Source organism: Shinella sp. M31 (assembly GCF_049199205.1).
Classification (GTDB): Bacteria; Pseudomonadota; Alphaproteobacteria; order Rhizobiales; family Rhizobiaceae; genus Shinella.
Window position 1 is genome coordinate 1 of sequence record NZ_JBLZPH010000130.1, and the last position, 43,101, is coordinate 43,101.

General features: G+C 63.8%; 37 protein-coding genes. 20 read left to right on the forward strand and 17 right to left on the reverse strand.

Annotation, left to right across the window (positions count from 1 at the left end; all coding sequences use genetic code 11):
• The 5 genes from ACOZKU_RS20475 to ACOZKU_RS20495 all read right to left on the reverse strand — a co-directional run.
• Positions 1-763, reverse strand: a 763-nt coding sequence (locus ACOZKU_RS20475; protein WP_421580412.1) for a Gfo/Idh/MocA family protein, incomplete at its 3' end; no start/stop codon positions are given.
• 175 nt (positions 764-938) lie between these two features.
• Positions 939-1,991 carry a sugar phosphate isomerase/epimerase gene (locus tag ACOZKU_RS20480; RefSeq protein ID WP_314086573.1) on the reverse strand — a complete coding sequence of 351 codons (1,053 nt, stop codon included), beginning with the start codon at positions 1,989-1,991 and terminating at the stop codon, positions 939-941.
• 347 nt (positions 1,992-2,338) lie between these two features.
• Complete coding sequence (locus ACOZKU_RS20485) at positions 2,339-3,289, reverse strand: substrate-binding domain-containing protein (RefSeq protein WP_314086576.1); 951 nt, start codon at positions 3,287-3,289, stop codon at positions 2,339-2,341.
• 104 nt (positions 3,290-3,393) lie between these two features.
• The gene (locus ACOZKU_RS20490) at positions 3,394-4,404 is read right to left on the reverse strand and encodes an ABC transporter permease (protein WP_421580413.1); all 1,011 of its coding nucleotides are present in this window, start codon (positions 4,402-4,404) and stop codon (positions 3,394-3,396) included.
• A gap of 47 nt (positions 4,405-4,451) precedes the next feature.
• Positions 4,452-5,978, reverse strand: coding sequence for a sugar ABC transporter ATP-binding protein (locus tag ACOZKU_RS20495; RefSeq protein ID WP_421580414.1), 1,527 nt, complete (start codon positions 5,976-5,978; stop codon positions 4,452-4,454).
• A gap of 207 nt (positions 5,979-6,185) precedes the next feature.
• On the opposite strand from ACOZKU_RS20495, the gene ACOZKU_RS20500 reads away from it, so the two are divergent.
• Complete coding sequence (locus tag ACOZKU_RS20500; RefSeq protein ID WP_421580415.1) at positions 6,186-7,217, forward strand: LacI family DNA-binding transcriptional regulator; 1,032 nt, start codon at positions 6,186-6,188, stop codon at positions 7,215-7,217.
• A gap of 34 nt (positions 7,218-7,251) precedes the next feature.
• Here the strand turns inward: ACOZKU_RS20500 and ACOZKU_RS20505 are convergent, their stop codons facing one another.
• The 5 genes from ACOZKU_RS20505 to ACOZKU_RS20525 form a co-directional block, all read right to left on the reverse strand.
• Positions 7,252-8,760 carry a methyl-accepting chemotaxis protein gene (locus ACOZKU_RS20505; RefSeq protein ID WP_421580416.1) on the reverse strand — a complete coding sequence of 503 codons (1,509 nt, stop codon included), beginning with the start codon at positions 8,758-8,760 and terminating at the stop codon, positions 7,252-7,254.
• A gap of 337 nt (positions 8,761-9,097) precedes the next feature.
• Entirely contained in the window at positions 9,098-10,408 is a 1,311-nt protein-coding gene (xylA, locus tag ACOZKU_RS20510) for a xylose isomerase (RefSeq protein WP_421580417.1), read from the reverse strand.
• A gap of 25 nt (positions 10,409-10,433) precedes the next feature.
• Positions 10,434-11,888 carry a xylulokinase gene (gene xylB, locus ACOZKU_RS20515; protein ID WP_421580418.1) on the reverse strand — a complete coding sequence of 485 codons (1,455 nt, stop codon included), beginning with the start codon at positions 11,886-11,888 and terminating at the stop codon, positions 10,434-10,436.
• 8 nt (positions 11,889-11,896) lie between these two features.
• Complete coding sequence (locus tag ACOZKU_RS20520) at positions 11,897-12,937, reverse strand: LacI family DNA-binding transcriptional regulator (protein WP_421580419.1); 1,041 nt, start codon at positions 12,935-12,937, stop codon at positions 11,897-11,899.
• Between the two features lie 85 nt (positions 12,938-13,022).
• Entirely contained in the window at positions 13,023-14,141 is a 1,119-nt protein-coding gene (locus tag ACOZKU_RS20525) for a metallophosphoesterase (RefSeq protein WP_421580420.1), read from the reverse strand.
• Positions 14,142-14,259: 118 nt separating this feature from the next.
• On the opposite strand from ACOZKU_RS20525, the gene ACOZKU_RS20530 reads away from it, so the two are divergent.
• On the forward strand, positions 14,260-15,138 hold the full coding sequence (locus ACOZKU_RS20530; RefSeq protein WP_421580422.1) for a PhzF family phenazine biosynthesis protein: 879 nt from the start codon (positions 14,260-14,262) through the stop codon (positions 15,136-15,138).
• Here the strand turns inward: ACOZKU_RS20530 and ACOZKU_RS20535 are convergent, their stop codons facing one another.
• Positions 15,139-16,731 carry a DHA2 family efflux MFS transporter permease subunit gene (locus ACOZKU_RS20535; protein WP_421580423.1) on the reverse strand — a complete coding sequence of 531 codons (1,593 nt, stop codon included), beginning with the start codon at positions 16,729-16,731 and terminating at the stop codon, positions 15,139-15,141.
• A gap of 73 nt (positions 16,732-16,804) precedes the next feature.
• On the reverse strand, positions 16,805-17,995 hold the full coding sequence (locus tag ACOZKU_RS20540) for an HlyD family secretion protein (RefSeq protein ID WP_421580425.1): 1,191 nt from the start codon (positions 17,993-17,995) through the stop codon (positions 16,805-16,807).
• Positions 17,996-18,138: 143 nt separating this feature from the next.
• Here ACOZKU_RS20540 and ACOZKU_RS20545 point away from each other — a divergent pair, with 143 nt between their 5' ends.
• The 6 genes from ACOZKU_RS20545 to lysS all read left to right on the forward strand — a co-directional run bounded on the left by ACOZKU_RS20545 (position 18,139) and on the right by lysS (position 25,306).
• On the forward strand, positions 18,139-18,798 hold the full coding sequence (locus ACOZKU_RS20545; RefSeq protein ID WP_314086603.1) for a TetR/AcrR family transcriptional regulator: 660 nt from the start codon (positions 18,139-18,141) through the stop codon (positions 18,796-18,798).
• Positions 18,799-18,993: 195 nt separating this feature from the next.
• Positions 18,994-19,743: a TerC family protein gene (locus ACOZKU_RS20550; RefSeq protein ID WP_314086605.1), complete on the forward strand. Its 750-nt coding sequence runs from the start codon at positions 18,994-18,996 to the stop codon at positions 19,741-19,743.
• Positions 19,744-20,104: 361 nt separating this feature from the next.
• The gene (locus tag ACOZKU_RS20555) at positions 20,105-21,877 is read left to right on the forward strand and encodes an SLC13 family permease (protein ID WP_421580428.1); all 1,773 of its coding nucleotides are present in this window, start codon (positions 20,105-20,107) and stop codon (positions 21,875-21,877) included.
• 130 nt (positions 21,878-22,007) lie between these two features.
• On the forward strand, positions 22,008-23,477 hold the full coding sequence (gene gltX / locus ACOZKU_RS20560; RefSeq protein ID WP_421580429.1) for a glutamate--tRNA ligase: 1,470 nt from the start codon (positions 22,008-22,010) through the stop codon (positions 23,475-23,477).
• Between the two features lie 17 nt (positions 23,478-23,494).
• Positions 23,495-23,758 carry a hypothetical protein gene (locus ACOZKU_RS20565; protein WP_421580431.1) on the forward strand — a complete coding sequence of 88 codons (264 nt, stop codon included), beginning with the start codon at positions 23,495-23,497 and terminating at the stop codon, positions 23,756-23,758.
• 51 nt (positions 23,759-23,809) lie between these two features.
• The gene (lysS, locus tag ACOZKU_RS20570) at positions 23,810-25,306 is read left to right on the forward strand and encodes a lysine--tRNA ligase (RefSeq protein ID WP_421580432.1); all 1,497 of its coding nucleotides are present in this window, start codon (positions 23,810-23,812) and stop codon (positions 25,304-25,306) included.
• 127 nt (positions 25,307-25,433) lie between these two features.
• Here the strand turns inward: lysS and ACOZKU_RS20575 are convergent, their stop codons facing one another.
• Complete coding sequence (locus tag ACOZKU_RS20575) at positions 25,434-26,144, reverse strand: hypothetical protein (RefSeq protein WP_421580434.1); 711 nt, start codon at positions 26,142-26,144, stop codon at positions 25,434-25,436.
• 260 nt (positions 26,145-26,404) lie between these two features.
• On the opposite strand from ACOZKU_RS20575, the gene ACOZKU_RS20580 reads away from it, so the two are divergent.
• From ACOZKU_RS20580 to ACOZKU_RS20595, 4 genes are read left to right on the forward strand one after another with little or no spacing between them, the layout of a single operon-like run.
• On the forward strand, positions 26,405-27,247 hold the full coding sequence (locus ACOZKU_RS20580; protein WP_421580453.1) for a metal ABC transporter substrate-binding protein: 843 nt from the start codon (positions 26,405-26,407) through the stop codon (positions 27,245-27,247).
• The gene (locus ACOZKU_RS20585) at positions 27,244-28,113 is read left to right on the forward strand and encodes a manganese/iron ABC transporter ATP-binding protein (RefSeq protein WP_421580435.1); all 870 of its coding nucleotides are present in this window, start codon (positions 27,244-27,246) and stop codon (positions 28,111-28,113) included. The genes ACOZKU_RS20580 and ACOZKU_RS20585 overlap by 4 nt, the downstream gene beginning before the upstream one ends.
• Positions 28,110-28,982 carry a metal ABC transporter permease gene (locus ACOZKU_RS20590; protein ID WP_421580437.1) on the forward strand — a complete coding sequence of 291 codons (873 nt, stop codon included), beginning with the start codon at positions 28,110-28,112 and terminating at the stop codon, positions 28,980-28,982. Before ACOZKU_RS20585 ends, ACOZKU_RS20590 begins: the two co-directional genes overlap by 4 nt.
• Positions 28,979-29,860, forward strand: a complete 882-nt coding sequence (locus tag ACOZKU_RS20595) for a metal ABC transporter permease (protein WP_421580438.1) — start codon at positions 28,979-28,981, stop codon at positions 29,858-29,860. The genes ACOZKU_RS20590 and ACOZKU_RS20595 overlap by 4 nt, the downstream gene beginning before the upstream one ends.
• On the opposite strand, the gene ACOZKU_RS20600 is transcribed toward ACOZKU_RS20595, so the two are convergent.
• The gene (locus tag ACOZKU_RS20600; protein WP_314086626.1) at positions 29,854-30,144 is read right to left on the reverse strand and encodes a hypothetical protein; all 291 of its coding nucleotides are present in this window, start codon (positions 30,142-30,144) and stop codon (positions 29,854-29,856) included. The genes ACOZKU_RS20595 and ACOZKU_RS20600 overlap by 7 nt on opposite strands.
• 223 nt (positions 30,145-30,367) lie before the next feature.
• Between ACOZKU_RS20600 and ACOZKU_RS20605 the strand changes: the two genes are divergently transcribed.
• Both ACOZKU_RS20605 and ACOZKU_RS20610 read left to right on the forward strand, forming a co-directional pair.
• Positions 30,368-31,603, forward strand: coding sequence for an NAD(P)/FAD-dependent oxidoreductase (locus tag ACOZKU_RS20605; protein ID WP_421580440.1), 1,236 nt, complete (start codon positions 30,368-30,370; stop codon positions 31,601-31,603).
• A gap of 41 nt (positions 31,604-31,644) precedes the next feature.
• Positions 31,645-32,595: a nucleoside hydrolase gene (locus tag ACOZKU_RS20610; RefSeq protein WP_421580441.1), complete on the forward strand. Its 951-nt coding sequence runs from the start codon at positions 31,645-31,647 to the stop codon at positions 32,593-32,595.
• Between the two features lie 45 nt (positions 32,596-32,640).
• Here the strand turns inward: ACOZKU_RS20610 and ung are convergent, their stop codons facing one another.
• Both ung and ACOZKU_RS20620 read right to left on the reverse strand, forming a co-directional pair.
• Entirely contained in the window at positions 32,641-33,336 is a 696-nt protein-coding gene (gene ung, locus ACOZKU_RS20615; RefSeq protein ID WP_421580443.1) for a uracil-DNA glycosylase, read from the reverse strand.
• A gap of 97 nt (positions 33,337-33,433) precedes the next feature.
• Positions 33,434-34,600, reverse strand: coding sequence for a dihydrodipicolinate synthase family protein (locus ACOZKU_RS20620; RefSeq protein ID WP_421580444.1), 1,167 nt, complete (start codon positions 34,598-34,600; stop codon positions 33,434-33,436).
• Positions 34,601-34,906: 306 nt separating this feature from the next.
• On the opposite strand from ACOZKU_RS20620, the gene ACOZKU_RS20625 reads away from it, so the two are divergent.
• Genes ACOZKU_RS20625 through ACOZKU_RS20645 form a run of 5 tightly spaced genes read left to right on the forward strand, consistent with a single transcriptional unit; the run spans position 34,907 to position 40,853 of the window.
• On the forward strand, positions 34,907-35,947 hold the full coding sequence (locus tag ACOZKU_RS20625) for a LacI family DNA-binding transcriptional regulator (protein WP_421580445.1): 1,041 nt from the start codon (positions 34,907-34,909) through the stop codon (positions 35,945-35,947).
• Positions 35,944-36,945, forward strand: coding sequence for a Gfo/Idh/MocA family protein (locus ACOZKU_RS20630; protein ID WP_421580446.1), 1,002 nt, complete (start codon positions 35,944-35,946; stop codon positions 36,943-36,945). Before ACOZKU_RS20625 ends, ACOZKU_RS20630 begins: the two co-directional genes overlap by 4 nt.
• A gap of 20 nt (positions 36,946-36,965) precedes the next feature.
• Positions 36,966-38,576, forward strand: a complete 1,611-nt coding sequence (locus tag ACOZKU_RS20635; protein ID WP_421580448.1) for an acyl CoA:acetate/3-ketoacid CoA transferase — start codon at positions 36,966-36,968, stop codon at positions 38,574-38,576.
• Positions 38,569-39,351, forward strand: a complete 783-nt coding sequence (locus tag ACOZKU_RS20640; RefSeq protein WP_421580449.1) for an enoyl-CoA hydratase/isomerase family protein — start codon at positions 38,569-38,571, stop codon at positions 39,349-39,351. The genes ACOZKU_RS20635 and ACOZKU_RS20640 overlap by 8 nt, the downstream gene beginning before the upstream one ends.
• The gene (locus ACOZKU_RS20645; RefSeq protein WP_421580451.1) at positions 39,348-40,853 is read left to right on the forward strand and encodes an aldehyde dehydrogenase family protein; all 1,506 of its coding nucleotides are present in this window, start codon (positions 39,348-39,350) and stop codon (positions 40,851-40,853) included. The genes ACOZKU_RS20640 and ACOZKU_RS20645 overlap by 4 nt, the downstream gene beginning before the upstream one ends.
• A 47-nt stretch (positions 40,854-40,900) precedes the next feature.
• Here ACOZKU_RS20645 and ACOZKU_RS20650 read toward each other — a convergent pair whose 3' ends face one another.
• Positions 40,901-41,944 (reverse strand): LacI family transcriptional regulator, encoded by a 1,044-nt coding sequence (locus ACOZKU_RS20650; RefSeq protein ID WP_421580455.1) that lies wholly within the window; start codon positions 41,942-41,944, stop codon positions 40,901-40,903.
• 341 nt (positions 41,945-42,285) lie between these two features.
• Between ACOZKU_RS20650 and ACOZKU_RS20655 the strand changes: the two genes are divergently transcribed.
• Positions 42,286-43,101, forward strand: an 816-nt coding sequence (locus ACOZKU_RS20655; RefSeq protein ID WP_421580452.1) for an ABC transporter substrate-binding protein, incomplete at its 3' end; no start/stop codon positions are given.

Here is a 43,101-nt window from a genome sequence, read left to right on the forward strand (position 1 = left end):
TCTCCCTGAAGCGCATCATGACATGGGCGTTGTCGTCGAGCTTGCGACCCGGCACGAAGCTGTCGAGATCGGCCGAGAGCTCTTCCAGTTCCAGACCCGAGACGAAGCAGCCGAGATTGTAGGCATGCGTGCCGATATCGCCGGTGGAGCCACCGGCACCCGACTTGCTGGGATCTGTGCGCCAAGCCGCCTGCTTCTGACCGCTGGACTCGATGTCTTCGGTCAGCCAGTCCTGCGGATATTCCATCTGCACGAGCCGGATCGTGCCGAGTTCGCCATTGGCGACCATTTCGCGCGCCTGACGGACCATCGGATAGCCGGTGTAGTTGTGCGTCAGCACGAAGAGCGCATCGCTTTCCTCGGCGAGCTTCTTCAGCTTGCGCGCATCCGGCAGCGTCGACGTCAGCGGCTTGTCGCAGATGACGTGGATACCGCGTTTCAGGAATTCCTTCGCGGCCTCGTAATGCACGTGGTTCGGCGTGACGATCGCCACGGCTTCGATGCCGTTTTTCAGCTTGGCCTCGCGGATCGCCATTTCCTTGAAGCTGCCGTAGCTGCGCGACGGGTCGAGCCCCAGTTCGCGCGCCGACTGCTCGGCCTTTTCCGGCGAGGACGACAGCGCGCCGGCGACCAGCTCATAGTGGTCGTCGAGCCGGGCCGCGATGCGGTGCACCGCGCCGATAAAGGCGCCCGAGCCGCCGCCGACCATGCCGAGCCGAATGCGGGGCTGCCGCGTTTCGCTTGCGCTTCCTTCGATTGCCATGGGTGTTCCTCCTAATATTTGTCGCGGGGCAAGGCCCCTCATCCGGCCTGCCGGCCACCTTCTCCCCGCAAGCGGGGCGAAGGGATATGCGCACCGTTTCCTCAAACAAAGACCATTCGCCGGGCACGTTCCCTCTCCCGCTTGCGGGGAGAGGGTTAGGGTGAAGGGCTATTGCTCAAAGCCCCAGCATGCGCCGGTTCGCGGCCTGATCCGTGCCCGCATCGGCGAAATCGTCGAAGGCCTTTTCCGTCACGCGGATGATATGCGCCTTGACGAATTCCGCGCCTTCGCGTGCGCCGTCCTCCGGGTGCTTCAGCGCGCATTCCCATTCCACCACGGCCCAGCCGGCAAAATCGTTGGCGGCCATCTTGGAGAAGACGGCGCCGAAATCGACCTGGCCATCACCCAGCGAGCGGAAGCGGCCGGCGCGGTTCACCCAGCCCTGGTAACCGCCATAGACGCCCTGCCGGCCCGTCGGATTGAACTCGGCATCCTTCACATGGAACATGCGGATGCGGTCCTTGTAGATGTCGATATTGTCGAGATAGTCGAGGCATTGCAGGACGTAGTGCGAGGGATCGTAGAGCATGCAGGCGCGGGCATGGTTGCCGGTGCGCTCCAAAAACATCTCGTAGGTGATGCCGTCGTGCAGGTCCTCGCCCGGATGGATCTCGTAGCAGACATCGACGCCGCAATCCTCCGCATGGTCGAGTATCGGTTTCCAGCGTTTCGCCAGCTCATCGAAAGCCGTTTCGACGAGGCCGGCGGGGCGCTGCGGCCACGGATAGACGAAGGGCCAGGCAAGCGCGCCGGAGAAGCTGGCCATCGCATCGAGGCCGAGATGCTTCGAGGCCGTGAGCGCAAGCTTCACCTGCTCGACAGCCCATTCCTGCCGGGCTTTCGGATTGCCGCGCACTTCGGGTGCGGCGAAGCCGTCGAAGGCCTCGTCATAGGCGGGATGCACGGCGACCAGCTGGCCCTGCAAATGGGTCGAGAGTTCCGTCACCTCGACGCCGTTTTCGCGCGCCTTGCCGGCGAATTCATCGCAATAGTCCTTGGAGGACGCTGCCTTCTTCAGGTCGATGAAGCGCCCATCCCAGCTTGGAACCTGCACACCTTTATAGCCGATATCGGCGGCCCATTTGGTGATCGCGTCCCAGGAATTGAACGGCGCGGCATCGCCCGCGAACTGTGCAAGAAACAGGGCCGGGCCCTTGATCGTCTTCATATCGGCGTCCTCCCAGGAACTCGGCCGATCCTCGCGGCCTGTCTCAGACATTCTTGCGGTACGTACCGCAGCGGCGTGAAAGCTATCGGCCTTTGGCCAGGTGGGCAATGTCAAATTCGCCGGTGCAAGGCGAAAAGCGCATGTGGCTTTTGTGGTGTCGAAAACACGCCCTCTCCTCTGTCATCCTCGCGCTTGATCCGAGGATCCACGCCGCAAAGTAGGGCTTACCGTGTGGATGGGTCCTCGGATCAAGCCCGAGGATGACGTCGAGGGTGAGGCGCGGGCCGGCTAACCAGCGAAATGAACCGCCCGGGTCATCATGTCCCGGGCGGCCTTATGTCGTCAGATCAGAACGGGGAGTCCGGGAAGTAGAAGTCCTTCGCGTTGTCCTTTGTGACCAGCGTCGCGTCGATCGTGTAGACGCCGCGCACCGGGACCTGGCCGTAGAAATTGGCGGCGGTCATTTCCAGCGCGGTACCGACCATTGCCGGCGGATAGAGCACGTCGACCGGGATCATCTTGTCGCCGTCCATGACCTTCTTGATCATGTCCTTCGAGCCGGCGCCGGCGATGACATACTGGATGTCCTTGCGGCCGGCCTGTTCGATGGCCTGGAGAACGCCGACGGCCATGTCGTCGTCCTGGCACCATACGACATCGATCTTCTGGTACTTGGTCAGGTAGTCCTGCATGACCTTGAAGGCGTCGTCGCGGTTCCAGTTGCCGTACTGGCGGTCGAGAACCTTGACGTTGGAGCCTTCGATGCCCTTGTCGAAACCATCCTGGCGCTGCTGGTCGATCGGGATCGCCATGCCGCGGATAACGACGACTTCGGCGTCCGGCGTCGTGGTCTTGATGTATTCACCCGCCGTCTGGCCCAGCGCGAAGTTGTTGCCGGCGACATAGAGGTCACGCACGGAATTGTCGTTGGTGCTCGGCGCACGGTCGACGAGCGCGACGAAAGTGCCCTTGCCCTTGACTTCCTTGATGGCGTTGACCAGCGAATCCGGGTCGGACGGCAGGATGACGAGCGCGTCGATGCCCTGCGTTTCCAGGTCCTGCACGGCATTCGCCTGGCTTGCCGGATCCGGCGAGGTCTTGACGATGACGTTGAGGCCCGGATTGCGCTCCATGAGCAGCTTGGCGACGCGCTCGGCATGGAAGACGACGCCCGAGGTCCAGCCATGGTCGGCGGCCGGAATGGAGACGCCGATCGTCACCTTCTTGTCTTCCGCATGAACGGCACCGGCAATCAGCGCCATCGCCGCGACAGTCAGGCCCAAAAGTTTCTTGCGCATGAGTTTCCTCCCAAAAGCAGGTCTTCGTTCCTCACCGGGGACCTGTGAACCCGGCTACGTCCCCGCAGGCCCGGCCGCTTTGCGCATGCCGGCCCTGCCTGGTCTCACGATTTCCGTACCAGCGAGCGCTGGACGAGCATCGCAATGATGATGATCGCGCCCTGGATGGCCCCGATCAGATATTCGCTGATGAAGTTGGAGAGCAGCATGATGTTGCCGACCAGTTCGAGAATGAAGGCGCCGCAGATCGTGCCCCAGACGCGCCCTGCCCCGCCCTTCAGCGCCGTGCCGCCGACGACGACGGCGGTGATCGCCTGGAGCTCCCACAGGATGCCGGTGGTGGCCGAGGTGGAGCCGAGGCGCGGCACGTAGAGCAGCACGGCAATCGCCACGCAGAGGCCCTGGATGACGAAGGCGATGGTGCGCACCCGGTTGACCGGAATGCCGGAATAGCGCGCGACATCCGCATTCGAGCCGACCGCGACGACATGGCGGCCATAGCGCGTGCGATAGAGGATGAAGGCGGCAATCGCGGTGACGACGAGGATGACGACGATCGGCACCGGCACGCCGAGGATGTAGCCGAAATAGGCCGGGCGATAGAGCGCCTGCAATTCCGGCTCGCGCAACGTGATCGCGCCGCCCTGCGACAGCCAGGTGGTAAGACCGCGATAGATGCCCATCGTGCCGAGCGTGGCGATGAAGGGCTCGATCCTACCGACCGTGGTGATGAGGCCGTTCGCAAGACCGCAGGCCGCACCGATGACGATGGTGAGCACCATCGCGGCGGCGAGCATCAGCGCCGGATCGGCGATCACCCCGGAATTCATGAAGATGATCATGATCGAGGCGACGAAGGCGACCATGGAGCCGACGGAGAGGTCGAGGTCGCCGGACGAGATGACGAAGGTCGCGCCGACCGCGATGATCGCGATGAAGGCGCTGCGGGTCGCGACATTCGCCAGGTTGTTGAGGCCGATGAAATTCGGATTGACCAGCGCGCCGACGATGAGCAGCAGCGCCAGCGCCGCAAAGGGCGCAACAGCCCTCAGGTCGACATCCCGCCAGCTTCGGCCACGTGCCTTCGTTTCACCCAAGTCTTCGCCTGCGGTCATGTTCGTCCCCAACCCAAAATCGTTGTTGTCTCGCGAGCCGCTTGCACTCAGGCCGCGGTCTTCTTCTTCAACCCTGCCGAATAGCGCATGATCTCCTGTTCGGAGATTTCCTCGCCTTCGAGAATGCCGACGATCCGCCCCTCGCGCATGACGGCGACGCGGGTGCACAGCCCGATGATCTCCGGCATCTCCGAGGAGACGACGATGATCGACTTGCCGTCGCGGGCGAGTGCGGAAATGAAATGGTAGATCTGCTGCTTGGTGCCGACATCGATGCCGCGCGTCGGTTCGTCGATGATGATGACGTCGGGCTCGGTCTCCATGACCTTGGCGAGCAGCAGCTTCTGCTGGTTGCCGCCCGACATGCGGCCGGCGACGACACGCCCGTCGCGCACGCGGATATCGAAGCGGCGGCGCGCGCGCTCCAGCGCCGCGGCCTCGCTCTTCGGGCTGAGATAACCATATTTGCCATGCTGATCGAGCGATTGCAGCGTCAGGTTCGCCGTCATGCGCGAATTGAGCAGCAGGCCCTTATGCTTGCGGTCCTTGGTCATATAGGCGATGCCGACGCGGTTGGCGGCATGCACATCGCCGGCCGGCACGCTCTCGCCGCGCACCGTGACTTCACCCGAGACCCGCGAGCGCAGGCCGGCGACCGCCTCCATCAGTTCCGTGCGGCCCGAACCGATCAGGCCGGAAAAGCCGAGGATCTCGCCCTTGCGCACCTCGAAGCTCGCATCCTGCACATAATGCGTCGAAAGCCCGGAGACGGCGAGCGTCACCTCTTCGTCGATGCTCGGCTCCTGCTTTCCCGGATAGAGGCTGGAAAGCTCGCGACCGACCATCAGCTGCGCGATGGACTCGCCGTCGAGAATGCTGGTCGGCGCGGTTTTCACCCATTGCCCGTCGCGCAGCACGGTGACGCGGTCGGTCAGTTCCATCACCTCGTCCAGCTTATGCGAGACGAAGACGAAGGACGTGCCCTTTTCGCGCAGCTTGCGCACCTGGCGGAAGAGGTAATTGGTTTCTTCGCGGGAGAGCACCGCGGTCGGCTCGTCCATGAAGATGATGCGCGCATCGCGGCTGATGGCTTTCGCGATCTCCACCATCTGCTTGTCGGCGATGGAGAGCGAGCTGATCATCGCGTTTTCATCGACATGCGAACCGAGCTGGTCGAGCACGCGGCGCGTCTCGGCGCGCATGAACTTGCGGTCTAGCACGCCGAAACGCGTGACCTCGCGGCCGAGGAACAGGCTCTCGGTGACGGTCAGATGTTCGGCGAGGTTGAATTCCTGGTGGATGATGACAATGCCGAGATGCTCGGCCTGGCCGTTCGGCGGCAGCTTGACGGGCTGCCCGTCAAACAGGATTTCACCCGAGGTCGGCTGCTCGAAACCCGAGAGGATTTTCACGAGGGTCGATTTGCCCGCGCCATTCTCGCCCATCAGCGCATGGATTTCGCCGGCGCGAAGCTCGAAATTGACGCTGAACAGGACCTGCACGCCGTTGAACGACTTGCTGATACGGCGCGCGGAGAGAACGACGGGAGCCCCGTCGGCAGCGTCCGGATTCATCGATTTCCTCCCTGCGGCTCCTCGACCGCTTGAGCCTGATGTAAACCTTTACACGATCTATGTAAAGGTTTACATGATGGATATCAGGAATTTTCAGCAAGCGCCGTTTGACCACCGGTCCAGTCTGTGTAGTGTCCCCGCACTTCGTTTGATTTCAGCAATTCCAGATCGCCAGACTGGCATTGCCACCGCCGAGTGAGAGCCAGTTTGTCGTCATCCAGCCCCGCCACGATCGAGGACGTCGCGCGCATCGCGCAGGTCTCGATCGCGACCGTATCGCGGGCGATCCACACGCCCGAAAAGGTGGCGAATTCGACGCGGCTGAAAGTCAACCAGGCGATCGCCATCACCGGTTATACGACCAATGCCATGGCGCGCAGCCTGAGGCTCGGCCGGTCGAACATGATCCTGGTTGTCGCCCCCGATATGGGTGATCCGAACTTCTCCAACATTCTCGTCGGCCTGGAAAACGAGGCACGCGCGCATGGCTACGGCATCCTGATCGGCCATACGCAGAACGATCCGCAGCGCGGGCTGGAATATCTGAAATTCCTGAATTCCAACCAGGCGGCCGGCTTGATCCTGTTCACCGGCATCCTGCCCTTCGGCCACCAGAGCATGACCGCACGCCTGCCGCCCAGTGTCGGCGTCTTCGAGCCGGTCTATAATGGCGGCATCCCCTATGTCGGGGTGGACGATATCGAGGGCGCGCGCAAGGCCGTCGACCTCTTGATCGCCGAGGGCCACCGCAAGATCGCCTTCATCGGCGATTCGCGCACGCGGCTTGCCTATAGCCGCCGCCGGCAGGGCTACGACGCCGGACTGGATGCCGCCGGCGTGCCGGTCAACGAACGGACCATCCTGGAAGGTGACGGCACGATCGAGAGCGGGCGCCTTGCGCTCGAACAGCTCTTCATGCGCGACACGCTGCCGAGCGCCTTCATGTGCGTCAACGACCAGACCGCCATTGGCGTGATGATCGGACTTGGCGCGCGCGGCTATGACATTCCGACCGATTTTTCCGTGACCGGTTTCGACGACGTGCCGCAAGCGAGCTTCATGACACCGTCGCTGACGACGATCCGCCAACCGCGCACCGCCATCGGCAAGAGCGCCATGGCACTGCTCTTCGAACTGCTGTCCGACAACGAGCCGGCCGAAACGGAAATCCTGCTTCGACCGGACCTGATCGTGCGCAATTCGGTTTCGGCGCCGGCGCGGCGCTTTGTGCGCCGATAGAACATTTCCAGCGAACCAGAACTCAGGAAAAGCCCTAGCCGTAGCGACGCTGCGCCGGCCTCGGCGTGCGCTGCACGCGCTCGGCCGAGACGGTGAACCGGTCGACAAGTCCCTTCAACGTCGTGCTGATCTGCATCAGATTGTGCGTGGCCGCATTTGTTTCCTCGACCATGGCGGCGTTCTGCTGGGTCATCTGATCCATGCTGCCGACCGCCGTGTTGATCTCGGAGATGCCGGCCGACTGCTCGCGGGCGGAATTGCTCATGGCGTCGATATGCGCATTGATAAACACCACCTGCTCGCCGATGTGATGCAGCGCCTCGCCGGTCTTGTGCACCAGGGACACGCCGAGCTGCACGTCCTCGAAAGACTTATCGATCAGCGACTTGATCTCCTTGGCCGCCTCTGCGGATTTTTGGGCGAGTTCGCGCACCTCCTGCGCCACGACGGCAAAGCCCTTGCCGGCCTCGCCCGCCCGCGCCGCCTCGACGCCGGCATTTAGCGCCAGAAGGTTGGTCTGGAAGGATATCTGGTCGATCACGCCGATGATCTGGGTGATCTTGCCGGAGGATTCCTGGATCGCCCCCATGGCGGTGACGGCCTGTTCGACGATCTGGCCGGAGCGCTTGGCCTCTTCCGTGGCGCTGCCGACGACGCGGCGGGCTTCCTCGGCGCGGATCGCCGCCTCGCGGGAAATGGTGGTGATCTCCTCGACGGCTGCGGCCGTCTCTTCCAGCGACGCCGCCTGCTGCTCGGTGCGCTTGGCCATATCGTCGGTGGCATTGACCAGCTCGCCGGAATTGCCAGCCGCATCCTCGGCCGCCGTCACGATGGCGCCCAGCGTGTCGTCCAGTTTCTCGATGGCGGCATTGAAATTGGAGCGCAGCCGCTCGAACTGCAGGGCGAGCGGCTTGGCGATGGAGGCGGTGAGATCGCCGCCGGCAAGCCGGTTGAGCGAGGTGTCGAGCGCGCTCAGCGCCTCCTCCTGCTCGGCGTTGCGGGCCTGCCGCTCGGCTTCCGCTTTCTCGCGCTCTTCCTGAAGGGCCTCCAGATAGACGGAGATCGCATAGTCCATATCGACAAGCGCCGCCTTCACAATGGCGGTGATTTCGCCGCTGATCGCCGCCGCCTTCTTGCGGTAGAGAAATCCTTCGAGATGCCTTGCGATGACACCCTCGACGATCGCCTCCAGGATCAGCGCATAGCCGCCGATATACCAGCGCGGCTCGAGGCCGAGGCGGGCATGGGTCTTGCCGATCGTGGTGACGGCATCGACATATTGCGTGTCGAACCTCGCCGAGCCGATCACTTCCCAATGCTTGACCTGGCGCCCCTTGGCGCTCTGGATATGCGCCTCGTTGGCAAAGAACCGGGCGGTCTCCGGCGTCGCTCGGGCTTTGGCGTAGAAAATATCGAGGGCACCATCGAGTGATGCCGAGATCGTCGGCAAGGCGTTTTTCAGCGCCTCCCGCTGGGCCGTGTCAAAATTGACGAACTGGAGACGTTCGTTGAGCTGCTGGGTCTTGCTATCGTGCGCCGACATCCGAAAAATCCTTTGCTGCGGAAGGCAACTGGCGCCAAGTCCCGAATCAGGAGATCGGCTTCCGGTTTGTCGTGAGTTTTTGCAGTTGATAGTAAATAAACACTATAGGTGAAGCAGAAATACTTTCCTTGAAATTGACGAACGGCAATTTTTAATCGAAAATATCCGATAAGACAGAATTATTGTTATAAACGACACCAATGAAGACCAATAAAACCAATGCTATAAAATACAACAAAAGTATAAGCCTCACCCTACGTGAGGCGAAGCGCTCTGCGGCTCAAAATAAAAGGGCGCCACAAGCGCGCCCTTCGAATTCAGGTGACGCCGGTAGCAATCAGACGTAGCGGTTGACCACGTTTTCCAGAAGTTCCTGCTTGCCGGAGCGCGGCTTCGGATTGACGCCGTGGTTCAACACATAGGCTTCCAGAGCTTCGAGCGACGAGCCGCCCGAAAGGACCTTCTGCGCCTCCGCGGACTGCCAGCCGGCGTACCGGTCGGCGAGCGGACCGGACAGGGCCTTGTCCTCGATCATCTTCGCCGCAGCCTTCAGGCCGCGCGCGCAGCAATCCATGCCGCCGATATGGCCGATCAGCAGGTCTTCCGGATCGATCGACTGGCGGCGCAGCTTCGCATCGAAGTTCGTGCCGCCCGTGGTGAAGCCGCCGCCGGCGAGAACCTGATAGAAGGCCAGCGCCATTTCCGGCACATTGTTGGGGAACTGATCGGTATCCCAGCCGGACTGGTAGTCGTTGCGGTTCATGTCGATGGAGCCGAAGATGCCCAGCGCATTGGCCAGTGCCAGCTCGTGCTCGAAGGAGTGGCCCGCCAGGATCGCGTGGCCCTGCTCGATATTCACCTTCACCTCGTTTTCCAGGCCGTATTTCTTGAGGAAGCCGAAGACCGTCGCAACGTCGTAATCGTACTGGTGCTTGGTCGGCTCCTGCGGCTTGGGCTCGATCAGGATCGCGCCCTTGAAGCCGATCTTGTGCTTGTATTCGACGACCATGTTGACGAAGCGGCCGAGCTGATCGAGCTCCTGGCCGAGATTGGTGTTGAGCAGCGTCTCGTAGCCCTCACGGCCGCCCCACAGCACGTAGTTGTCGCCGCCGAGGCGGTGCGTGGCGTCCATGCAGGTCTTCACCGTCGCGGCGGCGAAAGCGAAAACGTCGGGATCCGGGTTCGTCGCGGCACCGCCCATATAGCGGCGGTTGGAGAAGAGGTTCGCCGTGCCCCAGAGCAGTTTCACGCCGGTCTCGGCCTGTTTCTTGGCGAAATAATCGACGATCTCGTTGAGGTTCTTCGTGTTCTCGACAAAGTCCTTGCCCTCGGGGCGCACATCCGCGTCGTGGAAGCAGTAGAAGGGAACGCCGAGCAGCTGGAAGAATTCGAAGGCGACATCGGCCTTCATCTTCGCCGCCTGCATCGAGTCCTCGAACCACGGGCGCTCGAAGGTCTGGCCGCCGAAGGGGTCGCCGCCCGGCCAGACGAAGGTGTGCCAATAGGCGACGGCAAAGCGCAGATGGTCTTCCATGCGCTTGCCCGCGACGATCTCGTCGGGATTGTAGTGGCGGAAGGCCAGCGTGTTGGTGCTGTCGGGACCTTCATATTTGATCTTGGCGATATCGCCGAAAAAGCCGGTAGCCATGGTCTCTCCTCTTGAACGGGTGGGGTCAGTAAGCGGCGCGGATGGCCGGATAGAGCCGGCGGTAGCGCTGATAGGCATCCTCATAGGCCGCGCCGAGCGCTGCCTCGGGTTCGATGGTCTCCGCGGTCACGGGCGCCGAGCAGACCGCGACGGGGTCGGCACCAGCAGCCGCGATCAGGCCGAGGCGGGCGGCGCCGAAAGCGGCGCCGAAATCGCCGTCCGCCGGGAGATCGACGGGAAGGCCGAGCGCCGTGGCGATGGATTTCAGCCAGTAGCGCGAGCGCGAGCCGCCGCCGATCGCCGTGACGCGCGACAGCGTGGTGCCGGCGGATTTCAGGGCTTCGAGACTGTCGCGGATGGCGAAGGACACGCCCTCCAGCACCGCCTGGGTCAGCACGACGCGGCCGCTCTCATGGCCAAGCCCGAGAAAAGCGCCGCGGATGGCGGCATCATTGTGCGGCGTGCGCTCGCCGGAGAGATAGGGCAGGAAGGTGACGCCGGACGGCGCCTGCAGCGTCTCGCCCAGTTCCTTCGTGAGGTCGGCGGCAGAGGCGCCGGTCACGCGCGAATGCCAGTTCAGGGCATCGGTGGCGGAGAGGATGACGCCCATCTGGTGCCAGGTGGCAGGCAGCGCATGGCAGAAGGCATGGACGGCGCTTTCCGGGTTCGGAAGGTAGCTGGCATTGGCGGCAAACAGCACGCCCGAGGTGCCGAGCGACACGAAGGCCGCGCCCTCGCGCACCGTGCCCATGCCGCAGGCCGAGGCGGCATTGTCGCCCGCCCCGCCGGCCACCACGACGCCGTCGCCGAGGCCCCATCGGGCGGCAAGCTCCGGGCGAAGGATGCCGGCCGCATCCGTGCCTTCCACCAGCCCCGGCATCTGGCGCTCTTCGAGATCCGTCGCGGCGAGAAGCTCGGCCGACCATTTGCGCGCGCCGGTATCGAGCCAGGAGGTGCCGGCGGAATCCGACATTTCCGACAGGTACTCGCCGGTCAGCCAGACGCGTAGAAAGTCCTTCGGCAGCAGGACCCAGCGGACTTTCGCGAAGATATCCGGCTCGTTGTTCTTCACCCAGGCGAGTTTCGGCGCGGTGAAACCGGGGAAGACGATGTTGCCGGTGATCTTGCGAAAACGCGGATCGGCATCGAGGCTTGCCGCCTCGCGATGGCTGCGCGTGTCGTTCCACATAATGCAGGGCCGCAGCACCTTGTCCTCGGCATCGAGCAGGGTCGCGCCGTGCATATGGCCGGACAGGCCGATGCCGCGCACCGCCGAAAGCTCAGCGGGATGGACGGCGCGCAGGCCGGCGATCGCCTCTTCCGTCGCGCGGATCCAGTCGGCCGGGTCCTGCTCCGACCAACCGGCATGCGGGCGCTCGGTCGCAACCTCCTTGCCGGTCGCCGAGCCGATGACGCGCTGGTCGCCATCGATGAGCATGGCCTTGACACCCGACGTGCCCAAGTCGATCCCGAGATACATGTGCTCTCCTATTCCTCGTCCGGGCCGGCCGGCGGAAGATTGTCCTTGATGAAGATGTCGAGGCGGATGCGCTCCTGCGCAGCATTGACCGACAGGCCATCCGCCTTGGCGCGCAGCACACGAATGGCGCTGCGCACCTCATGGCCGGCATCCTGGTTGAGCACGGCGTCGATGACCCCGCTTTCGAGCGCACCACGGGTCTCGCCGGTGAGTTCGTGCACGATCACGCACAGGTCCGTGCCGCGCGCCGCCAGCGCCTTCAGCAGACCGCGGTTACCGGCGCCGAGATTGTAGATGCCGGCGAGATCGGGCACGGCCGCGAGGCAATCGGCGATCAGTTTGAAAGACAAGTCCGGATCGTCCTGGCCCTCCAGCACCGGCAGGATGGCGCGGGCGTCCGGCATGGCCGACATGGCGGTGAGAAACCCTTCGAGGCGCTCGCCGTGGTCGCGCACGCGCATCGAGCCGGCGAGCACCGCCACCGGCCCCGGCCGGTGGCCGAGAAAACGGCCCATCAGGCTGCCGGCGGTGCGGCCGGCGGCGATGTTGTCGACGCCGATGAAGTGATCGCGCGCGGATCCCGCGAGGTCGGAGACCAGGGTGACGACCGGAACGCCCGCCTCCCGCGCACGGTCGATCGAAGCGAAGACCTCGGGCGCATCGACCGCCACGGCCGCGATGCCGGAAACGCCCTCGGCGACAGCCGCATCAATTGCATTCGCGAGCGCCGCCGCATTGAAAGCCGGAACTGTCACGATGGAGAGGAGCGTGCGCTCGATGGCGGAATGCAGGCCGGCGCGGCGCACCTCCGCTTCGAGGCCACGCATGAAAGGATTGTCGCCCTCGGGCAGGATGAAGACGAGCGGATAGACGCGGCTCTTGGCGAGGTTGGCCGCCGCGACATCGCGTACATAGCCGAGCGATGCAATCGCCGCCTCGACCTTGGCCTTGGTGACGCCGCGCACACCCGGCCGATCGTTCAAAACACGATCGACAGTGGCAAGGCTCACGCCCGCTTCCGCGGCAATGTCATGGACTGTGGGTCTCATCGCTCCTCCGTGCCGAGACCCTTAGAGGAATTTTTGATGTACGTAAATCAGAAATTTTCCAATGCCGTTTCCGGCATGGATTTTTTCAGCCGGAAAGGCGTTTGCTGAAGGCGTTGGTAAAGGTAATTTCGCCCGAATTTTCATCGGCTTGCGCGAGCGCGACGTCCAGAAAGCCATCCGTCACGCGCACCAGCGCGAAACCGCCGAGAAAGGCGGCGACCGGCTTGAAGATGTCATGGCCCGCGCTGTTGTAGATCATCGGGGTCGGGTGCTCGTGGCCGTGGAAGATGCCGACGATAGTGTAGCCCTGGAGCACATCGAGCAGGGCCGCACGCTCCGCATCCGTCCACCAATGGGCAGGACCGGCCCCATGCGAATCGAAGGTCTCCGCCGCCGGGTCCCAGTGCTCGGTGGAGAACTGGTCCCAGCCGTAATGCTGGAACAGAATCACCGGGCGGCCATCGGCCGCGGCGTCCGCAAGGTCCTGCTTCAGCCAGGCAAGGCCGCTGACGGCATGCTTCGTGTCGTCGCCGCCGAAGCGCTGAAGCTGCACGAGATGCAGGCCGCCCCAATCCCAGGAATAGTTGTCGGAATCGATGTCGTAGTTCCCCGCCGGCACGGGCGCCTTGTAGAACACGGTGGAGCGGTGGTTCAGCTCGACATAATCGCGCAACTCGCGCCGGTACCAGTCGATATGCGGCGCCACGCCGTCCTGGTCGAGATCGTGATTGCCGAGGCCGTTATAGACGGGATAGTGCACCCGGTCCGGCCCCGTGCCCTGCTGGTAGCGGCTGGCGAACTGCTGCAGCTGGCGCCCCTCACCCGGCACCTTTACCTGCCCGCCGCCGTCGTCCGTCATGTCGCCGCCGAGCACGAGGCCGAGCGGTGTCGCGATCCGCGTGCCGGCGCTGGCGAGGCCCGAGGGCTTGCCGCCGATCTCGACCGGCCAGGTGAGATCGGCGACCGAATTCAGCGCCGCGACATGGCGCAGCAGCGCCGCATCGGTCTTGCCCTCGGCCGCGCAATTCGGGCTCAGGCTATCGGCCGAGACGAGACAGGCATGCACGTCGCAGGAAAACAGGAAGGTCGCATCCGTCGCCGGCCGCGCGCCTTGCGCCATCGCTGCAAGGCGCGGCAGAGCGAGCGACAGGCCGAGACCACCGGCTCCGATAAGGAAATGGCGGCGCGTGAGACGGAAGGGCATGCGGACGCTCCGATGAAAAGAACAGACGACCACATTCTGAATCAGGATGACGCCAAGGTACAGCGCCGCTTGAGGGGCGAGGACGGACTTGCTACCAAAACGGTGACGGAGGCCACCGATGAAACTCACCTATCACACGCTCGACGTTTTCACCCGGACCCGCTTCGGCGGCAATCCGCTGGCCGTGGTGCTCGATGCGGACCGCCTGACGGACGCGGAGATGCAGACCATCGCCCGCGAATTCAACTATTCCGAAACGACCTTCGTGCTGCGCCCGAAGGACAAGGCCCACACGGCCCATGTGCGGATCTTCACGCCGACCGTCGAAGTACCCTTCGCCGGCCATCCCAATGTCGGCACCGCCTATGCGCTGGCGCTCGCCGACGATGCGGCGGAGGAATTCCTCTTCGAGGAAGCCGCCGGTCTCGTGCGGGCGAAAATCCTGCGCATCGATGGCGAGGTCGACGCGGTGCAGCTGACCGCGCCGCAGCCGCTGAGCGTCGGCAAAACCTTCACGCCGGCCAGCGTCGCGGCCTGCCTGTCGCTCGACGAGGCGGATATCGCACTTTCCGGGCACCAGCCCTGCATCGCCTCCGTCGGCCTCGGCTTCATCGTCGTGGAGATCGCCACACGCGATGCCCTGCGGCGCGCCAAGGTTGATATGGCGGCCTTCGCCGCCATCCTGCCGACGGACCATGCCGATGCGATCTATTTCTACTGCCGGGAATTGTCAGACGAGGATGGCGCGGTGGATTTCACCGCCCGGATGTTCGCACCCTTCGACGGCCTGCCGGAAGATCCGGCGACCGGAAGCGCCACGGCGGCGACCTGCGCGCTTCTGGCAAAACTCGCGGGCGGCGCGGCGCGGCGCTTCAAGGTGGCGCAGGGCATCGATATGGGACGACCGAGCCTGCTCTCCATCGCGGTCGACGCCGATGGCAGGGTTCACATCGGCGGCGCCTGCGTACCGGTGATGAGCGGCACGCTCAGCGTCTGATCAATGGCCGCCGCCACCGCCGCCCACGGCCTGCGGCTTGCGGATCGCCAGCACGCAGACGATGAGCGTGGCGAAAAGGCCCGTCAGCAGCAGGAAGATATCGATGAAGGACAGGATATAGGCCTGCTGCTGCACCATGCCGGCCATCTTCTTGATCGCGATCGTCTGACCGTCGAGCCCATGGGCGGTGAAATTCGCCGCCATGTTGCGCAGCTGGTCGACAGCCTCGGGATTGCCCCACTGAACATGTTCGGACAGGCGCTGATAGTGCTCCTGCGAGCGCTGGGTCAGGATCGTGTTGATGACCGCCAGCCCCACGGCGCCGCCGAGGTTGCGCGTCAGGTTGAACAGGCCGGACGCATTGCGGATACGGTCGGGCGGCAGCGTGCCGAGCGCGACGTTGTTGATCGGCACCATGCAGATCATCAGCGAGCAGCCGCGCAGGATCTGCGGCACCAGAAGCTCGTAGAAATCCCAGTCGGCCGTCATGCCCGTCATCGACCAGGTGCCGAGTGCAAAGCCGCCGAAACCTATCATCATCATGACGCGCGGATCGAGCCGTGACGACATCATGCCGGCGATCGGCGCGGTGAGGAACATGGCAAGGCCGGAGACGAACATGGTTTCGCCGATCATCAGCGAATCGTAGCCGCGGATGCGCGCCAGATAGAGCGGATAGAGATAGGTCAGGCCATAGAGGCCGATGCCCATCACGAAGGAGAAGATCGAGCCGAAGGCGAAATTCCGGTTGGCGAAGGCGCGCAGATCCACCACGGGGAACGGCACCTTGAAGGCCCGCCAGAAGAACACGGTCGCGCCGACAACCACTGCGACGGAGCCGAGCACGATATGCTCGTCGCTGAACCAGTCCTTGTTGTTGCCCTCTTCGAGCACGTATTCCAGCGAGCCGAGGAAGACCGCCATCGAGATGAGGCCCCACCAGTCAAAACGCTTGATCAGATTGAATTCCGGCTTGTCGAAATCGATCAGATTGAAGGTCAGGATCGTGACGATGATGCCGGGAATGATGTTGACGAGAAACAGCCAGTGCCAGGAGAAGGCGTGGCTGAGATAGCCGCCGACCGTCGGGCCGATGGTGGGCGCGAGCGTCGCGACGAGGCCGATCATCGGCGAGACGACGGAGCGCTTGGAGGGCGGAAAAATGGTGAAGGCCGCCGCAAAGACGGAGGGGATCATGCCGCCGCCGATGAAGCCCTGGATGGCGCGGTAGACGATCATCTGGTCGATATTCGTCGCGGTGGCGGCAAGCGCGCTGGCCAGCGTGAAGCCGGCGGCCGAGAAGCTGAACAGGATGCGCGTCGAGACGATGCGCGCCAGCGTGCCCGACAGCGGTATCATGATCACTTCGGCGATCAGATAGGAGGTCTGCACCCAGGCGATCTCGTCGGCGCCGGCGCCAAGGCCGGCCTGGATTTCCGAGAGCGAGGCGGAGACGATCTGGATGTCGAGGATCGACATGAACATGCCGAAGACCATCGCGAAAAAGGCGATGACGCGGCGGACGGGAACTTTATCGGCCTGCGCGGGGGCCGCCATCAGGGCGCCTGCGGTCGGTTGAGCGGTCGCGGCCATGGCCCGCGTTCCTTCTGGAAGCACGGCAGCCAGATGCCGGCTGCGCAATGCGGTCAAAACAATGCTTTCAGTCTTACTCGGCCTTGGCGCCCGGCGCCGTACGGCTGTCGACATCGACGACGACGCTGAGGCCGGCGCGCAGCTTGCCGGTATCCAGCACGTCCTTCGGGATCGCGATGCGGACCGGCACGCGCTGGGTGACCTTGGTGAAGTTGCCCGTGGCGTTTTCCGCCGGCAAAAGCGAGAAGACCGAGCCGGACGCAGGCGCGATGGACGCGACGGTGCCGATGATGTCGTCTTGCTCATAGGCATCGACATGCAGGTGCACCTTGGAGCCCGGCACGAGATGGGCGATCTGCGTTTCCTTGAAGTTCGCCTCGATATAGAGGTCCTTCACGGGAACCAGCGCCGCAAGACGGCCGCCGGCCGAAACGAGGTCGCCGACCTGGACCGAAATGTTCCCGATGACGCCATCATAGGGCGCCTTCAGCACGGTGAAGCCGAGGTCGCGCACCGCCTTGTCGCGGGCCAGCTCCAGCGAGCGGATGCCGCTGTCGGATTCGGCGCGCTGCGCCTGAAGCACCGCGATGCTTGCCTTGGCGGACACGATGTTGGCATCCGCACCGACGAGATTGGCCTTGGCCTGATCGAGCGCCACGGTCGCGCTGTCGAGCGAGGCGGTCGTGCCGACTTCCTTGTTCGCCAGTTCCTTGGCACGCTTTTCGGCCACTTCCGCGCCGCTGAGCGCGGCCTGATAAGCAGTCTTCTGGGCTTCCGCCTGGGCGAGCGCCGCCTTGGCGCCTTCGATCTGCGCGTCGATGCGGTGAAGCGCCAGCTTCTGCGTGGCGATCTGCGCCTCGGCCTGTTCGCGGGCGAGCAGGTAGTCGCCATCATCGAGCGTGACCAAGGGATCACCGGCCTTGACCGCCTGGTTGGCAACGACATTCACCGCCGCGACATAACCGGAAACCTTCGGCGAGATGGAGGCGATATCGCCTTCGATATAGGCATCATCCGTCGAGATCATGAAGCGGCCATGCGTCCACCACTGGTAACCGTACCAGCCGGCGGCGGACAGCAGCGCGAGGCCGACGATCGGCAGCATGAAGCGACGGCCGCCCTTCTTCTTCTCGGGCTCCGATACGGCGGCGGCAGGCGCAGGCGCCTCGGCGGTCGTCACCGGATTTGCCTCGGCGGTTTCAGCCTGGAAATCATCGTTAACCGGGCGAACCTTCGCCGTGCCGGCGCCATGGGAAGTCGACATGCGCATGCCACCATTCTTGGGATGGAAAAATGAACTGAACCGTTCGGTTCGATTTGACATAGACCTGTTTATCCCGCATATCAAGTGAAATCGAACCAAGCGGTTCGAAATAGTTAACCGCACCGTTTCAACTGGAAAGGCCGATGGACACCACGGAAGACAGACTGGCTGCCCCGCGCACGGGTCGCCGCGCGGCGGGCGAGGACCCGGCCAAGCGCGAGCAGATTCTCGACGGGGCCAAGCGCGTGTTCATGGAGCAGGGCCTCGAGGCCGCCAGCATGAACGACATCACGCGCGCCGCCGGTGTCTCCAAGGGCACGATCTATGTCTATTTCGAGAACAAGGAAGACCTGTTCGGCGACATGATCGAGCGCGAGCGCCGTCGGCTCACCGAAACGATCCGCCATGCGCTGGACAGCGGCCAGCCGCTCGACGAGGTGCTCAAGGCGTTCGGCATGCTGTTTGCCGCGCATATGACGGCGGATCAGACGATCCGCGCCATGCGCATGGTGATCGCTGCCAATCACCGCCTGCCGAGCCTCTGCAGCCGCTTCTTCTCGACATCGTCGATCAACCCGGTCTCGGTGCTGCAGGATTATCTCGACCGCCAGGTCGCTGCCGGCATCCTGACCTGTGAGGACACCATGCACGCGGCCAAGCAGTTCCTCGAACTCACCACCGTCGGCCTATTCAAGCCCCGCATCTTCGGCGCCATGGAAGAGGTGCCGGCGAAAGCCACGATCGAGAAGAACGTCCTTTCGGCGATCCGCATGTTTCTTGCGGCCTATGGCGTAAAACCCTAGGACCGGTCGATCGAAAGGTCGGGATTTCGTCCCGCAATCCGGGCGTGGCCGCGTCAAAATCCGGCCGGCGCTCACCAATCAGATGACGAAATCGTGATAACGGCCCGAACGGCGGCGGATTTGCTTGTCAGCAGTCAAAATCGCCATACATACGGAACTCCATTCTCAAACCGTATTTAAGGAGAGGAAGACCGGATGGACAGCATTCTTGCGCTCATGCAAGACCCGGCCGCATGGATTGCCCTTGTCACGCTTGTCGTGATGGAAGTGGTTCTCGGTATCGACAACCTTATCTTCATTTCGATCCTGACCAACAAGCTGCCACCCGAACATCGCGAGCGCGCCCGCCGCATCGGCATCGGCCTTGCGCTCGTCATGCGCCTTGCCCTCCTCGGCACCGTCGCGTGGATCGTCCAGCTCACCACCCCGGTCTTCACGCTCTTCGATCACCCCTTCTCCTGGAAGGACATGATCCTGATCGCCGGCGGTCTCTTCCTCGTGTGGAAGGCGACCAAGGAAATCCACCACAATGTGGACCCGGTCGATCACAAGGAAGACATGGTGGGCGGTGCGGTCACGACGAGCTTCGCCTCGGCCATCGGCCAGATCCTGGTGCTCGACCTCGTCTTCTCGATCGACAGCATCATCACCGCCGTCGGCATGACGCCGCATCTGCCGATCATGGTGGTCGCCGTTCTCGCCGCCGTAACGGTCATGCTTCTGGCCGCCACGCCGCTTGCCAACTTCATCGAGAAGAACCCGACGATCGTCATGCTGGCGCTCGCCTTCCTTCTGATGATCGGCACGACGCTGATCGCCGAAGGCATGGGCCTGCACGTGCCCAAGGGCTACATCTACGCCGCCATGGCCTTCTCGGCGCTCGTCGAGGTCTTGAACATGGTCTCGCGCAATGCGCGGCAGAGGAAAAAATCAGGCGGACACTGACGCGAAGACTTCTTCCATATGCGGCGGCGTCTCCCCCAGAAGGGAGATGCCGGCAGGCACTAGGGGTCTGGAGAACCGGCGGGAGGCAATCCCGCCGGTTTTGTTTTCAGGGAGGGTCGAAGACGGGCCGGACGGGTGGGGAGCTCGCCTGCCGTTTCGTTGGCCGCAGGGAGAAACCGGAAAAATCCCTGCGTTCTCCATCTCCGTCATGTCCGGTTGACACGGCCCGTCTTCCCTTGGCAAACCTTGGGACGGAGGAATTGTTCCGAAAAGAGCGCATGCGTTTCCGTTGCCCGTCAACGGAACCCGAAGGCGTCGACGGAATTCCATCCGAACATCGTCCCGCCGCACGGACCCAGACATGACCCTTGAGCAGACCTTCGCCTTCATCGTCATCGCGCTTATGATGGCGGCGTTCATATGGGGGAGGTTCCGCTACGATCTCGTCGCCTGCTGTTCGCTTCTTTTGGCGCTGGCGCTCGGAATCGTGCCCTTCGACAAAGCCTTTTCCGGCTTTTCCGACGATATCGTCATCATCGTCGCGAGCGCCCTGATGGTGAGCGCGGCGGTCGCCCGCTCCGGCATCGTCAATCTGGCGGTGAAGCGCTTCTTCCCCAACCTCATCGCCAAACAGAGCCAGCTCGCGCTGCTGCTCGTCTCGGTCGCGGTGCTCTCGGCCTTCATCAAGAATATCGGCGCGCTGGCCATCATGATGCCGCTCGCCTTCCAGTTCGCCAAGAAATCCAACACGTCGGCCTCGAAATTCCTGATGCCCATGGCGTTTGCCGCCCTGCTCGGCGGCCTGATGACGCAGATCGGCACCTCGCCCAACATCGTCGTTTCGCGGCTGCGCCAGGAAATCACCGGCGAGAGCTTCACCATGTTCGACTTCACACCCGTCGGCGCGGTGCTGGCGGTCTGCGGCATCCTCTTCATGCTGTTCTTCAACCGCATCGTGCCGGAGCGGGAAAACGGCAATGCGAGCATCGAGGAATCGCTGGAGGCCTCGGCTTATTCCTCCGATGCGACGGTGGAGGAAGGTTCGCCCTCGGTCGGAAAATCCCTCAACGAAATCCTGCGCAACGGCGATGGCGACGTGATCGCCACCGCCATCATTCGCGGCCACGTGCATCTTGCGCCGCTCCCGGACGTGCGGCTCGCCGCCGGCGACACGATCCTGATGGAGGGCACGGCGAGCGCGCTCGACAAGGTGGTCTCCGCCGCCGGCCTGACGCTTTCCGGCAAGCCGATCCAGGCCGGGCGCGGCGAAGCCGACGAGATCAGCGCCATCGAAGTCGTCGTCGGCAACGAATCCCGCCTCATCGACATCTCCGCCCGCTCCATCGCGCTCTTCCATTCCTACGGCATCAATCTGCTCGCCGTCAGCCGCCAGGGCCAGCGCCTGCGCGAAAAGCTCTCCGCCGTGCGGCTGCGCCCCGGCGACGTGATCGTCATCCAGGGCAACAACCGGGCGCTGCCGACCCTTCTGCCGGAGCTCGGCCTGCTGCCGCTGGCGCAACGCGAAATCCTGCTCGGCTCACCGCGCAAGGCGATCATTCCCGTGCTGGTCCTGATTGCCGCCATGGCCTCCACCGCGCTCGGTTTCGTGCCGGTCGCGACCGGCTTCTTCGCCGCCGCCGTCGCCATGGTGCTGTTCCGCGCCGTGCCGCTGCGCGAGGCCTATGGCGCGCTCGACGGGCCGATCCTCGTGATGCTCGCGGCCCTCATTCCCGTGTCCGACAGCCTGCGCACGACGGGCGCCAGCGAACTCATCGCCGGCTGGCTCGGCGCCGTCGCCGTGCACTTGCCGCCCTTCGGCGCGCTTGCCCTCATCCTCTTGACGGCGATGGCGGTGACGCCCTTCCTCAACAATGCCGCGACCGTGCTCGTCATGGCGCCGATTGCCGCAAGCTTCGCGGGCGCCCTGCATTACAAGCCCGAGGCCTTCCTGATGGCGGTGGCGATCGGCGCGGGCTGCGACTTCCTCACGCCCGTCGGCCACCAGTGCAACACGCTGGTCATGGGGCCGGGCGGCTACAAATTCGCCGATTATCCGCGCGTCGGCCTGCCGCTCTCCTTCCTCATCGTACTCGTCAGCATTCCCGCACTGCTCGTCGTCTGGCCGTTGCAATAGCGCAGGCGGAGTTTTTCTTGACGCGCCGGGCTGAATATGGTCTCAACCAGCCCAACGGAAAGCCCATTCCGCCCATGTAAAACGGCACAAAACCGGGCTCTTCCTCCCATAAGTCAAGACGGGCCCCATCATGAGCACTTCCGGAACCGCGTCCGGCGTTCGCGTACGCATCGCACCCTCCCCGACCGGCGAACCCCACGTCGGCACCGCCTATATCGCGCTGTTCAACTATCTCTTCGCCAAGAAGAACAACGGCACCTTCATCCTGCGCATCGAGGATACGGACGCCACGCGCTCGACGCCGGAATTCGAACAGAAGGTGCTGGACGCGCTGAAATGGTGCGGGCTGAAATGGTCGGAAGGTCCGGATATCGGCGGCCCCTATGGTCCCTATCGCCAGTCCGACCGCAAGGACATCTACCGCCCTTACGTCGACAAGATCGTTGCCAACGGCCATGGCTTCAAGTGCTTCTGCACGCCCGAGCGGCTGGAGCAGATGCGCGAGGCGCAGCGCGCCGCCGGCAAGCCGCCGAAATATGACGGCCTCTGCCTGCATCTCTCCGCCGAAGAAGTGACGAAGCGCGTCGACGCCGGCGAGCCGCATGTCGTTCGCATGAAGATTCCGACCGAGGGTTCCTGCAAGTTCGTCGACGGCGTCTATGGTCCCGTCGAAATTCCGTGGGAAGCAGTCGACATGCAGGTCCTGCTCAAGGCCGACGGCATGCCGACCTATCATATGGCGAACGTCGTCGACGACCACATGATGAAGATCACCCATGTGGCGCGCGGCGAGGAGTGGCTGGCCTCGGTGCCCAAGCACATCCTCATCTATCAATATCTCGGTCTCGAGCCGCCGGTCTTCATGCACCTGTCGCTGATGCGCAATCACGACAAGTCGAAGCTGTCGAAACGCAAGAACCCGACCTCGATCTCCTATTACTCGGCGCTCGGCTACCTGCCGGAAGCGCTGATGAACTTCCTCGGCCTGTTCTTCATCCAGATCGCCGAGGGCGAAGAGCTTTTGACCATGGAGCAGCTCGCCGAAAAGTTCGATCCGGAGAACCTCTCCAAGGCCGGCGCGATCTTCGACATCCAGAAGCTCGACTGGCTGAACGGCCGCTGGCTGCGCGAGCAGCTGACCGAGGAGCAGTTCACCCAGCGTGTGTTGGAATGGGCGATGGAGAACGACCGCATCCGCCAGGGCCTGAAGCTGTCGCAGTCGCGCATCTCCAAGCTCGGCGAACTGCCCGATCTCGCCGGCTTCCTGCTGAAGTCGGATCTCGGCCTGACGCCGGAAGCTTTCGCCAAGGTGAAATCCACGCCGGAAGAAATTCTCGAAGTTTTGAACCAGGTCCAGCCGGATCTCGAAAAGATGCCGGAATGGACCGTTGAGAGCATCGAGGCGGAACTGCGCGCCAGTGCCGACCGGCTCGGCAAGAAGCTGAAGGTCGTGGTGGCCCCGCTCTTCGTCGCCGTCTCCGGCTCGTCGCGCTCGCTGCCGCTGTTCGACTCGATGGCCATCCTCGGCCGCTCCGTCGTGCGCCAGCGCCTCAAGGTCGCCGCGCAGGTCGTGGCCTCGATGGTCGGCGGCGGGAAATGAGATTGCGTAAGGCATAGATGAACTATCGGCTTAGCATCACGTCAGACAGCACCTACGAACGGCTTATCGCTGAGTTGGAATTCAGCGATGGCTCCATAGTGGTTGTGAGCCAAGAGCGTGATAATGATAGCTTTGAGATAGGTTTTTACGCCCCACACAGAGACAGTGCCGAATTGGTCAATAAGCCGATGCTTGTCGATTTGGAGGTGTTCATGACTGCAATCGCTAAGGCAAAAGAGCGGCTGCAGTTGTTGGATGTCTCCAAGGCATCGGCGGATTAGTACCGCGACCGATATCGGCAAAACACAAACTGGCCCAAAAAGCGAAAAACGATGACCGACACGAAGACAGAAACCGCCCTTTCCTCCGATCCGACGGAAGTCCGCCGCCAGAAGCTCGGCCAGCTGCGCGAGACGATCGGCGACGTCTATCCGGCGCATTTCCACCGTACCATGACCAATGCGGAACTGGCGGCGAAATACGAGACGCTGGAACTCGACACCGAGAGCGGCGACACCGTGACGGTTGCCGGCCGCGTCTATTCCTCGCGCAATTCCGGCATGTTCATGGATATCCATGACGCCTCGGGCAAGATCCAGATCTTCTCCCACAAGGATACGACCCCGGAAGAGGCGCGCGCACTGCTGCCGATGATCGACATCGGCGACATCATCGGCGTCACCGGCACCGTGCGCCGCACCAAGCGCGGCGAACTGACGATCAACGCGCAAGAGATCGTCATGCTGACCAAGTCGCTTCTTCCCATGCCGGAGAAGTGGAACGGCATTGCCGACGTCGAGATCCGCTATCGCAAGCGTCACCTCGATATTATGAGCAACGAGGAATCAAAGCTGCGTTTCCAGCAGCGTTCGAAGATCGTTTCGGGCATTCGCCGCTTCATGGAAAACGACGGCTTCATGGAAGTCGAGACGCCCATGCTGCACTCCGTCTATGGCGGCGCGACAGCCGAGCCCTTCAAGACGCACCACAACACGCTGAAGCTCGATATGTACCTGCGCATCGCGCCGGAACTGTTTTTGAAGCGCACGCTGGTTTCCGGCCTCACCGACAAGGTGTTCGAGATCAACCGCAACTTCCGCAATGAGGGCGTGTCGACACGGCACAATCCCGAATTTACCATGATGGAGTGCTACTGGGCCTATGCCGACTACGAGGACATCATGGACCTCGTGGAACGCCTCTTCGCCGAGCTTGCCGTCAAGATCCACGGCTCGACCGAGTTCGCCTATGGCGACAAGGAAATCTCCTTCAAGGGCCCGTTCAAGCGCGTGCCAATGCCTGACGCCGTCAAGGACGCGACCGGCATCGACTTCCTCGCGATCAAGACCGACGAGGAAGCCCGCGCCGCCGCCAAGGCGGCCGGCTTCGACGTCGAGAAGGACTGGACCTGGGGCGAATGCCTCGCCTTCATCTTCGAGGAGAAGGTCGAGGGCACGCTGATCCAGCCGAGCCACGTCACGCATTTCCCGAAGGATATCTCGCCCTTCGCCAAAGAAGTGCCGGGCGAGCCGCGCCTCGTCGAGCGTTTCGAGACCTATTGCAACACCTGGGAACTCGGCAACGCGTTTTCCGAACTCAACGACCCGGAAGAGCAGCGCGCCCGCATGGTCGAGCAGCTCGAACAGGCGCATGCCCGCGGCGAGAAGTCCAAGCAGCTCGACGACGAGTTCCTGGACGCCATCGACCAGGGCATGCCGCCGGCCGGCGGCCTCGGCATCGGCGTTGACCGCCTGATCATGCTGCTCACCAACGCCCCGTCGATCCGCGACGTCATCCTCTTTCCGGCACGGCGCGCGAAGGCGGATTGAGTTCGACGAGACACACAGACATTGTTGCCGCCACTTCGGTGAAACGAGGTGGCGGTATTTTTGTTTTGGGCTGGGGTTTTGGAACGCGCATTCGCCGCGCAGAGGTGCGGCGGCCCGAACTCAGGCGTCAATGCTCGCTTGAAGCGACCTCGTGCGAGCCTTCTTCAGCCGCTTCGGCATGTTCGCCGCCTTCGGCCGGCGCCTCGTGGCCGCCTTCCGCCTTGACTTCGCCATGGCCGGCGCTTTCCCCGTGCCCGCCTTCTTCGGCGACGGCATTGGGATCGACGCAATCTTCCCGCTCTTCCATCGCGGTCACGATGGTCTTGATCTCATCCAGCGAAAGCTCCTTGCGGGCACCGTAGAACTCGCCGTTCTCGGCCGGCTTGCCGTCCGTATAACGCGCAACGAAGGGCGCCGTCATGCCGGGAATGGCGGCGGGATTGCGGGCGAAAAGCACTTCGGCGCCGATGGCGCGGCCGCGCATGTCGGCACGGTTTTGCGGACCGGCGGCATCGAGCAGGATGATCTGGTAGAGATCGGCCGCCTCGTGATTGGACACGGCACCGGCAACACGCAGCGCCGTCTTGATGCGCACGTCGGCCTCCTTGGCCTCCGAGCGCACATATTTGCGCAGCCATTGCTGGCCGTTGCGGTCCAGCCGCACGGTGGTGACGAGGGTGCAGGCCGCACCCGAGACCTGTTCCGCCGGCGGGCCGAGCAGCGCCTCGCGCCCGACGATGATCGCCGCGGCGCCCGAGGCGCCGGTCAGCACCATGACACCGGCGACGATGATCAGAAGCTTTCGGGACAGGCGAAAGGACGTCGGGAGCAGCTTCACGGGCGGCAACTTCTCTTAAAACGCAGGAACACGAACGCGCCGAGAGCGCGCGAACTGTGCGCACTCTACAGGCAATCGCGTTTCGGAAGTTTTAAACGGCCGCGTGCGATTTCGGGACAGTTTTTGCGAATGATTTGCAATTGCGTTGACAGGGCGCGAAAGCCCCCTATAGTTTAATGCAACTCATTCGCAAAAGCAGATCAGGACATCCGATGCTCCGCCGATCCTTCAATGCCCTTCTTGCAAGCCTGCCCCTCTTGATGACCACGCCCGCGCTCGCGCAGGAAAAGCCGAAGGTGATCACCACCTTCACCATCATCGCCGACATCGCGGCGAATGTGGCGGGCGATGCGGCAACGGTGGAATCCATCACCAAGCCGGGCGCGGAGATTCACAACTACCAGCCGACGCCGCGCGATATCCTGAAGGCGCAGGACGCCAAGCTCGTTCTGTGGAACGGCCTCAATCTCGAGCTCTGGTTCCAGAAATTCCTGCGCAATCTCGGCGACGTGCCGAACGTCACCGTCAGCGACGGCGTCGAGCCGATGAGCATTGTCGAGGGTCCCTATCAGGGCAAACCGAACCCGCATGCCTGGATGTCGCCCGACAATGCGCTCATCTATGTCGAGAACATCCGCAAGGCGCTCGGCGCGCTCGACCCGGCCAATGCGAAGACCTATGACGCCAATGCCAAGGCCTATAGCGACAAGATCAGGGCGCTCGGCGAAGAGATGAAGGCGAAGATTGGCGCCTTGCCGGAAGAAAAGCGCTGGCTCGTTACCAGCGAGGGCGCGTTCTCCTATCTCACCCGCGATTTCGGCCTGAAGGAACTCTTCCTCTGGCCGATCAATGCCGACCAGCAGGGCACGCCCAAGCAGGTCAAGGCTGTCATCGATGCGGTGCGCGAGCACAATATCCACGTCGTCTTCTCCGAAAGCACCGTCTCGGCCGACCCGGCCAAGCAGGTCGCCGCCGAAACGGGCGCGGCCTACGGCGGCATCCTTTATGTCGATTCCCTGAGCGAGGCGGACGGTCCGGTGCCGACCTATCTCGACCTGTTGCGCGTCACCTCCGAGACCATCGTGAAAGGCCTTTCGCAATGATGATGGGCAGCAAGACGAAGAAGGTCGACGGCATCATCGCCGAGGATGTCACCGTCACCTACCGCAACGGCCACACGGCGCTGACGCACGCCAGCTTCTCCGTGCCGAAGGGCACCATCACTGCACTCGTCGGCGTCAACGGTGCCGGCAAATCAACGCTGTTCAAGGCGATCATGGGCTTCGTGCCGATTGCCGCCGGCAAGGTGACGATCCTCGGGCTCACCGTTCGCGAGGCGCTGAAGAAGAACCTTGTCGCCTATGTGCCGCAGGCCGAAGAGGTCGACTGGACCTTCCCGGTGCTGGTCGAGGACGTCGTCATGATGGGCCGCTACGGCCATATGAACTGGCTGCGCATCCCCAGCAAACGCGACCACGACATGGTCGAGGAGGCGCTCGCGCGCGTCAACATGTCCGCCTTCCGCAAGCGCCAGATCGGCGAGCTCTCCGGCGGCCAGCGCAAACGTGTCTTCCTCGCCCGCGCGCTGGCGCAGGAGGGGCAGGTCATCCTGCTCGACGAACCCTTCACCGGCGTCGACGTCACCACCGAAGAGCAGATCATCGAACTGCTCGGCAAGCTGCGCGACGAGGGCCGCGTCATGCTGGTTTCCACCCACAATCTCGGCAGCGTGCCGGATTTCTGCGACCGCACGGTCTTCGTGAAGGGCACGGTCATCGCGTCCGGCCCGACGGCGGAAACCTTCACCGAGGCCAATCTGGAGCGTGCCTTCGGCGGCGTGCTGCGCCATTTCATCCTCGGCGGCCACGATCTGCACGACGACGAGGACAAGCGCTCCGTCAAGGTCATCACCGACGACGAACGCCCCTTCGTCATCTACAGCGATCGCGAGCAGGAGAAGACGCCTTGATCGACGTGCTCACGGAACCCTTCGGCTATGGCTACATGGTCAATGCCATGTGGGTGAGCGCGCTGGTCGGCTGCATCTGCGGCTTCCTCTCGGCCTATCTGATGCTCAAGGGCTGGTCGTTGATCGGCGACGCGCTCTCGCACTCTATCGTGCCGGGCGTCGCCGGCGCCTATATGCTGGGCCTGCCCTTCGCGGCCGGCGCCTTCCTCTCCGGCGGGCTTGCCGCCGCCGCCATGCTCTTTCTCAACCGCCAGACCCGGCTCAAGGAAGACGCGATCATCGGCATGATCTTCTCCTCCTTCTTCGGGCTTGGCCTGTTCATGGTGTCGCTCTCGCCGACCCCGGTGAACATCCAGACCATCGTGCTCGGCAATATCCTGGCGATCACGCCGGAAGATACGATCCAGCTCGCCATCATCGGCGTGGTGACGCTCGCCATCCTCCTGCTCAAATGGAAGGACCTGATGGTCACCTTCTTCGACGAGAGCCATGCCCGCTCGATCGGCCTCAACCCGACCGGCCTGAAGATCCTGTTCTTCACGCTGCTCAGCGCCTCCACGGTCGCCGCCATGCAGACAGTCGGCGCCTTCCTCGTCGTCGCCATGGTGGTAACGCCGGGCGCGACGGCCTATCTTCTGACCGACCGTTTCCAGCGCCTCGTGGTGATTGCCGCACTCCTCGGCGCCGGCACCAGCTTCGTCGGCGCCTATGCCTCCTACTTCCTCGACGGCGCGACGGGCGGCGTCATCGTCGTGCTGCAGACGGCGATCTTCCTCCTCGCCTTCCTCTTCGCGCCGAAACACGGCCTCCTCGCCGCGCGCCGCCGCAGCCGGCTGGCGCTTGAAACCGCGCAAGGCCTCCAGCCATGAACGAGACGCTCGAACTCGCCCTCCTGCCCTTCCAGCTCGCCTTCATGCAGAACGCCTTTCTGGTGACGCTGACCATCGCGGTGCCGATGGCGCTGCTCTCCTGCTATCTCGTGCTGAAGGGCTGGTCGCTGATGGGCGATGCGGTCTCGCATGCGGTGCTGCCGGGCGTCGTCATCGCCTATGTCGTCGGCCTGCCCTTTGCCGCGGGCGCTTTCGTCGCCGGCCTTACCTGCGCGCTCGCCGCCGGCTACCTCAAGGACAACAGCCGCGTGAAGGAGGATACCGTGCTCGGCATCGTCTTTTCCGGCATGTTCGCGCTCGGCCTGGTGCTCTACGTCAAGATCCAGCCGGATATCCATCTCGACCACATCCTCTTCGGCGACATGCTCGGCATAGCCGCCTCGGACCTTATCGAAACCGGCGTGATCGCCATCGCCTCGACCGGCTTCATCCTCATCTTTCGCAAGGACCTTTTGGTGCACGCCTTCGACCGCCAGCACGCCTCCGCCATCGGCCTGCCGGTGAACCTGCTGCACTATGGCCTGCTGGCAGTGCTGTCGCTGGTCGTCGTCGGCGCGTTGAAGGCGGTCGGTATCATTCTTGCCATCGCCATGCTGGTGGCGCCCGGCGCCATCGCCGCCCTGCTCACCCGGCGCTTTCCGAGCATGCTGCTCGTCGCCGTCGGCGTCGCCGTCGGCGCCTCGTTCTTCGGCATCTGGCTGAGCTTCATCATCGACAGCGCACCGGCACCGACGATCGTTCTCCTCATGTCGATCCTGTTCGTCCTCGCCTTCCTGCGGCAGATGCTGCAAAACCGGAAGCCCGGCGCGGAGGCCGGGCAACAGGCGACGATGTCGTCACAGGCATCGGATCAATAGACGTCGACCACCCGGTTCTCGCACTTACGGACATGCTCGAAGTAGAGATTGCCGTAGGCGTCATGGCGGCGGACCTTCTCGACCATGCAGAAGACGTCACCCTTAACCTGCACATAACGCGGGCGCTGGTTGATGACGCGCAGGTATTCCTGGCCGTCACTGCCGTGACCGCCGTTGCCGCCACGGCCGCCGCCATTATCACCTCGGCTCTGGGCCATGGCCACACCGGCGAAGGACGATGCGAAGGTTGCGATTGCAAGGATGGTTACGATCGATTTTTTCATGGGACTTTCTCCTCTCTAGGGGGAACAGGCTTGTCGGTTCCGTGAGAAGAAAGATCGCATAACCCGGCATTTCCGGCTGTTCCCCATGGCACATGGCCAGCCGCCGTGCGTCAGGAAGCACCGGTCGACAGCTTTGCCTTTTCCGTCTATCGTCCGCCGCAATCGCCCGCCGGACATCGCATCCGGCGGCAAAAGACCAGAATATCAACGCATACGGGACACCATGGCGCATATCGGTATCGTCGGCGGCGGGCTTATCGGCTGCGCCTCAGCGCTGCATTTGCTCGAACAGGGCCACACCGTCACCATCCTCGAGCGGGATGCCGGGGGCCTGCCGGCCTCCGTCGGCAATGCCGGCATTCTCGCAACGCCGGAGATCGATCCGATCGCGCGGCCGGACATGCTGCTCTCCGTGCCGAAATGGCTGCTCGATCCGCTGGGACCGCTCACCCTGCGCTGGCAAGACCTGCCCGCGCTGACGCCCTGGCTCATCCGGCTGCTGCTTTCGGCCCGCGCAAGCAAGGTCGCCGCCAGCCGCGCCGCCCTGCTCTATCTCATGAAGACCGCCGAGACCGACCATCTGCGCCTCGGTGGGTTCGTCGGCATTTCCGGCCATATCCGCGACACCGGCGCGATGACGGTCTTCGACAGCATCGCCGCGCGCGACAAGGTCTTTGCGCACGAGACCGAGAACGCGAGGCTGATCGGCTGCAATGTCGAAAAGCTCGATGTGGAGGAAGCCCGCCGCCGCGTTCCGGCCTTGCAGGGCAATTTTGCCGGCGCGGTCTTCAACGACGGCCACAAGACGTTCGAATATCCGCTCACCTTCCTGCGCCGCCTTCAGGCGGCGTTGCGCGAGCGCGCGGCCCTGGTCGATGCCACCGTCTCCTCCGTCGCCCAGGCCGAGAGCGGCGTCCTCGTGCGCACCGAAGGCGGGCGCGAATTCACCTTCGACAAGCTGGCGATCACCGCCGGCATCTGGTCGCGCCGCTTCGTCGCCGATCTCGGCCTGAAGGTGCTGCTCGAAACCGAGCGCGGCTACAACACGACCTTCATGAACCCATCGACCACGCTGGAAATGCCGGTCTTCTTCGGCGACCATGGCTTCGTCGCGACACCTTTCGAAAACGCGCTGCGCATCGGCGGCGCCGTCGAGCTCGCCGCGCCGGAAGCGCCGGCCAATTACAAACGCGCCGCCGCCATGCGCCGGAAGATGCGCCGCTACGTGCCGGACCTCCAGGAAGACGGCGGAACGGAATGGATGGGCCGCCGCCCCTCGACGCCGGATTCCATTCCCGTCATCAGCCTGCATCCGCGCGATCCGCGCATCGCCTTCGCCTTCGGCCACGGCCATCTCGGCCTGACGCTTTCGGCAACGACTGGTCGCCACGTCGCCCGGCTGCTGGCCGGGAACGGCGAAAGCGCGCTTGCCCCCTTCTCCATCACCCGCTTCCAGTAAGCGCGCGATCGCTCTGCAAAAACAACAAGAAAGGTCCCACTATGCACAAGGTCATCTTTGACACGGATCCCGGCGTCGACGACGCCATGGCGCTGCTCTTCCTGCACAACCACCCCGATATCGACCTCATCGGCATCACCACCGTCTTCGGCAACGCATCGATCGAGACGACGACGCGCAACGCGCTGTTCCTGAAGCGCGAATGGGGCATTTCGGCGCCGGTCGCGAGGGGCGAAGGCAAGACCTACAATCCCATGCGCAACCCTGTCGACTGGCCGGTGATGATCCACGGCCATGACGGGCTTGGCAACATCAACGTGCCGGAGACGATCGACCTGCCGGTCGATCCGCGCAGCGCGCCGCGCTTCATCATCGAGACCGTGCGCGCCAATCCCGGCGAGGTCACGCTGATTGCCGTCGGCCGCATGTCCAACCTCGCCTATGCGCTGAAGGAAGACCCGGAGATTGCCGGCATCGTCAAGCAGGTCATCATCATGGGCGGCGCCTTCGACGTACCCGGCAACATCACGCCCGCCGCCGAAGCCAATATCCACGGCGACCCGGAAGCGGCAGATGCCGTAATGACCGCGCCGTGGAAGGTGGTGGTCGTCGGCCTCGACGTGACGATGAAGACCGTGATGACGCGCCGGCGCCTTGCCGAACTCACGGCGCAGAACGGCACGCACCTGAAGCTGCTTTCCGACATTTCGCAGTTCTATATCGATTTCTACGGCCAGCACGTGAAGGACGAGGGCATGGTGGTGCATGACAGCTGCGCCTGCATCTATCTCGTCGCGCCCGAGCTCTTCACCACCCGCAGCGGCGCGATCCGCGTCGTGGCCGGCGGCATCGCCGATGGCCAGACGATCCAGAAACCCGACGCCCGCAGCTTCCCGCCCGGCAACTGGGACGATCTGCCCAGCCAGCACGCCTGCATCGGCATCGATGCGGACAAGGTGATGGCGCTGCTCGACGAAACGCTGGTGCGTTAAATCCAGGCCGGCCGGTGCCCGTCACCGGCCGCTTCCTTTGCCTGGTTATTGCTCCGTGCCGGGCAGCTGCCAGTCGATCGGCTTGCGCCCATGCTTCTCCAGAAAGGCATTGGCCTTGGAAAACGGCTTGGTGCCGAAGAAGCCGTTATGTGCCGAGAGCGGCGAAGGATGCGGCGAGCGCAGCACGAGATGGCGCTTGCTGTCGACGAAAGCGGCCTTCTTCTGGGCGTAGGAGCCCCAGAGGATGAAGACGACAGGCTTTTCCTGCTCGTTGACCGCGCGGATGACGGCATCCGTGAAGCGCTCCCAGCCCTTGCCCTGGTGGGAGGCGGCGCGTCCCATCTCGACGGTCAGCACGCTGTTCAAAAGCAGCACGCCCTGCTTCGCCCAATGCTCCAGGAAACCATGACGCGCCGGCGGAATGCCGAGATCGTCCTGCATTTCCTTGTAGATATTGACGAGGGAGGGCGGAATGCGCACGCCGGGCTGTACCGAAAAGCACAGGCCATGCGCCTGCCCCTCGCCATGATAGGGGTCCTGCCCGAGAATGACGACGCGCACCTCGTCGAGCGGCGTCAGGTCGAGCGCGCGAAAATACTCAGCACCTTTCGGGAAGATCCGGCGTCCCGCCTGCTTCTCTTCCAGCAGGAAAGCCTTCAGGTCGGCCATGTAGGGGCTGGAAAATTCCGCGGCCAGCGGTTCCTTCCAGCTTTCGCCGATTTTCACATCCGTCGCGACCATCGTCATCTCCTTCGATGAAAGGAGCTTAACGCCGGACATCCGGAAAAAGACCGGCGCGCGCGCTGGTCATCCACAGCAAATCGCATCCAAGCCAATCTCAGGCGACGCCGAGAACCGTCATCAGGCTTTTCATGCGTGCAGCCGCAAGCTCCGGCCTGTCGAGCACATCGGCCTGATCGGCGAGGCGGAAGACATCGGCATAATGCATGACGCCGCGGGCCGACTGCATGCCCGCCGGCATGGTGAAGTGGTCCTGGTGGCCGTTCAGCCAGGCGAGGAACACGACGCCCGCCTTGTAATACTGCGTCGGCGCTTCGAAAATCTTGCGCGACAGAGGCACGGTCGGCTCGATGACCGCGCGGAACGTCTCGACGTCTCCACTGGCGAGCGAGGCAAGCGCCTTGGAAGCCTGCGGCGCGACGGCGTCGAAAATGCCGAGCAGAGCGTGGCTGTATTTGCGACCGTCGCCCTCGATCAGTTCGGCATAGTTGAAATCATCGCCGGTGAAGCACAGCACGTCCTCGGGCAACCGGTTGCGGAGCGCGACCTCACAGGCGTTGTCGAGCAGCGAGATCTTGATGCCTTCGACCTTCGCCCGGTTCTCCTCGATGATGGAGAGGACGGCATCGAGCGCCGGTTCGAAGCTGTCAGAACCCCAATAGCCGCGAAGCTGCGGGTCGAACATATCCCCCAGCCAGTGCAGCACGACCTTGTCCTTCGCCTGGCCGAGGATGCGGCCATAGACCTTGCGATAGTCGTCGGGCGACGTGGCAAGGCTGGCAAGCGCCCGGCTCGCCATCATGATCGCCCTCCCGCCGTGCTTTTCGACGAAGCCGATCTGCTCCTCATAGGCGCGGATGACGTCATCCAGCGAGCGGGCATCGGCGGGGTTGAGATGGTCCGTACCGGCACCGCAGGCAAGGTCTGCGCCCGGCACCGTCTTCGCCTCGGCAAGCGAGCGGCGGATCAATTCCTGCGCGCCGGCCCAGTCGAGCCCCATGCCGCGTTGCGCCGTATCCATCGCCTCGGCGATGCGGAAGCCGAGCGACCAGAGATGATGCCGGAACGCCATGGTCCGCTCCCAGTCCACCGCCGGCGCCTCCCAGGGCCGCGTGTCGCGCCGCGGATCGGAAACGACATGGGCGGCCGCATAGGCTATGCGGTTGAACACCGGCGCGGAAGCCGGCCGCGCCGTGGGCGTGCCCACGAGGGAATAGGCTTCGACGCCGCCATCGGCACGCGGCAGGGACAGGCTGATCGGCATGGAATCCTCCCAAGGTTTTTCAGGGCAATAATTTAGATCGTTCCAAATTTCAAGAGTGATTTTGATAAACGCACCCTCTCTTTCGTCGTCCTCGCACTCGACCCGAGGATTTGCGAAAGCCGAATATGTGGCCGATACAGCGGATGATTGAAGCAAGGTCGCCCTCGGCCGATGAGGAGCGAGAGCAAAAATGGCCGACAGAAAGTGCGGTGCCAACATAACCGAACGCCCCTTGACAAATTTGGAACGATCCAATTATCTAGTGCCAACAAGCGGACGAAACATATCCGCACAGGGAGGATGATCGTGAACAAGGGCCGGGTGACCGTCGTCGATATTGCGCGCGCCGCCGGCGTGTCGAAGTCGACCGTCTCGCTCGTCCTGCAAGCGAGCCCCCTCGTCAACGAGGCGACCCGCGCCAAGGTCAATGCCGTCATCCGCGAGCTTGGCTATGTCTACAATCGCGGCGCGGCGAACCTGCGCCAGTCGGCGTCCTCGAAGATCATCGGCATCATCGTCAACGATCTCACCAACTCCTTCTTCGCGGAGCTTGCCGTCGGCATGGACATGGTCATGCAGTCGGCCGGCTATGTGCAGTTCCTGTCGAACTCCGCCGAAAGCGTCGACCGCCAGCGCGAGGTCATCGCCTCCATGCGCGAGCACGGCATTGCCGGGCTCATCATCTCGCCGGCCCGCGGCACGGAAGCCGTCGACCTGAAGCCGCTGGCGGCCAGCGGCATCCCGGTCGTCGCGGTGGTGCGCAACGTGGTCGGCGCGAAGGTCTCCTCGCTGTTTTCCGACAACTATGCCGGCGCGAAGGATGCGGTCCGCCACCTCGTTTCGCTCGGCCACAGCCGCATCGCCTTCCTCGGCGGCATCGCCAACACCACCGTCTTTGCCGAACGCGTGCAGGGCTGGCGCGATGCGCTGGCCGAGGCCGGCCTTGCCGCGCCCGATACGCTGGTTATCGGCTCGACGGCCTCGCGTGCCGGCGGCGTTGCGGCCATCGAACGCGCCCTTTCGCTGCAGGATGCGCCCACGGCCGCCCTTTGCTTCAACGACGCCGCCGCCTTCGGGGTCTGCGACGGCCTGCGCGCCGCCGGCAAGGAGCCGGGCCGCGATTTCGGTGTGGTCGGCTTCGACGACGTGATCGAGGCCGAAACCGCCGTTCCGGCGCTGACGACGGTCTCCGTCGATCCGCAGGGCATGGGCCGGCGGGCGGCGCAACTGCTTTTGAAACAGATCAATGCGGGCCGGGTGGAGCCCGAGGCGATCGTCGGTTCGGTGCGCCTCGTCGTGCGCCAGAGCTGCGGCGCCGGGGAAAAGACGCGGAGGATGTCGGCATGACGAAATGGGGTCTGATCGGGGCAAGCACGATCGCCAGGGAATGGGTGATCGGCGCGATCCGTGCAACGGGCGGCGAGGTCGTGTCCGTGATGAGCACCAGCGCCGAGCGCGGCAAGGTCTATGCCGAGGCACAGGGCATCGCCAGGGCGGTGACGACGCTCGAAGACCTCGTCAACGATCCTGATATCGACGCGGTCTATATCTCCACGACGAACGAGCTGCACCGCGACCAGGCGCTCGCCGCCGCCAAGGCCGGCAAGCACATCCTGTGCGAAAAGCCGCTCGCCATGTCGCTTGCCGATGCCCGCGCCATGGTGCAGGCCGCCAAGGATGCCGGCGTCGTCATGGCGACCAACCACCACCTGCGCAATGCCGCCACGCACCGCGCGATGCGCGAGGCCATCAAGGCCGGCCGTATCGGCACGCCGATGTCGGCCCGCGTCTTCCATGCTGTCTATCTGCCGCCGCATCTGCAAGGCTGGCGCCTCGACAAGCCGGAGGCCGGCGGCGGCGTGATCCTCGATATCACGGTGCACGATGCCGATACGCTGCGCTTCGTGCTGGACAGCGACCCGGTCGAGGCCATCGCCTTCGCGCAGTCGGGCGGCATGGGCAAGGCCGGGCTGGAGGATGCCGTCATGGGTGTTCTGCGCTTCGAAAACGGCGTCATCGCCCAGTTCCACGATGGTTTCACCACCAAATTTGCCGATACCGGCCTGGAAGTGCATGGCACCGAGGGATCACTGATCGGCCGCAACGTCATGACGCAGCGCCCCATCGGCACCGTGACGCTCCGCGATGCCGGCGGCGAGCAGGACTTGCCGCTCGATCCCCGCAATCTCTACGAGACCGCGCTTGCCGCCTTCCACGCCGCCGTCGCTGGCAACGGAAAACCGTCTGCGACGGGAGAGGACGGTATCTGGTCGCTGGCAACAGGACTTGCCGTGGTGGAAGCCGCGCGCACCGGCGGTACGGTCAAGATCGCACCGGGCCTTTGAGACGGAATTCGGAAGAAACGATGAGCAAGCATATCACCCCGCGCCAGGCCGCAGACCTCATTCCGGACGGCGCCGTCGTCTCGGTCTCCTCGTCATCGGGCCTCGGCTGCCCGGATCTGACGCTGAAAGCCATCGGCGAGCGTTTCGACGAGACGGGCCATCCGCGGAACCTCACGACGCTGCACCCGATCGCAGCCGGCGACATGAGCGGCATCAAGGGGGTCGACTATATCGCCAAGAAGGGACTTCTGAAGAAGATCATCGGCGGCTCCTATCCGTCCGGCCCCTCCACCTCCGAACCGCCGCTGATCTGGCAGATGATCACCGGCAACGCGATTCCGGCCTACAACATTCCCTCCGGCATCCTGTTCGACATGCACCGCGAGGCCGCCGCCAAGCGCCCCGGCGTCATCACCAAGGTGGGCCTGGAAACCTTCGTCGATCCGCGCCGCGAGGGCTGCGCGATGAACGCGGCTGCGGCCGAGGAACCCGTGGTCGAGAAGATCACCTTCGCCGGCGAGGACTGGCTCTATTTCAAGGCGATTGCGCCGCAGGTCGCCATCATCCGCGCCACCACGGCCGATGAACGCGGCAACCTGACCTATGAGCATGAAGGCGCGTATCTCGGCGGCCTCGACCAGGCGCTTGCCGCCCGCAACAATGGCGGCATCGTCATCGCGCAGGTCAAGCGCATCACCAAGGAAGGCTCGCTGAAGCCGCATGACGTGCGCGTGCCGGGCGTGCTGGTCGATTACATCGTGGTCGACCCGGAGCAGAAGCAGACGACGCAGACGCTCTACGATCCCGCCATCTCGGGCGAGATTTTTCGGCCGCTCGACACATTCCGCGTGCCGGAGTTCAACATCCAGAAGGTCATCGCCCGCCGCGTGGCGCAGGAGCTCGAAGCCGGCAGCGCCGTCAATCTCGGCTTCGGCATTTCCGCCAATGTGCCGCGCATCCTCATGGAAGAAGGCCTGCACGGCGCCGTCACATGGGTCATCGAACAGGGTGCCGTCGGCGGCGTGCCGCTGCTCGATTTCGCCTTCGGCTGCGCGTCGAACGCCGATGCCTTCATGCCCTCGCCCTATCAGTTCACCTATTTCCAGGGTGCCGGCTTCGACGCCTCGCTGCTCTCCTTCCTGGAGATCGGCAGGGACGGCTCGGTCAATGTCTCGAAACTTTCCTTCCGGCCGCATGTGACGGCCGGCTGCGGCGGCTTCGTCGACATCACGGCACGCGCGAAGAAGATCGTCTTCTCCGGCATGTTCAATGCCGGCGCCAAGCTCGGCGTCGAGGGCGGCAAGCTGGCGATCGAGAAGGAAGGTAAGCTGAAGAAGCTGGTCAATGCCGTCGAGCACGTCACCTTCTCCGGTCCGCGCGGCGTGGCGCAGGGCCAGGACATCACCTATGTCACCGAGCGCTGCGTGCTGAAGCTCACGCCCGAAGGCATCGTGCTCACCGAAATCGCGCCGGGCGTCGATCTACAGACGCATATCCTCGGCCAGTCGGAATTCGACCTTATCGTTTCGCCGGACCTGAAGGTGATGGATGCCACCCTCTTCACGGATGCGCCGATCGGCCTGACGCTGCTGCAGAAGGCATCGCGCACGCTGGGGGCCAATCATGGCTGAGCCGCGCATCCGCATCTCCATCGACGGCTTTGTCGCGACGATCACGGTCGCCCGGCCGGAAAAGGCGAATGCCTTCGATATCGACATGCTGAAGGAGCTTTCCGCCGCCTGCGACGCGGTCGAAGCCAGTGCCGCCGTGCGCGTCGCGATCCTGACCGGCGAAGGCAAGGCCTTTTCGGCGGGCGGCGATATCCGCGCCTGGGCCGGCATGGAGGCCAATGAATTCGGCCATGCCTGGGTGCGCTTCGGCCATCGGGTCTTCGAGCGGCTGGCGACGCTGCGCATGCCGCTGATCGCCGCTGTCAACGGCCACGCGTTGGGCGGCGGGCTGGAACTGGCGGCGGCGGCGGATATTCGCATCGCCGAGCGCCATGTGAAGATCGGCTTGCCGGAAGCCGGCCTCGGCATGGTGCCCGGCTGGTCGGGCACGCAGCGGCTGGTCAAGCGTTTTGGCGCGCAGGCCGTGCGGCGCATGCTGCTGGGCGGCGAGGTTTTGACGGCAGACGAGGCGCAGACGCTCGGCGTCGTCGATCAGGTTGTGGAAACGGGAACGGCCGTCGGAGCTGCAAAGGCCTATGCCGCGCGCATTGCGGCCCGCGGGCCCGTGGCGACGGAAGTATCGAAACTGATGATCGCGGTGGCGAACGGCGAAGACAATGGTGCGGCGGTGGAGGCCCTGGGCTCGATCCTCGTCGCCAAGACCGGGGACCTGAAGGAAGGCGTTGCCGCCTTCACCGGAAAACGCCCCGCAGAGTTCAAGGGAGACTGGTCATGACCGCGTTTGTGAAACCCAAGGCGCTCGACAATTTCAAGGCACGCGATTTCCGCATGCTGATCGATGGCGTCTGGACGGAAGGTTCCGGCAATGCGCTCGAACGCGTGGCACCCGGCCATGGCATCGTGGTCAGCCGCTACCCGACCGGCACCACGGCCGATGCCGAGCGCGCCATCGCCGCCGCACGAAAAGCCTTCGACGATGGCCCATGGCCGCGCATGACGGGCGCCGAGCGCTCCAACATCCTGCTCAAGGCCGCCGACCTGATCGCCGCGCGTGCCGACGAGCTTGCCTTCCTCGACTGCATCGAAAGCGGCAAACCGATTAGCCAGGCCAAGGGCGAGCTGGGCGGCGCCGTCGATATCTGGCGCTATGCGGCAGCCCTTGCCCGCGACCTGCACGGCGAAAGCTACAACACGCTCGGCGAGGGCACGCTCGGCGTCGTGCTGCGCGAGGCGATCGGCGTCGTGTCGATCATCACGCCCTGGAACTTCCCCTTCCTGATCGTCAGCCAGAAGCTGCCCTTCGCGCTCGCCGCCGGCTGCACGACGGTGGTGAAGCCGTCGGAGCTCACCTCCGGCTCGACGCTCGTGCTCGGCGAAATCCTCATCGAAGCGGGCGTGCCGGCCGGTGTTGTCAACATCATCACCGGTACCGGCCCGGAAGTCGGTGCGCCGATGACTACCCACGCTGATGTCGACATGGTCTCCTTCACCGGCTCCACCGGTGTCGGCCGTCTCACCATGGCCAATGCAGCGCAGACGCTGAAAAAGGTATCGCTGGAACTCGGCGGCAAGAACCCGCAGATCGTCTTCCCGGATGCCGATCTCGACGCCTTCATCGACGCGGCCGTGTTCGGCGCCTATTTCAATGCCGGCGAATGCTGCAATGCCGGCTCGCGGCTGATCCTGCACACATCGATTGCGGCGGACGTGACCGCCCGAATCGCCGAACTCGCGAAAAAGGTGAAGGTCGGCGATCCGCTCGATCCGACGACACAGGTCGGCGCGATCATCACGCCGCAGCATCTCGAAAAGATCGCCGCCTATGTGGATGGCGCCACCAAGGCCGGCGCTTCGGTGGCGCTCGGCGGCGAAGCTCTCGATCTTGGCCTTGGCCAGTTCATGGCGCCGACCATCCTTTCCGGTGTGCTGCCCGAGATGACGGTCGCCCGCGAGGAGGTTTTTGGCCCCGTGCTGTCGGTACTGACCTTCGAGACGACGGACGAGGCGATCCGCATCGCCAATGCCATCGACTACGGCCTGTCGGCCGGCGTCTGGAGCCGCGACTTCGACACCTGCCTGACGATCGGCCGCAAGGTGCGCGCCGGCACGATCTGGATGAACACCTTCATGGACGGCGCCTCCGAACTGCCCTTCGGCGGCTATCGCCAGTCCGGCCTCGGCCGCGAGCTCGGCCGCCATGCGGTGGAGGATTATACCGAAACCAAGACGCTCAACATGCATATCGGCGCCCGCACCGGCTGGTGGATGCCGCGATGACAGGACCCTTCCCGACAACCATGGATGGGACCGGCTCCGCCGCCCGCTCAGGGCGTCGGGAAGCTGAATTGCGGGCTTTGCAGGATTGTCAGGTCCTCGACGGGTTCGCCAGCGATACGCTGGAGCAGCAGGCTGCCCATGGCCTCGCCGGCCGCCTTCAGATCCTCGTAGATGGTCTCGACCTTCGGCTGGATCTGGCTGAGCAGCCGCGACGTCTGCTTGGCGACGATGTCGTATTCCACGCCGAGCGACAGGCCGTTGTCGGTCATGCCGGTGATCGTGGCGAGCGCAGAGACTTCGCCGGGACAGGTGAAGCCATCGGGCGCATCGGGCTCGGTGCTGCGGCGGCGCATATAGTCGCGGATCATGTCGGCGGGGCTGTCGAGATCGAGCGTGTCGGGGATTTCGTAGGCGGCGCCGGCCTCGCGCACGGCGGTCATGAAGCCATGCAGCATGTGCTGGCAGAAGGTCAGGCGCTTGGGCGGCAGGATGATCGTCACCTTGCGCCTTCCCTTGACGATCAGCCGCTTGGTCGCCTCGTAGGCGAAGGCGAAGTTGTCGTAATCGACGAAGGCGTGCGGAGTGGAGAATTCCGTGCGGCCATGCGTGACGAAGGGAAAGCCGTTTTCGAGCAGGAGCCGCACGCGCGGATCGAAGGGCTCGGTGCGCGAGAAGATCAGGCCGTCGGCCATGCCATTGCGGATGATGTAATTGACCGCGTCGACATTGCTACCCTCGAGAAAATTCGGCGTGACGATAAGATGATAGGGCGTCGTCTGAAGCGCGCGCGCCAGGCCATGCATGATGGATGTGCCGAAACCCAGGATTTCCTCGTGCGGATCGAGCAGCACGGAAATGACATTGGTGCGGCCGGTCTTGAGGCGCTGGGCGGCCCGGTCAGGCAGATAGCCGATCTCGGCAGCCACCTCGTGCACGCGGCGGCGTGTCACCTCCGAAATCTGCGGCGCATTGCCGAGCGCGCGCGACACCGTGGTGATGGCAAGCCCGGTCAGTTCCGCGATCGTCTTCAGCGTCGGCTTGCCGGCTCGAAGCGGGCTGCGGGCGGTTTCACTGTCGGCGGGCTTTTCGATGCGGGACACGGGCAGGCTTCTTCGGATGGGGAACGTCGATTTTCGGCACCATATCGAGCGACCCGCCCTTCGGCAATCTTGCGCTGCACAGAATTTAAAACGTTTTCAGTGCATCGCAAAAAGCGTGAGAGTTTTCATCAATCACCGAGATTGCCTGAATTTACCGCAATATCAAAGACACTTATCACGCCCTGCCGCCGCGACTTGACTCCGCAAATTTACAACGTTTTAAATTGGCGCGGCACTTTGAGCCATAGACTGGATTCCGATGCCCTCAAGGGGCTCGGTCATATCGGCGGGAGGAGGCTCTCGCCCTCGAACTTGCAAACGGGAGGAATACGATGCGCAAGTTTCTGACGACCACTGCAGCGATTGCGGTGCTGATGGGCCTGGGCGGCACAGCCGCTCGCGCCGCTGAAAACGTGGAGGTTCTGCACTGGTGGACGTCGGGCGGTGAAGCTGCCGCTCTCGACGTTCTGAAGAAGGACCTCGAATCCAAGGGCATTTCCTGGACCGACATGCCGGTTGCCGGCGGTGGCGGCACGGAAGCCATGACGGTACTGCGCGCCCGCGTCACGGCCGGCAACGCGCCGACCGCCGTGCAGATGCTCGGCTTCGACATTCTCGACTGGGCCAAGGAAGGCGCACTCGGCAATCTCGACGAAGTGGCCGCCAAGGAAGGCTGGGACAAGGTGATCCCGACCGCCCTGCAGCAGTTCTCAAAATATGACGGCCACTGGATCGCGGCCCCCGTCAACGTGCACTCCACGAACTGGATGTGGATCAACAAGGCGGCCCTCGACAAGGCCGGCGGCAAGGAGCCGGCAAACTGGGACGAACTCGTCGCTCTCCTCGACAAGTTCAAGGAACAGGGCATCACGCCGGTCGCCCATGGCGGCCAGCCGTGGCAGGACGCGACGATCTTCGACGCGGTCGTGCTCTCCTTCGGCAACGACTTCTACAAGAAGGCCTTCATCGATCTCGATCCTGACACGCTGGGCGGCGCCCAGATGAAGGAAGCCTTCGACCGCATGACGAAGCTGCGCTCCTATGTGGACGACAACTTCTCGGGCCGTGACTGGAACCTCGCATCCGCCATGGTCATCGAAGGCAAGGCCGGTCTCCAGTTCATGGGCGACTGGGCAAAGGGCGAATTC

Excerpts from the sequence above, each read along its gene's own strand:
- ACOZKU_RS20480 (WP_314086573.1), bottom strand. The coding sequence starts at position 1,991 with ATGAAGACGATCAAGGGCCCGGCCCTGTTTCTTGCACAGTTCGCGGGC.
- ACOZKU_RS20485 (WP_314086576.1), bottom strand. The coding sequence starts at position 3,289 with ATGCGCAAGAAACTTTTGGGCCTGACTGTCGCGGCGATGGCGCTGATT.
- ACOZKU_RS20490 (WP_421580413.1), bottom strand. The coding sequence starts at position 4,404 with ATGACCGCAGGCGAAGACTTGGGTGAAACGAAGGCACGTGGCCGAAGC.
- ACOZKU_RS20495 (WP_421580414.1), bottom strand. The coding sequence starts at position 5,978 with ATGAATCCGGACGCTGCCGACGGGGCTCCCGTCGTTCTCTCCGCGCGC.
- ACOZKU_RS20505 (WP_421580416.1), bottom strand. The coding sequence starts at position 8,760 with ATGTCGGCGCACGATAGCAAGACCCAGCAGCTCAACGAACGTCTCCAG.
- xylA (WP_421580417.1), bottom strand. The coding sequence starts at position 10,408 with ATGGCTACCGGCTTTTTCGGCGATATCGCCAAGATCAAATATGAAGGT.
- xylB (WP_421580418.1), bottom strand. The coding sequence starts at position 11,888 with ATGTATCTCGGGATCGACTTGGGCACGTCGGGTGTCAAGGCCATGCTC.
- ACOZKU_RS20520 (WP_421580419.1), bottom strand. The coding sequence starts at position 12,937 with ATGAGACCCACAGTCCATGACATTGCCGCGGAAGCGGGCGTGAGCCTT.
- ACOZKU_RS20525 (WP_421580420.1), bottom strand. The coding sequence starts at position 14,141 with ATGCCCTTCCGTCTCACGCGCCGCCATTTCCTTATCGGAGCCGGTGGT.
- ACOZKU_RS20530 (WP_421580422.1), top strand. The coding sequence starts at position 14,260 with ATGAAACTCACCTATCACACGCTCGACGTTTTCACCCGGACCCGCTTC.
- ACOZKU_RS20535 (WP_421580423.1), bottom strand. The coding sequence starts at position 16,731 with ATGGCCGCGACCGCTCAACCGACCGCAGGCGCCCTGATGGCGGCCCCC.
- ACOZKU_RS20540 (WP_421580425.1), bottom strand. The coding sequence starts at position 17,995 with ATGTCGACTTCCCATGGCGCCGGCACGGCGAAGGTTCGCCCGGTTAAC.
- ACOZKU_RS20545 (WP_314086603.1), top strand. The coding sequence starts at position 18,139 with ATGGACACCACGGAAGACAGACTGGCTGCCCCGCGCACGGGTCGCCGC.
- ACOZKU_RS20550 (WP_314086605.1), top strand. The coding sequence starts at position 18,994 with ATGGACAGCATTCTTGCGCTCATGCAAGACCCGGCCGCATGGATTGCC.
- ACOZKU_RS20555 (WP_421580428.1), top strand. The coding sequence starts at position 20,105 with ATGACCCTTGAGCAGACCTTCGCCTTCATCGTCATCGCGCTTATGATG.
- gltX (WP_421580429.1), top strand. The coding sequence starts at position 22,008 with ATGAGCACTTCCGGAACCGCGTCCGGCGTTCGCGTACGCATCGCACCC.
- ACOZKU_RS20565 (WP_421580431.1), top strand. The coding sequence starts at position 23,495 with ATGAACTATCGGCTTAGCATCACGTCAGACAGCACCTACGAACGGCTT.
- lysS (WP_421580432.1), top strand. The coding sequence starts at position 23,810 with ATGACCGACACGAAGACAGAAACCGCCCTTTCCTCCGATCCGACGGAA.
- ACOZKU_RS20580 (WP_421580453.1), top strand. The coding sequence starts at position 26,405 with ATGACCACGCCCGCGCTCGCGCAGGAAAAGCCGAAGGTGATCACCACC.
- ACOZKU_RS20585 (WP_421580435.1), top strand. The coding sequence starts at position 27,244 with ATGATGATGGGCAGCAAGACGAAGAAGGTCGACGGCATCATCGCCGAG.
- ACOZKU_RS20595 (WP_421580438.1), top strand. The coding sequence starts at position 28,979 with ATGAACGAGACGCTCGAACTCGCCCTCCTGCCCTTCCAGCTCGCCTTC.
- ACOZKU_RS20600 (WP_314086626.1), bottom strand. The coding sequence starts at position 30,144 with ATGAAAAAATCGATCGTAACCATCCTTGCAATCGCAACCTTCGCATCG.
- ACOZKU_RS20605 (WP_421580440.1), top strand. The coding sequence starts at position 30,368 with ATGGCGCATATCGGTATCGTCGGCGGCGGGCTTATCGGCTGCGCCTCA.
- ACOZKU_RS20610 (WP_421580441.1), top strand. The coding sequence starts at position 31,645 with ATGCACAAGGTCATCTTTGACACGGATCCCGGCGTCGACGACGCCATG.
- ung (WP_421580443.1), bottom strand. The coding sequence starts at position 33,336 with ATGGTCGCGACGGATGTGAAAATCGGCGAAAGCTGGAAGGAACCGCTG.
- ACOZKU_RS20620 (WP_421580444.1), bottom strand. The coding sequence starts at position 34,600 with ATGCCGATCAGCCTGTCCCTGCCGCGTGCCGATGGCGGCGTCGAAGCC.
- ACOZKU_RS20630 (WP_421580446.1), top strand. The coding sequence starts at position 35,944 with ATGACGAAATGGGGTCTGATCGGGGCAAGCACGATCGCCAGGGAATGG.
- ACOZKU_RS20635 (WP_421580448.1), top strand. The coding sequence starts at position 36,966 with ATGAGCAAGCATATCACCCCGCGCCAGGCCGCAGACCTCATTCCGGAC.
- ACOZKU_RS20640 (WP_421580449.1), top strand. The coding sequence starts at position 38,569 with ATGGCTGAGCCGCGCATCCGCATCTCCATCGACGGCTTTGTCGCGACG.
- ACOZKU_RS20645 (WP_421580451.1), top strand. The coding sequence starts at position 39,348 with ATGACCGCGTTTGTGAAACCCAAGGCGCTCGACAATTTCAAGGCACGC.